Source organism: Amaricoccus sp. (genome assembly GCF_017995835.1).
Classification (GTDB): domain Bacteria; phylum Pseudomonadota; class Alphaproteobacteria; order Rhodobacterales; family Rhodobacteraceae; genus Amaricoccus.
The window spans coordinates 1-40,404 of record NZ_JAGOID010000016.1; the positions used below are offsets into that span (position 1 = coordinate 1).

23 protein-coding genes are annotated in these 40,404 nt (G+C 70.5%); 21 read left to right on the forward strand and 2 right to left on the reverse strand.

Annotation, left to right across the window (positions count from 1 at the left end):
- Positions 1 to 155 precede the first annotated feature (155 nt).
- The 8 genes from KBA23_RS04435 (at position 156) to KBA23_RS04470 (ending at position 10,418) form a co-directional block, all read left to right on the forward strand.
- Entirely contained in the window at positions 156 to 1,052 is an 897-nt protein-coding gene (locus tag KBA23_RS04435) for a carbohydrate ABC transporter permease (RefSeq protein WP_290737171.1), read from the forward strand.
- The gene (locus KBA23_RS04440) at positions 1,052 to 1,981 is read left to right on the forward strand and encodes a carbohydrate ABC transporter permease (RefSeq protein WP_290737172.1); all 930 of its coding nucleotides are present in this window, start codon (positions 1,052 to 1,054) and stop codon (positions 1,979 to 1,981) included. The genes KBA23_RS04435 and KBA23_RS04440 overlap by 1 nt, the downstream gene beginning before the upstream one ends.
- A gap of 158 nt (positions 1,982 to 2,139) precedes the next feature.
- Entirely contained in the window at positions 2,140 to 3,252 is a 1,113-nt protein-coding gene (ugpC, locus tag KBA23_RS04445) for a sn-glycerol-3-phosphate ABC transporter ATP-binding protein UgpC (protein ID WP_290737173.1), read from the forward strand.
- On the forward strand, positions 3,252 to 4,733 hold the full coding sequence (locus KBA23_RS04450; protein WP_290737174.1) for a GMC family oxidoreductase: 1,482 nt from the start codon (positions 3,252 to 3,254) through the stop codon (positions 4,731 to 4,733). Before ugpC ends, KBA23_RS04450 begins: the two co-directional genes overlap by 1 nt.
- Positions 4,730 to 6,313: an FAD-dependent oxidoreductase gene (locus tag KBA23_RS04455; protein ID WP_290737175.1), complete on the forward strand. Its 1,584-nt coding sequence runs from the start codon at positions 4,730 to 4,732 to the stop codon at positions 6,311 to 6,313. Before KBA23_RS04450 ends, KBA23_RS04455 begins: the two co-directional genes overlap by 4 nt.
- 5 nt (positions 6,314 to 6,318) lie before the next feature.
- Positions 6,319 to 7,332, forward strand: a complete 1,014-nt coding sequence (locus tag KBA23_RS04460) for a LacI family DNA-binding transcriptional regulator (protein WP_290737176.1) — start codon at positions 6,319 to 6,321, stop codon at positions 7,330 to 7,332.
- 28 nt (positions 7,333 to 7,360) lie between these two features.
- The gene (locus KBA23_RS04465) at positions 7,361 to 9,427 is read left to right on the forward strand and encodes an FAD-binding protein (RefSeq protein ID WP_290737177.1); all 2,067 of its coding nucleotides are present in this window, start codon (positions 7,361 to 7,363) and stop codon (positions 9,425 to 9,427) included.
- Between the two features lie 184 nt (positions 9,428 to 9,611).
- Complete coding sequence (locus KBA23_RS04470) at positions 9,612 to 10,418, forward strand: sulfite exporter TauE/SafE family protein (protein ID WP_290737178.1); 807 nt, start codon at positions 9,612 to 9,614, stop codon at positions 10,416 to 10,418.
- Positions 10,419 to 10,465: 47 nt separating this feature from the next.
- Here the strand turns inward: KBA23_RS04470 and KBA23_RS04475 are convergent, their stop codons facing one another.
- Complete coding sequence (locus KBA23_RS04475) at positions 10,466 to 11,035, reverse strand: Uma2 family endonuclease (protein WP_290737179.1); 570 nt, start codon at positions 11,033 to 11,035, stop codon at positions 10,466 to 10,468.
- Between the two features lie 98 nt (positions 11,036 to 11,133).
- A complete protein-coding gene (gene gyrA / locus KBA23_RS04480; protein ID WP_290737193.1) occupies positions 11,134 to 13,800 on the reverse strand; it encodes a DNA gyrase subunit A in 2,667 nt (888 codons plus the stop codon).
- 331 nt (positions 13,801 to 14,131) lie between these two features.
- Between gyrA and KBA23_RS04485 the strand changes: the two genes are divergently transcribed.
- The 13 genes from KBA23_RS04485 to KBA23_RS04545 all read left to right on the forward strand — a co-directional run.
- The gene (locus KBA23_RS04485) at positions 14,132 to 15,229 is read left to right on the forward strand and encodes a DUF5677 domain-containing protein (RefSeq protein WP_290737180.1); all 1,098 of its coding nucleotides are present in this window, start codon (positions 14,132 to 14,134) and stop codon (positions 15,227 to 15,229) included.
- 174 nt (positions 15,230 to 15,403) lie between these two features.
- Positions 15,404 to 16,270, forward strand: a complete 867-nt coding sequence (locus tag KBA23_RS04490; RefSeq protein ID WP_290737181.1) for a ParB N-terminal domain-containing protein — start codon at positions 15,404 to 15,406, stop codon at positions 16,268 to 16,270.
- 395 nt (positions 16,271 to 16,665) lie between these two features.
- Complete coding sequence (locus KBA23_RS04495; RefSeq protein WP_290737182.1) at positions 16,666 to 17,871, forward strand: FAD-dependent oxidoreductase; 1,206 nt, start codon at positions 16,666 to 16,668, stop codon at positions 17,869 to 17,871.
- A gap of 146 nt (positions 17,872 to 18,017) precedes the next feature.
- Positions 18,018 to 18,491, forward strand: a complete 474-nt coding sequence (locus KBA23_RS04500; protein WP_290737183.1) for a VOC family protein — start codon at positions 18,018 to 18,020, stop codon at positions 18,489 to 18,491.
- A 96-nt stretch (positions 18,492 to 18,587) separates the two neighbouring features.
- Positions 18,588 to 19,202 carry a dihydrofolate reductase family protein gene (locus KBA23_RS04505; protein WP_290737184.1) on the forward strand — a complete coding sequence of 205 codons (615 nt, stop codon included), beginning with the start codon at positions 18,588 to 18,590 and terminating at the stop codon, positions 19,200 to 19,202.
- 120 nt (positions 19,203 to 19,322) lie between these two features.
- Positions 19,323 to 19,919, forward strand: coding sequence for a hypothetical protein (locus KBA23_RS04510; RefSeq protein ID WP_290737185.1), 597 nt, complete (start codon positions 19,323 to 19,325; stop codon positions 19,917 to 19,919).
- A 152-nt stretch (positions 19,920 to 20,071) separates the two neighbouring features.
- A complete protein-coding gene (locus KBA23_RS04515; protein ID WP_290737186.1) occupies positions 20,072 to 21,904 on the forward strand; it encodes a protease pro-enzyme activation domain-containing protein in 1,833 nt (610 codons plus the stop codon).
- Between the two features lie 5 nt (positions 21,905 to 21,909).
- Positions 21,910 to 26,415, forward strand: a complete 4,506-nt coding sequence (locus tag KBA23_RS04520; RefSeq protein ID WP_290737187.1) for a non-ribosomal peptide synthetase — start codon at positions 21,910 to 21,912, stop codon at positions 26,413 to 26,415.
- On the forward strand, positions 26,412 to 29,711 hold the full coding sequence (locus KBA23_RS04525; protein ID WP_290737188.1) for an amino acid adenylation domain-containing protein: 3,300 nt from the start codon (positions 26,412 to 26,414) through the stop codon (positions 29,709 to 29,711). Before KBA23_RS04520 ends, KBA23_RS04525 begins: the two co-directional genes overlap by 4 nt.
- Entirely contained in the window at positions 29,708 to 35,683 is a 5,976-nt protein-coding gene (locus KBA23_RS04530; RefSeq protein WP_290737189.1) for a non-ribosomal peptide synthetase, read from the forward strand. The genes KBA23_RS04525 and KBA23_RS04530 overlap by 4 nt, the downstream gene beginning before the upstream one ends.
- Positions 35,680 to 38,913 (forward strand): amino acid adenylation domain-containing protein, encoded by a 3,234-nt coding sequence (locus KBA23_RS04535; RefSeq protein WP_290737190.1) that lies wholly within the window; start codon positions 35,680 to 35,682, stop codon positions 38,911 to 38,913. The genes KBA23_RS04530 and KBA23_RS04535 overlap by 4 nt, the downstream gene beginning before the upstream one ends.
- Positions 38,910 to 40,049, forward strand: coding sequence for a hypothetical protein (locus tag KBA23_RS04540; protein ID WP_290737191.1), 1,140 nt, complete (start codon positions 38,910 to 38,912; stop codon positions 40,047 to 40,049). Before KBA23_RS04535 ends, KBA23_RS04540 begins: the two co-directional genes overlap by 4 nt.
- Before the next feature lie 23 nt (positions 40,050 to 40,072).
- A partial coding sequence (locus KBA23_RS04545) for a hypothetical protein (protein WP_290737192.1) occupies positions 40,073 to 40,404 on the forward strand: 332 nt, incomplete at its 3' end.

Genomic DNA, 40,404 nt, shown 5'->3' on the forward strand with positions numbered 1-40,404 from the left:
CGCCATGTACGACGTGGTCACCGCCCAGTTCAACGGCGAGTACGACAGCGCCACCGCGGCGCAGGAGCTCGTCTCCGCCGTCGAGATGGCGCAGTAGCGGGCCAAGCGGGGCGGGCGGCGCCGCCGCGCGCCTCCTCACCCCCGGGGGGACTTACATGGCACAGGCCGATACGCGCCGCGACGGTGTGGACTGGCTGCGCGACGCATTGCCGAAGCTGGTGCTGAGCCCGAGCTTCGCGATCGTGCTGGTCTTCGTCTACGGCTTCATCCTCTTCACCTTCGTGCTGTCGTTCACGGATTCGAAGATCCTGCCCTCGTTCGGCTGGGTCGGCTGGCAGAATTTCGAGCGATTGTTCGGGCTCCGGTCCTGGGGGATCGCGGTGAAGAACCTGCTGATCTTCGGGTCGCTCTACATCGTGATCTGCTGCGTCATCGGGCTCGCGCTGGCGATCCTGCTCGACCAGAAGATCCGCGCCGAGGGCTTCATCCGCACGGTCTACCTCTATCCGATGGCGCTCAGCTTCATCGTCACCGGCACGGCGTGGAAGTGGTTCCTCGATCCCGGCATCGGGCTCCAGGCGGTTGTGCGGTCCTGGGGCTGGGAGGGGTTCGTCTTCGAGTGGATCAAGGATCCGAAGATGGCGATCTACACCATCGTCATCGCCGCGGTCTGGCAGACCTCCGGTTTCGTCATGGCGATGTTCCTTGCGGGGCTGCGCGGCATCGACAACGAGGTGATGAAGGCGGCGCAGATCGACGGCGCCTCGACCTTCGCGCTCTATCGGCGGATCGTCATCCCGCAGCTTCGGCCCGCGTTCATGTCGGCCTTCGTGGTGCTCGCCCACATGGCGATCAAGTCCTACGACCTCGTGATCGCGCTGACGGGGGGCGGGCCGGGGACGGCGACCGAGCTGCCCGCGACGTTCATGTATTCCTACACCTTCACGCGGAACCAGATGGGCATCGGCGCGGCCTCGGCGGTGATCATGCTCATGTCGATCGCGGCGATCATGGTTCCGTTCATCTGGTCCGAACTCCGGGAGAAGAAGTGATGGCCACGGACTTCAGCGCCGAGGTCGGGCCCGTCGCGGCACGGCCATCCGGCACCCCCGGCTCCACCCAGGTGATCCAGACGGGCGGCGCCGCCCGGATCGGCATCTACTTCGTCCTCGTGCTCTTCTGCCTCTACTACCTGCTGCCGCTCTACGTGATGGCGGTGAACTCGCTGAAGCCCCTCTCCGAGATCCAGGCGGGCGGCATGATGTCGCTGCCGAAGGAGTGGACCGCCGCGCCATGGGCGAGCGCCTGGTCGACGGCGCAGATCGGCGTGGCGGCGACCGGTCTCAGGCCGTTCTTCCTCAACTCGATCATGATGGTCGTCCCCGCTGTCGCGATCTCGACGGTGCTCGGGGCGCTCAATGGTTATGTGCTGACCAAGTGGCGCTTCCGGGGCGACGTCTGGGTGTTCGGGCTGCTGCTCTTCGCCTGCTTCATCCCGTTCCAGATCGTGCTGATCCCGATGGCGCGGCTTCTCGGGCTGATGGGGCTCGCGGGCACGGTGCCGGGGCTGATCTTCGTGCATCTCGTCTACGGCATCGGCTTCTCGACGCTCTATTTCAAGAACTACTACCAGCAGTTCCCGACCGAGCTGGTGCGGGCCGCGCAGATCGACGGGGCGGGGTTCTTCACGATCTTCCGGCGCATCATGCTGCCGTCTTCGGGGCCGATCGCGGTGGTCTGCATCATCTGGCAATTCACCAACATCTGGAACGACTTCCTGTTCGGCGCCTCGTTCTCCGACTTCGACAGCCAGCCGATGACGGTGGCGCTCAACAACCTCGTCCAGTCCTCGACGGGGGTGAAGGAATACAACGTGCATTTCGCCGGGGCGATCATGGCCGCCCTTCCCACCCTCCTCGTCTATGTCGTCGCCGGCCGGTACTTCGTGCGGGGGCTGATGGCCGGGTCGGTCAAGGGGTGAGCGGAAATGGGAGATACATCAATGGTTAACGGCGACTTCTTCGATGCGCAACGCATGCACGACCCATGCACGACGCATATGCACAGGAAAACGCTCAGGATTGAGTCGTTAACGCCGGCCGGCGCGGCGGCGCGCGGTTTCGGGCAGGGAGACGGATGATGGGCTTTCTCGACATCCAGCGCGCCACCAAGTCCTACGGCTCGGTCAAGGTGCTGCACGAGACCGACATCTCCATCGAGGAGGGCGAGTTCCTCGTGCTCGTCGGTCCCTCGGGCTGCGGCAAGTCGACGCTGCTCAACATGATCGCCGGGCTCGAGGAGGTGACGAGCGGCGACATCCGCATCAAGGGCCGCTCGATGAACGGCGTCCGCCCGGCGGAGCGCAACATCGCCATGGTGTTCCAGAGCTATGCGCTCTACCCGAACATGAACGTGGCGCAGAACATCTCGTTCGGCATGGAGATGCATGGCGTGCCCCGGCCCGAGCGCGAGAGGAAGGTGGCGCAGGTCGCCGAGCTATTGCAGATCGGGCGCCTGCTCGACCGCAAGCCCGGGCAGCTCTCCGGCGGCCAGCGGCAGCGCGTGGCGATGGGGAGGGCGCTGGTGCGCGACCCGGACGTGTTCCTGTTCGACGAGCCCTTGTCCAACCTCGACGCCAAGCTGCGCGTCGACATGCGCACCGAGATCAAGAAGCTGCACCAGAAGCTCAAGACCACGATCGTCTACGTCACCCACGACCAGATCGAGGCGCTGACGCTGTCGACCCGGATCGCGGTGATGTTCGGCGGGCACGTCCAGCAGCTCGGCACGCCGAAGGAGATCTACGACACGCCCGCCAACATGTTCGTGGCCGGGTTCATGGGCTCGCCGTCGATGAACCTCTTTGCTGCGCGCGTGGCGGCGCAGGACGGCCGGGCGATCGCCGTGACGCGGCGCGCGGACGGCTCCGAGGTTGCGCTGCCCTTCCCGGAGGGCGGCGCTCTCGCGGCGCAGGTGGGACGGGAGATCGTGCTCGGCCTGCGGCCGGAGGCGATCACCGACCGCGACGGGGCGGACCGCCACAGCCGCGCCGTGCATGTCGTCGAGTCGCCCGTGGACATCACCGAGCCGGCGGGATCGGACACGTTCGTGGTGACGCATCTCGGCGGCAAGGAGGTCACCGGCCGTTTCCGCGCCGACGTGGACGTGTCGCCGGGACAGGTCTTTCCCTTCGCGATCAACATGGAGAAGGCGGTGGCCTTCGATCCCAAGACCGAGATGCGGATCGCGTGATGAGCGCCGGCCCGGACATCGCCATCATCGGCTCCGGGATCGGCGGCGCCACCGCCGCGGCGGCGCTGGCGCCATCCGGGCGGCGGATCGTCATCCTCGAGCGCGGCGAGCGGCTGGGCGACAGCCAGGAGGCGCGGGATGCCGAGGCGATCTTCGGCCGCGGGCATTTCCGCCCGCACGAGCAATGGCTCACGCCGTCGGGCGAGGTTTTCAACCCCGGCAACTACTACTACGTCGGCGGCAACTCCAAGCTCTACGGCGCGGTGCTGATCCGCTACCGGGCCGAGGATTTCCGACCCCTCCGCCATCTCGGCGGCACGACGCCGGGCTGGCCGATCGCCTACGAGGAGCTCGAGCCCTGGTACCAGCGCGCCGAGGAGATGTACCGGGTGCGCGGCGCGATCGGCGAGGATCCGACCGAGCCGCCGCATTCCGGAGTCTATCCCTTCCCGCCGGTTCCTGACGAGCCCGCCATCGCCGATCTGCGGACGCGGCTGCTGAGGGCGGGCATGCGGCCGGCCTCGCTGCCGCTCGGGCTCGATCTCGACGCCTGGCTGAAGCGGGCCGCGACGCCCTGGGACGCCTATCCCGACACGACCGGCGCCAAGAGCGACGCGGAGAGCGTCGGGATCGCCGCGGCGCTGGCGCATCCCAACGTCACGCTGGAGACCGGCGCGCTGGTCACGCGGCTCGCGGCCGGGGCGGACGGACGGATCGCGGCGGTCGAGTATGCGCAAGGCGGACAGGCGCGGCGGCTGGAGCCGGGCCTGACGGTGCTCGCCGCCGGCGCGGTCAATTCGGCGGCGCTGCTCCTGCGCTCAGGGCTCGCCAACCGGTCCGACCAGGTCGGCCGGAACTTCATGAACCACAACGCCTCGGCGGTGCTGGCGGTGAGCCCGTTCCGGCGTAACGGCTCGGTCTATCAGAAGACGCTCTACATGAACGACTTCTACCTGACCGGCGGCAAGGACGGGACGCCGCTCGGCAACGTCCAGCTGCTCGGCAAGATCTCCGGCCCGATCCTCGCGGCGGCGGGCGGCGTGCCGCGCCCCGTGGCGGGCTGGCTCGCCGTCCATGCGATCGACCTCTACGCGATGAGCGAGGATCTGCCCGACCCTTCGAGCCGCGTGACGGTGGCGGGCGAGCGGATCGTGCTCGACTGGCGGCGGTCGAACTGGGAGGCCCACGAGGCGCTGGTGGCGAAGCTGAAGGCGGTCCTGAGGCGGGCCGGGTTCCCGGTGGTGCTGTCGAAGCCGTTCGACCGGCGCACGCCCTCGCATCAATGCGGCACGGCGCGGATGGGGCGGGATCCGGCGACGAGCGTGGTGGACGTGTTCTGTCGCGCCCACGACCACCCGAACCTGTTCGTCGTGGACGCGAGCTTCCTGCCCACATCGGCGGCGGTGAACCCGGCGCTGACCATCGCCGCGCAGGCGCTGCGCTCGGCGGACCACATCATCGGCAAGGATCTGGCGGGGTGACGGCAAAGGGTTACGACTATGTCATCGTCGGGGGCGGCTCGGCGGGGTGCGTGCTGGCGGCGCGGCTGAGCGAGGATCCGGCGGCGCGGGTGCTGTTGCTCGAGGCCGGGGGAACCGACCGGCATCCGTTCTACCACCTGCCGGCGGGCTTCGCGAAGATGACCAAGGGCATCGGCTCGTGGGGCTGGCAGACCGTGCCGCAGCGGCACATGGACGGCATGGTCATCCGCTACACCCAAGGGAAGGTGATCGGCGGCGGCTCGGCGATCAACGCCCAGATCTACACGCGCGGCAATGCGCTCGACTACGACGAGTGGCGGCAGATGGGCTGCGAGGGGTGGTCCTACGAGGAGGTGCTGCCCTATTTCCGCAAGGCCGAGGACAACGACACCTGGGAGAACCGCTGGCACGGCAAGGGCGGCCCCCTTGGCGTGTCGAAGCCCAGCGCGCCGCTGCCGATCTGCGAGGCGTACTTCGCGGCCGCCGCCGCGCTCGGCATCCCGCGCAACGACGACATGACCGGCGAGACGCAGGAGGGCGCGGGCTACTACCAGCTGACCCAGCGCAACGCCCGGCGGGCATCGACGGCGATGGCGTATCTGGCGCCGAACCGCGGGCGGGCGAACCTGACGGTGCGGACGGGCGCGCAGGTGCGGCGCATCGTCGTGGAAAGCGGCCGGGCGGTCGGGGTCGAGCTGATGGACGGCGGCCGGATCAACGCCGGCCGGGAAGTGATCCTTTCCGCCGGCGCGATCGGCTCGCCGCGGATGCTGATGCTGTCGGGGATCGGGCCGGCGGAGCATCTGGCGGAGGTCGGGGTGACGCCGGTTCTCGACCAACCGGGCGTGGGGTCGAACTTCCAGGATCATCTCGACCTTTTCGTCATCGCCGAGGTGACGGGGCCGCACACCTATGACCGCTATGCGAAGCCGTGGTGGTCGGCGGTGGCGGGCTTGCAGTACCTCGCCACGCGCAAGGGGCCGGTGGCGTCGAGCCTCTTCGAGACCGGGGGGTTCTGGTACGCCGACAAGGGCGCGCGCTCGCCCGACATCCAGCTGCATCTCGGGCTGGGGTCGGGGATCGAGGCGGGCGTGGCGGCGATGCCGAACGGGGGGGTGACGCTCAACTCCGCCTACCTGCGGCCGCGGTCGCGGGGGACGGTTCGCCTCGCCAGCGCCGATCCGGCGGCGGCGCCGCTGATCGATCCGAACTACTGGGAGGACAGCCACGACCGCGAGATGTCGATCCGCGGGCTGAAGCTCGCGCAGGAGATCATGGCGCAGGCCGCGCTGAAGCCCTTCGTGCTGGCGGAGCGGCTGCCGGGGCCCGAGGTGCGGACGGACGAGGACTATTTCCGCTTCGCCTGCCGGCATTCCAAGACCGACCATCACCCCGCCGGCACCTGCCGGATGGGCTCGGACCCGGCGGCGGTGGTCGATCCGCGGCTGCGGCTCAACGGCATCGCGGGGTTGCGGGTGGTCGACGCATCGGTGATGCCGACCGTGGTGTCGTCCAACACCAATGCGGCGACGATCATGATCGCGGAAAAGGCCGCCGACATGATCCGCGCGGACGCCTGATCGCGATGTCGCGGCGGCCGACAATCGTCGACGTGGCGCGGGAGGCGGGGGTGTCGAAGTCCACCGTCTCCAACGTGCTGCAGGGCAGCGTCGCCGTGCGGCCGCAGACCCGCGCGCTGGTCGACAAGGCCATGGAGGCGCTCGGCTATGTCTACAACCGCGCCGCCGCCAACCTCCGCGGCGCCGACGTCGGACTTGTCGGGCTCGTCATCAACGACCTGAGGAACCCGTTCTTCACCGAGTTCGCGGCCAGCGCGCAGATGACCTTCGCCGAGCGCGGCTACGCCACGGTGATCGCCAACACCGACGAGGATGCGGGCATGCAGGCGCAGGTGATCGCCTCGATGATCGAGCACGGGGTGTCGGGTTTCCTGATCTCGCCCGCCTATGTCGAAGAGACCGAGGGGCTCGAGGCGGTGCGGCGCGCCGGGCTGCCGGCGATGCAGGTGCTGCGGCGGATCGACCCGCGGACGGAGGCCTTTCCCTTCGCCTCGCTCGACTACGGGACGGGCGGGAGGCTCGCGACCGAGCACCTGCTCGGGCTCGGGCTCCGTCGCGTCGCCTTCGTCGGCGGGCTGGAGAACCGGCCGGTGACCGAGGAGCGCATGGCGGGCTATCGCGTGGCGATGGCGGCGGCGGGGCTGCCGACGGTGGCGCTTCACGGGCGGCCGACCCGCGCCTTCGGGCGCGAGACGGCGCTGGAGCTCCGCGCCGCGCGGCCCGACATCGAGGGCGCGGTGTGTTTCTCGGATCTCGTGGCGCTCGGGATGCTCGCCGGGCTCGCGCAGGCCGGGGTGCGGGTCGGCGCCGAGTTCCGCCTCGTCGGCTTCGACGACATCGAGGAATGCGCGCTGACCTGGCCGCAACTCTCCTCCGTGCGCTGCGACGTCGCCCGCTTCGGTCGCGAGGCGGCCGAGGCGATGCTCGCCTGGCTCGAGGAGGGTCTGCGGCCGCCGGCCGTGCGCCTCGCGCCGGTCGAGCTGATCGTTCGCGCCTCCAGCGCCGGGCTTCCGGCGTGATCCCGCGTCAGGACAGGAAGGGCCGCCCGTGACCGTCGACGTTCCCCAAGGCATCCTCGACGCGCTGACCGATGTCGACATGCCGCGACTCCCGCCGGTGCGGCCGGCGGCGGAGACCGTCGCGGTCCACGGGATCACGATCCCCGTCCACCGCTGCGGCTGTGTCGTGGTCGGGAGCGGCGCGGCGGGGCTGCGGGTCGCGGTCGAGCTGAAGCGGCGCGGCGGCGACGTCGCGGTGATCAGCCAGAGCGCCTGGGGCGGCACCTCGGCCTGCTCGGGCTCGGACAAGCAGACGCTGCACACCGCCAACACCGCCGATCGCGGCGACGACCTGAAGGCGATGGCGCGCGCCATCCGCGCCGGGGGCGCGATGGACGAGGACACCGCCTATGTCGAGGCGGTCGGCTCGTCGCGCGCCATGGCCTCGCTGCAATATCTCGGCCTGCCGCTGCCGCAGGACCGGCTCGGCGGCACGTTGCGCTACCAGACCGACCACGACGAGGTCGGCCGCGCCACCAGTTGCGGGCCGCGGACCTCACGGCTGATGGTCAGGGTGTTGGCCGAGGAGGCGATCCGCCTCGGCGTGCCGATCCACAACCACACGACCGCCGTCGGGATCCTGACCGAGGACGGTCGCGCCTGCGGCGTGCTCGCGATGCGTCCGAAGGAGAGTCGGCCGGAGAACCCGCTCGGGTTTGCTGCGTTCCTCGCGCCGGCGCTGGTGCTGGCCGCCGGGGGGCCGGGCGAGCTCTATCGCGACAGCGTCTATCCGAACGGCTGCTTCGGCTCGCTCGGCCTCGCGCTCGACGCCGGGATCGAGCTCGTCAACCTGACCGAGAGCCAGTTCGGCATCGGCACCCGCCGCGAGGCCTTTCCGTGGAACCTCTCCGGCACCTATGTGCAGGCGTTGCCGCACATCTACGCCGTGGGGGCGGACGGAGCGGAGCGGCATTTCCTCGCCGACTACTACCGCACGACGCGCGAGCTCGCCTCGAACGTGTTCCGCAAGGGCTACCAGTGGCCGTTTCACGCCACGCGGATGCTGGATTTCGGGTCCAGCCTCGTCGACCTCGCGATCTTTCGCGAGACGCAGGCCGGGCGGCGGGTGTTGATGGACTTCAACCGCAATCCGCTGCCGGCCGGCGACGGCGCGACCTTCGACCTTGCGGATCTCGACGACGACGTGCGGGCCTATCTCGGCGCCGCCGGGGCGGGGCAGGGGACGCCGATCGCGCGGCTTGCCCACATGAACCCGCTCGCGATCGAGCTCTACCGTCGATATAAGGTCGACATCGCCGCCGCGCCGCTGGAGTTCGCCGTGAACAACCAGCACATGAACGGCGGGATCGCCGTCGATGTCTGGGGCCGCACGAGCCTCGCCGGGTGCTACGCCGTCGGCGAGGCGGCCGGCACCCATGGCGTGACCCGGCCCGGCGGCGCGGCGCTCAACGCCGGACAGGTGTTCGGGACGCGGGTCGCCGAGCACGTGGCGGCGCGCGGGGCGGCCCGCGCGCCCGCGGCCGGGGCGGCGCAGGGGCCGGTCGCGGCGGCGGCGGCGCGGGCGCTGGGGGCGCTCCGCGCGGCAAGCCCGCTCGGGATCGCGGCGGTGCGGGCCGAGGTGCAGGCGCGGATGAGCGACCGCGCCGGGCCGTTCTGCGACGCGGCCGGCGTGGGCGAGGCGCTGGCAGAGGCGCGCGCGCTCAACGCCCTGATCCGCGCCGAGGGCCTCGCCCACGGCCGCCCGGCCGAGGCGGCGCGGGCGCTGCAATGGCGCCAGACCGCGCTCGCCTCGGAGGCGGTGCTGGCGGCGCTCGACCACTACGTCCGCGCCGGCGGCGGCAGCCGGGGGGCGCGGGCGATCTGCGCGCCGGACGGCGAGGGGGTGCCGCAAGGGGCCGGGGGGCCGCTCGACGCGTTCCGTTTCCGGACCGAGCGGGCCGCGGATCGGGAGGGGCAGATCGTGGTCCGGTGGGACGGGGAGGCGATGCGGGTGTCGGTCCGGCCGAACCGGCGCTTCGACGAGGAGGCCCGGTCGTTCTTCGAACGGGACTGGCCGGACTGGCTGACCGGCAGAATCCACGGCGGCGACGGGTAGGGCGGCATCCGGCTGGAATTGCGGGGAAAATCCTGGCTGTAATGCGGCTGGAATCGGGCTGGAATCGGGCTTGCCAGTCTTTTACGGGGGGTTAACGGGAGCGGGTCGCGCGGAGACCGGTTTCATCAAACCCGCCCCGCTTCGAACGCTTTCATTCTGAACGAGTTCGTGACACCTGTCCGACATGAGCATCGCCGATCGTCGGCCCGCCCGCCACAACCTCCCTGCCGCCTTTGCCGGGGGCGCCATCATAGGAACGCTCGGCGGCTTGATCGGCCTCGGTGGGGCCGAGTTCCGGCTTCCTCTCCTGATCGGACCCTTCCGCTTTGCGGCGCTGGAGGCCGTCATCCTGAACAAGGCCATGAGCCTCGTCGTGGTGGCGACGGCGCTGCCATTCCGGGCGGGGACCGTCCCGTTCGGGGAGATTGCGGCGCACTGGCCCATCCTGGCGAACCTGCTGGCCGGAAGCCTCGCCGGAGCGTGGGCGGGGGCGGGCTGGGCGACCCGCCTCAAATCCGAAACGCTCTACAAGGTCATCGCCGCGTTGCTCGTCGTGATAGCGAGCGTTCTGGTTTTCGGGCACGACGCCTCTGCCTCGCGTCCGTTGCTGGACGGCCCGGCGCAGATGGCGGCGGGGGTCATCGCCGGATTCGGAATCGGCGTCGTGGCTTCTCTCATGGGAGTCGCCGGGGGCGAACTGCTGATTCCGACGCTGGTGCTGCTGTTCGGCGCCGACGTGAAGCTTGCGGGATCATTGTCGCTCGCGATCAGCCTCCCCACGATGCTGGTAGGCTTCGCCCGGTACAGCCGTGACCAGAGCTTTGCGGTCCTCGGCAGGACCAGAGGGTTCCTGTTCGTCATGGCCGCCGGTTCCATCGCCGGAACCTTCGTCGGAGGCATGCTGCTCGGACTTATCCCGAGTGGCGTCCTGCTCCCCGGTCTGGCGCTGATCCTGCTTGTCTCGGCGGCAAAGATCTGGCGACACAAATAGACCTGCCGGCCGGATTGCCGGTTATCAGCGCGGCCCGTGGCGGGACGTTACTCCGGCCACAGCGCCGACAAGGGAAAGGTGATCGCATCGAAGGGCGGGACGCTCGCCTCGTCGGCGTCCTTCAAGGCGGCGACGAGGACCCAGGCGCCGTCGCGCAGTGCGAAGGCTTCCAGCGTGCGGGGTTTCGGGTCGACGAGCCAGAGATGGGCGAGGCCGTGGCGGGCGTAGGCGGCGCGCTTGTCGGTCAGGTCGAAGCTGCGCGTGCCAGGGCTCAGGATCTCGCAGGCCCAGTCGGGGACGAGGTCGGCCCAAGGCGCGTCGGGAGGGGTCGGCATCCGCTCGCGGCGCCAGCCGGCAAGGTCGGGGACGAGCACGTCGTCGCCGAGGTGCAGTTCGGGCTCGGCAAGGATCCACCAGCCGCCGGGGCCGCCGCGACCGCGCCAGAACGGGCCGCCGATCTCGATGCCGAGGGCCGAGGCGGCGACGGCGTGGGGCAGCGCCGGGCGGGGGTGGAGGTGGAGCGCGCCCGCGACGATCTCGGCCACCATGTGCGGCGGCGCGTCGAGGACGTCCCGATACGTGGCCGGGGCAGGAGGGCGCTTGGCGTGCTCGTTCATCGCGGACCCCGTGTCTCGCCTCGGGTGAGCATAGCTTCCTTCGGGCGGGAGGTCACGCGGCGGACGCGGCGGGCGAACCGATCGGCCGGAGGCGGCCCTCACCCCTCCTCTTCGCCGCTTTCCGCCACCACCAGCGCCACCGAGACCACGCGCTCGTCGGGAGCGGTGTTGAAGACGCGCACGCCGCCGGCGGAGCGGGAGCGGAAGGAGATGTCGGCGACGGGGACGCGGATCGACTGGCCGGCGTCGGTGGCGAGCATGATCTCGGCGTCCTGCTCGACCGGGAAGAGCGTCACGAGCGGGCCGCCGCGCATGGCCCTGTCGATCGCCGCGACGCCCTGGCCGCCGCGGCCGCGGACCGGGTAGTCGTGGGAGGACGAGAGCTTGCCCATGCCGCGCTCGGTGACGGTCAGCAGCAGATCCTCGGCCTCGGACATCTCGACGTAGCGGGACTGGCCGAGCTCGAAGGCGCCGGCGGCGGCCTCCTCCTCGTCGTCGGCGTCGGCGGCCTCGGGCTCGTCCTCGGGGGCGCCGGCGACGGCGCGGCGCATCTTCAGGTAGGCGGCGCGTTCGTCCGGGGTGGCCTCGAAGTGGCGGATGACGCCCATTGAGACGACCTCGTCGCCGCTCCCGAGGCGGATGCCGCGGACGCCGGTCGAGTCGCGGCCCTTGAAGACGCGCACGTCGGGGACGGGGAAGCGGATGGCGCGGCCGGCCTTGGTGGTCAGCATCACGTCGTCGTCCTCGGAGCAGATCCGGGCGGCGATCAGGCGGACCCCGTCGGGGAGCTTCATGGCGATCTTGCCGTTGCGCATGACGTTGGTGAAGTCGTCGAGCGCGTTGCGGCGCACGTCGCCGTCGGAGGTGGCGAACATGATCTGGAGCGAGGCCCATTCCTCCTCCGGCACGTCGACCGGCATGATCGCGGCGATGGAGACGCCCTGGGGGATCGGCAGGATGTTGACGATGGCCTTGCCGCGGGTGTTGCGGCCGCCGAGCGGCAGGCGCCAGGTCTTGAGCGTGTAGACCATGCCCGCGGTGGTGAAGAACAGGAGCGCCGTGTGGGTGTTGGCGACGAAGAGGGTGGTGACGAAATCCTCGTCCTTGGTCGCCATCCCTTGCGTGCCCTTGCCGCCGCGGCGCTGGGCCCGGTATTCGGAGAGGGGCGTGCGCTTGATGTAGCCGCCGGCGGTGACGGTGACGGCCATCTCCTCGCGCTCGATCAGGTCCTCGTCGTCGAGGTCGGCGTCCCAGTCGACGATCTCGGAGCGGCGGGGGACGGCGAAGAGTTCGCGCACCTCGCGCAATTCGTCCGAGATGATCGCCATGATGCGGGCGCGCGAGCGCAGGATGTCGAGGTAGTCGGTGATCCTGCCGGCGAGCTCGGCGAGCTCGTCGGTGACTTCCTTGACGCCGAGCGCGGTCAGGCGCTGGAGCCGCAGCTCGAGGATGGCGCGGGCCTGGATCTCGGAGAGGTTGTAGGTGCCGTCCTCGTTGATGGTGTGGGAGGGGTCGTCGATCAGGCGGATGTAGTCGGCGATGTCGGAGGCGGGCCAGCGGCGGGTCATCAGCCGCTCGCGCGCCTCGGCCGGGTCGGCGGAGGCGCGGATGGTGGCGACCACCTCGTCGACGTTGGAGACGGCGACGGCGAGGCCGCAGAGGATGTGGGCGCGTTCGCGCGCCTTGCGCAGCTCGTAGGCGGTGCGGCGGGCGACCACCTCCTCGCGGAAGGCGACGAAGTGGACGAGGAAGTCGCGGAGCGTCAGTTGCAGCGGGCGGCCGCCGTGCAGCGCCAGCATGTTGCAGCCGAACGAGGTTTGCAGCGGCGTGAAGCGGAAGAGCTGGTTCAGGACGACGTCGGGGGTGGCGTCGCGGCGCAGCTCGATGACGACGCGGACGCCGAAGCGGTCGGATTCGTCCTGCACATGGGCGATGCCCTCGATCTTGCGGTCGCGGGCAAGCTCGGCGATGCGCTCGATCATCGTCGCCTTGTTCACCTGGTAGGGGATCTCGGAGACGATGATGGCGGTGCGGCCGCCGCGGACCTCCTCGATGCGGGTGCGGGCGCGGACGATCACCGAGCCGCGGCCCTCGTGGTAGGCCTTGCGCGCGCCGGAGCGGCCGAGGATCAGCGCGCCGGTGGGGAAGTCGGGGGCGGGGACGAACTCCATCAGCTCGGCGACGGAGAGGTCGGGTTTCCCGATCAGCGCCAGCGTGGCGTCGATCACCTCGCCGAGGTTGTGGGGCGGGATGTTGGTCGCCATGCCGACGGCGATGCCGCCGGCGCCGTTGACCAGCATGTTGGGGAAGCGCGCCGGCAGGACGGTCGGCTCCATGTCCTTGCCGTCGTAGTTCGGCTGGAAGTCGACGGTGTCCTTGTCGATGTCGGCGAGGAGGTAGCCGGCGGCCTTGGCCATCCGCACCTCGGTGTAGCGCATCGCCGCCGGCTTGTCGCCGTCCATCGAGCCGAAGTTGCCCTGCCCGTCGAGGAGCATGAGCGACATCGAGAAGTCCTGCGCCATGCGGACGAGCGCGTCGTAGATCGACTGGTCGCCGTGGGGATGGTACTTGCCCATCACGTCGCCGACGGGGCGCGCGGACTTGCGATAGGGCTTGTCGAAGGTGTTGCCGGTCTCGCCCATCGCGAAGAGGATGCGCCGGTGCACGGGCTTCAGGCCGTCGCGCAGGTCCGGGATGGCGCGGGCGACGATCACGCTCATGGCGTAGTCGAGGTAGGAGGCCTTCATCTCGGCCTCGATCGCCACGCCGGGGCCGGTGGGCGCGGCGCGCGGCGTCTCGGGATCGTCGTCTTCGGGCGTGTCGGTCAAGGGGAGGGCCTTCGGTGGGGCGGGTCTTTCTCTATAGGCGGCGGGGGGGCGGGAGGCAAGGGGCTAACACGCGTGATAGCGGGGTTAAGTCGTTGCTTTTACGCTAGAATCTCCGGGCGTTAGGGCTTCGATAGGGTTTGTTGGCGGAATCTGGTGGACACGCGGAGGTTCCTCTACGACGGGCGTCGGCGTCAGGTAGCGGCCCGAAGGGCAACTTTCGATCATTCGACCGAGTTGTCGGACCAGCCCCTTCGTGCTTGCAGTTCTGATGACGCTCGACCAAGTTCAACGAAAATTACCTTTCGGAGGCGAAATACGCGTGAAGGAGCATGTATCCCTTTTCGGAAGATTTCTCGATACGGCATTAGAGGCAATCGACTACTCTAAAGTTCCAGAGGATAAGGTCGCCGATGTTGTGAGTGACCTGCTAGAGACGAGCCCCTCTGAGCTTCTAGCTCTCCTTAAGAAGGAGGCGCCGAAGATGCTGGAGGTCGAACGCAAAGCGAGAGTGGATTTCGGACATAATAACTATGCACGATGGAGAGAACCATTAGACTTGCTTGAGATGCTCTGGAAGATGAGCCAAGAGCTGGGGGAAAACCACGCACATGGGGGTCCAAGGGATGGCGATACCGTTGTTTTTGATACGTTAGCTCATCTGCAGCCGAAGGCTTTGCTTGTTGCGAGTGAGATCATGTGCCTTCTGAGGGGAGGATTTGCCGACGGCGCGCTTACCAGATGGCGCTCCTTGCATGAGATTGTCGTTGTCGCGATGTTTATTGCCAAGCATGGATACAAGGCGGCATTCCCGTACCGTCTCAGCGTCTGGTTCTCGAACTCAAGACGAGCGGCCAACTACAATAAGTATGCTGGTCGATCAGGTCTCCGGCCTATAGGGGCTGAAGAGCTTGCTGAAATCCAAGCCATGCGGAATACCGCCGAGCAAGAACTCGGTAGGGTTCTAAAAAATGACTGGGACTGGGCGGCGGATACGCTCGGCAACAAGCAGCCAAGCTTCACGGACATCGAGAACGACGTCGGAATGGATCATTGGAGGCCGCGCTTCAAGTGGGCTTGTCAGCACGTTCATGCTGGTTTCGTTCTTCCCAATAAGTTACTAGGCATGACTGAGGCCAAGAAGTTCGTATTTCAGGTCGGATCGAGCAATTCTGGTCTGGTCGATCCAATCCACATGACTGCGATTTCTTTGATGCAGATGACCATCACGTCCCTTTTCTTCCCGGATTCCGATTTCGACCGGGTCGTTTATGGAAAGGTTATGCAAGCACTTGTTGGTGAAATTGGTGACGCCGCAATGACGGTCAAGTCGGGAACACTTGGTGGAGTGGAGAAGGGGCATTCCTAACTTAGGCTGCGTCCGTCCAGTCCGCCACTGGCGCCGAGCGGACGTGCCGGCCCGCTCTCGGACAACGTCAATGAACCGCGAACGCGCCTTTCTCCCGTCGCGCAACATTCGCCATACCTCATGCATCCTCCCGCGCGCGCATGCGCGCATTCGCACATTCTGCGGAGGGATGGCATGGACGACAGGGTGGAGCTGGTCTCGCTCGACGACATTGACGACGCGGCGGTTCCGCGGGAGCGGACCGGGCTCGAGGCGGAGGCGTTCGAGGAGCTGAAGGCGTCGATCCTGCGCTCGGGGCTGCGGATGCCGGTGGAGTTGTTTGCGCTGGCCGAGGGGGAAGGGGCGCGGTTCGGGATCGTGTCGGGGTTCCGGCGGGTCACGGCGTTCCGGGCGCTCAGGGAGATGGGGCTGGAGCGGTTCGGGGCGGTGCCGGCCTTCGTGCGGCCGGCGCGGGCGCTGGCCGAGACGCTGGCGGCGATGGTGGAGGAGAACGCCGTGAGGGCCGATCTGTCGGCCTGGGAGCAGGGGCGCATCGCGCTGGTGGCGCGGGATCTCGGGGCCTATGCGACCATCGAGGCGGCGGTGGAGGGGCTCTATCCGGGCGCGAGCCAGATGAAGCGGTCGCGGCTGCGGGCGCTGGCGCGGCTGGTCGAGGGCTTCGACGGGGCGATGGCCGCGCCGGAGACGCTGTCGCTGCGGCAGGCGCTCCGGCTCGCGGGCGCGGTGCGGGACGGGTTCGGCGAGGTGATGGCGACGGCGCTGGAGCAGTCGAGCCTGAAGGACCCGCAGACGCAGTGGGCGCTGGTCCTGCCCTATCTCGACGAGGCCGAGCGGGCGGGGGCGAAGGGCGCGTCGGGGCCGGCGGCGGGCGGCGGGGCGCCGCGGCGGCCGATCCGGGTGGCGCGGCCGCGGGCGGGGCTGGTGATCCGTCGCGAGATGGTCCGCGACGGCTGGGCGCTGCACTTCACCGGCAAGGAGGCGCGGAGCGCGCTGATGGACCGGGTGTTCGAGGAGATCGAGGACATCTTCGCGCCGCGGTGATCGGGCGGCGGGACCGCGCGTCGGGCTCGATGTGGGCGTCGCTTGCGCCTCCCTGCGGGCGACGGCGGGGGGGGGGCAGGGTAGACGGGTCGCTCTGCGAGGTGATCCGGGCGACCCGCCCGAACGTGGCGGTCCGGGGGAGCGGGGACACCGGGGATCCGCCCGCTCGACGGGACCGTCCGTCGCCGGCTTCGGCGGCGCCGATCAAACTGCCGGTCGGGCGGGGTCGAGGCTGGAGTTTCCGCCGCTGGTGGCGATAACCTGCGTCGCCGACGACGGCGCAAGGCCGGCGCGGAGGCGAGCGAGGGCGACAAGGTGATGCGGACGGCCGGCAGCAACGACACCGACGGCGCAATCGGCGCATGCGGCGGCCGGGCGATGCCCGGGGCGCGGCCATGACGCCCGGGCGGGTGGTCATCGTCGGCGCCGGGCAGGGCGGCTTTCAGGCCGCGGCCAGCCTGCGCCAGGACGGCTTCGCCGGCCGGATCACGCTGATCGGCGACGAGCCGGGCCTGCCCTATCAGCGGCCGCCGCTGTCCAAGGCCTACATGAAGGACGGCGAGGCCGACCGGCTGCTCATGAAGCCCGCGGCCTTCTACGAGCGCAGCGAGATCGACTACCGCGCGGCGACGCGGGCGGTGGAGATCGACCGAGCGGCGGGCCGGGTGCTGACCGCGGACGGCGGCGCGCACGCTTACGACCATCTGATCCTCGCCACCGGGGCGCGCAACTTCCTGCCGCCGATCGCCGGGCTCGACGCGGCGGGCGTGCACGGGCTCCGGACGCTCGCCGACGCCGCCGACCTCCGGGCGCGGATCGCGGATGGCGGCAGCGCCGTCGTCATCGGCGGCGGCTTCATCGGCCTCGAGTTCGCGGCGGTGGCGCGGGCGGCCGGCGTCGACGTCACCGTGCTGGAGGCCGCCGGGCGGCTGATGGGCCGGGTGGTCTCGCCGGAGGTCTCGGCGCATTTCCTCGCGCTGCACGAGGCGATGGGCACGCGGGTGCTGCTCGACGCCCGGGCCGAGGCGGTGGAGCCGGGGGCGGTTCTGCTCGCCGACGGCCGGCGCATCGAGGCCGGGATGATCCTGCTCGCCGCCGGCGTGCGGCCGAACGCCGAGCTGGCGGCGGAGGCCGGGCTCGCGGTCGCCAACGGCGTCGTCGTCAGCGACCGGCTGCTGACCGACGACCCGGCGATCTCGGCGCTCGGCGACTGCGCCTGTTTCCCGCTGGCCGGCGGCCGCCGGGTGCGGCTCGAGTCGGTGCAGGCCGCCGTCGATCACGCCCGCCACATCGCCCGCCGCCTGGCCGACCTCGAGGACGCGCCTTATGGGGCGGTCGCCTGGTTCTGGAGCGATCAGGGCGAGCACAAATTGCAGATCGCCGGGCTTGCGCTCGACGCGGATCGCCACGTGGCAGCGCCGTCGCCGCCGGGCAGGCTCATCGTGCTCAGTCTCGCGGGCGACCGGCTGGTGGCGGTCGAGACGGTCAACGCGCCGGGCCCGCACATGGCGACGCGCAAGCTCCTGGCCGCGGGCCGGCCGGTCACGCTCGCCGAGATCGAGGCGGCGGATTTCGATCTGCTGCGGCTGGCCAAGGGGTAGGGGGCCGCCGCTGCGAAGAACGGCGGGACCATGGCGCCGATTGACAGGATACCAACCGGTCGGTATGTTCCATGAAGGAGGGCGTCATGTCCGCGATCGACGGCGCGCCAAGCCAGTTCGCTACCCGGCATGAAAGGAGAAGAACGATGACCAGCTCCATTCGCACCAGCCTGTGGTTCCGCGACGGACGCGGTGAGGAGGCGGCCGCGTTCTATTGCGCGCTGATCCCCGGCAGCCGGGTCGAGCGCAGCTTTACCGGCGATGCCGGCATGGGGACGTTCACGGTGATCGACTTCAGCCTCGGCGGCGTGCCCTACCAGATCCTCGACGCCGGCCCGCATTTCACCCTGACCGAGGCGGTGTCGATCTCGGTCGAGACGCCGGATCAGGCGGAAACCGACCGGATCTGGACCGCGCTCACCGCCGATGGCGGGGAGGAAGGCGTCTGCGGCTGGCTGAAAGACCGCTTCGGCCTGTTCTGGCAGGTGTTTCCGAAGCGGCTGACCGAGCTGACGCTGCACGCGGACAAGGCCATATCGGCCAGGGCGATGGCGGCGATGATGAAACAGAAGAAGATCGACATCGCGGCGATCGAGGCGGCGGTGAAGGAACTCGCCTGAACCGGGCTCCGTGCGGGGCGCCGGCGCGGCGCCTTCCACGCTTCCATCGCAGCAGCGAAAGCACGACGCCGGACGGCCGGCGCGGGGAGTCATGCCATGAGAACGATCAGGATCATCGAGCATATCTCGCTCGACGGGGTGATCCAGGGCCCCGGCGGGCCCGAGGAAGATCCGACGAACGGGTTCGATCATGGCGGCTGGGCCTTTCCGCACCACGACGAGGCGGGCGGCGCCGCCATCGACGCGGCGCAGGGCAGGGGTTTCGACCTGCTGCTCGGCCGCCGGACCTACGACATTTTCGCCCGCTACTGGCCACACGAGCAGGGCGACATGGCCGACAGCCTGAACGCCGCGCGGAAATACGTGGCGACGCACCGGCCGGAGAGCCTCGGATGGGGCCCGGTCGAAGGGCTCGGCGCGGATGTCGCGGCCAGCCTCCGCCGGATCAAGGCGGGCGACGGCCCCGACCTGATCGTCTGGGGCAGCTCGACCCTGACGCCGCCGTTGATCGCCGAGCGGCTGGCGGACGAGGTCGTGCTCCTGGTCTTTCCGGTCCTGATCGGGCGGGGCAGGCGCATCTTCTCCGATGTCGTGAACCCGCAGGAGATGACGCTGCTGCGCTCGCAGACCACGCCGGCCGGGGTCATCGTCAGCACCTACCGGCCGGACGGGCCGATGCGAACCGGATCCTTCGCCGACGCCGCAGCGTGATCCGTCGACCATGCGGTTCGCGCCCCCGCCGAACGGCGATCCGGACTGTCGCCCAAGTTGAGAATCTGTCGGTATTCGGATACACTCCGATGAGTCCCAGTAGGGTAGGAGGGTCGAGCCGTGGATTCGGAAGAGCAACCCGACCGGCCCATCCGCAAGCGGGCCCCTCGTCAGAGCAGCACTACAGCTAGAGATGGCGGCGTCACTGACGGGAACGGCGCGGCAGTAGTTCGCGCGCTGGATGAGGCGGGGCAGTCGATGTCACGAAGTCTCTACCAGATCAACCTGTCGCTCCAGGAGCGGCAGATCGAGTCGGCGCAACGGTATCAGGCGGCGCTCCAGTCCACGCTGGAAGCGGGCGAGGTGAACGACATCAATGCGGCATACGGCGCCTATGTGAACGCGCTCGCGTCGCTGGATGGCATGCGGATCTCGGAAACGCGGGCAGCATACGTCGATCTCCTGCTGAAATTCAGCGTGGCCGCCAACCAGCAGGCGGACTTCGCGACGAAGACCTGCGTTGCGGACAACGAGCAGGCGCTCGCCGAGGCGCGCTCCGAGGCTCAGCAACAGTACAATCAGTACCTCGATACGTTGAGGTCCGTTTTCTCCAGGGCCGAAGAGGCAGACCTGCGGCCAGACGCACTCTTCGCCGTGGCCCAGAACATCGCTGCCGCAGCGGCAGCAGGCACGGCCGTTTTCGGGCGCGGCGAATAGCCCGAAGACCGTAGGCGCCGGGACCTCACCGACGCAATCGCGCGAGGCGCTTGACGATGGATTGCGCGCATGTGCCGCTCGACGGCAGCAATCACGCCGCCTGTCCCTTCGCAACCGCGATCGGCGCCGTCCCGGGTTCCCGGACCTATCGCGTGACGGTCCTGCTTCGGCGGCGTCCGGAGGCGCCGCCGTTTCCCGACCCGGGGGAAATCGGGCGCACGGCGATCCCGGATCGGACGTATCTCTCCATCGAGGAGTTCGAAACCCTCCATGGCGCCAGCGGGGACGATGCCGCCTTGGTCGCCGACTTCGCCGAACGCTGCGGGCTGCGGGTGACCTCGATCGATCTCGGCCGCCGGACCGTTTCGCTGTTCGGGACGGCGGCGCAGTTCGCCGCCGCGTTCGGGGCCCGGCTCCAGATCTTCGCGCAAGGCGGAAGCCTCCATCGCGGCTATGTCGGCGCGTTGCAGATCCCCGAGGACCTGAACGGCAGGGTCGTCGCCATCACCGGCCTCGACGAGCGCCCCGCGGCCGGAAGGCGGCTCTGGCCCGCCGGCAGGAACGATGCCGCCAGGGACGCCGCGGTCGTGCTGGCGCGCGCGCGCGGCACGGTCCGGCTCGCGGGGATGCTGTCGGAGCAGGCGCGCAGGTACGGGGACGAGGTGGAGGCGCACGGCGCCGTCCGGGAGCTGAGGCGGATCCGCGAGGCCCTCGGGGAGGAACTCGCCGATGCGCCGCCTGCCGAGGCCGCTCGGGCATATGCCGACAGGATCGCCGAGCCGGCGCGGCTGGCCCGGGAGTCCGCCGAGGCCATTCGCCGCGAGCGCGTCGCCGATCTGAAGGTCGAGTTCGCCGGGGCCGCCCGGACCGCCGCGCTGGAGGCGCTGGAGAAGGTCGGCGTCAAGACGGCCCCGCAGATCGCCGAACTCTACGACTTCCCGGCGGGCGCCGATGGTTCGGGCCAGTGCATCGGCATCGTGGAGCTTGGCGGGGGATACTACCGGTCGGACCTGGAGGCGTATCTCGGGTTCCTCGACCTTGCCGGCGTCGCCGTCACCGATGTCGAGGTGAGCGGCGGCCGGAACACGCCGGGCGTGACCGAGGCTTTCGACGCCGAGGTGGCGCTCGACATCCAGCTCGTCGCCGGCGCGGCGCCGGGCGCCGCGATCGCCGTCTACTTCGCGCCCCTGCATGCCGGGGGGCTGATCGACGCGGTCGAGACGGCCCTGCACGACAGGGCAATGCGGCCGAGCGTCCTCTCGATCGGCTGGGGGCTGTCCGAGGACTTCTGGCTCGGGGCGCCGATGCACGTGCGGCGCCTCGAGGACCTGTTCGCCGAGGCCGCGGCGCTCGGCGTGACCATCCTCTGCGCGGTGGGCGACCATGGGCCGGCCGCGACCCTTCGCGGCGCCCGGCCCTGGGTGGACTATCCGGCGTCCAGTCCGCGGGCGATCGCCTGCGGCGGCACGTCCCTCAGCTCGGTCCGCGACACGATCCTCGGCGAGACGGTCTGGAACACCCTTCCGACGTTCGGAACGGCGACCGGCGGCGGGTACAGCAAGCTGTTTCCGCGGCCGGACTGGCAGAGGCCCGACGTCGTCCCGTCCCCTGCCGTGGCCGCCGAAGGCGAAGGGCGCGGCGTTCCGGACATGGCCGGCAACGCCGACCCCGGAACCGGCTACCTCGTGCAGGTCCACGGCAGGACCAGGGTGATCGCCGGCGCCGGCGCCGTCGCGCCGCTCTTCGCCGCCATGATCGCGCGCATCAACCAGAGCCTCGGGAAGAACGTCGGCTACATCAATCCGCTGATCTACGGCGCCGGGGACCGCGGCCCGGCGTTCTTCGACGTCGTCAGCGGATCGAACGGCGCGTCACGGGCTGCCCCCGGGTGGGATCCCTGCACAGGGCTCGGGCGGCCCGTCGGATCGGGCCTGCGCGACCTTCTCCACGGCGAGGGCAGGCAGTCGGGCGTCGCAGTCGGGTAAGGGACATGAATGAACTGAGCGAGTACGTCTTTCCCCTGTCGCATGCGCAGCAGAGGCTGTGGTTCCTCGACCGGATGGCGCCGGGCAACCCGTTCTACAACATCCCCCTCGCGATCCCGATCGCGGCGCGCCTCGACGTCCCGGTGCTCGAGCGGGCGCTGAACGCGATCATCCGGCGGCACGAGACGCTCCGCACCGTGTTCGACGAGGTCGACGGCGAGCCGGCGCAGATCGTCCGCGAGACGATGCGGCTGCGCATCGAGGTCGTCGACATCTCGCGGATCGCCCCGCACGAACGCGAGGCGAAGACCGTCGAGCTCGCCACCGCCGAGGCCGTCAGGCCGTTCAACCTGCGCGACGGGCCGCTCTTGCGCTGCGGCGTGATCCGGCGCGGCTTCGCCGACAACGTCCTGCTGCTGTCGATGCACCACATCGTCTCGGACGGCTGGTCGATGAGCGTCCTCGCGCGCGAACTGACGAGCCTCTACCAGTCGTACGCGATGGGGCGCGGCGACACGCTGCCGGAGCTGCCCATCCAGTACGCGGACTTCACGATCTGGCAGCGCGAGCGTCTGGAGGGCGAGACCCTGCGGGCCGATCTCGACTACTGGCGGCAGCAACTGGCCGGTCTGCCGGTCCTGGACCTCCCGACCGACCGTCCCCGTCCCGACACCGCCAGCTTCCGCGGCGCCGCGCATCTCGTCGCGCTCGATCCGGGGCTGTCGGCCGCCGTTCGGGAGGTCGGGCGGCGCGTCGGCGCCACGACCTACATGACGCTGCTCGCGGCCTTCGCGGCGACGATGGCGCGGAGATCCGGCCAGGACGACATCGTGATCGGCGCGCCGGTGGCCGGCCGGACCCAACCCGAGCTCGAGGGGCTGATCGGCTTCTTCGTCAACTCGGTGGTCTTCCGCATCGACGCCTCGGGCGATCCGACGTTCCTGACGCTGCTCGAGCGCGTGCGCGACACCTGCCTCGACGCCTACGCGCACCAGGAACTGCCGTTCGAGCGGCTGGTCGAAGAGCTCAATCCGGGCCGCGACGCCAGCCGCAATCCGCTTTTCCAGGTGACCTTCCAGCTCGTCAACACGCCGACGTTCGGCGCGGCGGGCGGCGGCGAGGCGCGCGTCGAGGTGCATCGCGGCAGCGCGATCTTCGACCTCGCCTTCACGCTGATCGATGCGCCCGACTGCTATCGCGGCATGATCGAGTATTCGACCGACCTCTTCGACGCGGCCACGATCGCGCGGATCGCCGAAGAATTCGAGACCCTTCTCCGGGCGGCGGCGGCGGGCCCCGAACTGGCGGTGTCGCGCCTGCCGGTGATCGGCGCGGCCGACGCGGCGATCCTTGCCGCGCACGAGGCGGGACCGCGAAGGCCGCTTCCGGGGAACCCGGCCTACGTGATCGACGAGATCGCGGCGCGGGCGAGCGAACGGCCCGACGCGACGGCGATCGAGATGGGGGAAGGCCGCCTCTCGTACGGCGAGCTTGCGCGGCGCTGGACGGCGCTTGCGGCGCAGCTCGGCGGTCTGGGGATCGGACCGGAGGCGCGGGTCGGCCTGCTGCTCGACCGCTCCCCGGACCTGATCGTGGCGCAGCTCGCGACGATGTCGGCCGGGGCCGCCTATGTCCCCCTCGATACTTCCTACCCGCGCGACCACCTCGCGATGATCGCCGGCGACGCCGGGCTGAGCGCCATTCTCACGGCGTCGCCGCTTCTCGATGTCGCCCGAGAGATCGCGCCCGTCGGCGCCAGCGTCATCGCCCTCGACCGGATCGAAGCCGGGACGGCCGCCGGCGACGCCACGGGCGTGACCGGGCCGCAGCACGGCGAGGGCGCGGCCTACCTGATCTATACGTCCGGCTCGACGGGGCGGCCGAAAGGCGTCGTCGTGACGAACGGCGCGCTGGCGAACCACATGCGGTGGATGATCGCGCGCTTCGGCTTCGACGCCTCGACGCGCGTGTTGCAGCGGACGGCCAGCAGCTTCGACGCGTCGGTCTGGGAGATCCTCGCGCCCCTGATGGCGGGCGGCACGCTGGTCCTGCTGCCGCCGGAGGCGCAGCGCGACCCGGAATGGATCGTCCAGTGCCTCGACCGGCATCGGGTCTCGGTCCTCCAGGTCGTGCCGTCGCTGCTGCGGATCCTGCTCGATGAACCGGCGTTCTATCTCTGCGCCGGCCTGCGCCAGGTCTTCAGCGGCGGGGAAGCCCTGCCCGAAGACCTGCGGGCGCGGCTCGCCTCGGGCCTCGGACTCGACGTGGCGAACCTCTACGGTCCGACCGAGACGACGATCGAGGTCGCCGCCGCCGCGACGGACGGCTCGCCGCAGCCGTTCGGCGTGCCCGTCGGACATCCCATCGACAACAGCGCGCTCCGCGTGCTCGACCGCCACCACGCGCGGCTGCCCGTCGGCGTCGTCGGCGAGGTCTATGTCAGCGGCGCGAGCCTCGCGCGCGGCTACCACGGCCGGCCGGCCGCGACCGCCGAGGTGTTTCTGCCCGATCCGTTCTCGGAGACGCCCGGCGCGCGCATGTACCGCACACGCGACCTCGCGTTCCGGCGCGGCGACGGCGCCCTCGTCTACCGGGGCCGCACCGACGACCAGATCAAGCTTCGCGGATACCGGGTCGAGTTCGGCGAGATCGAGGCGAGGATCCGCGAGGTGGACGGCGTGTCCGACTGCGCCGTCTTCACGCCTGCCGGGAGCGGCACGCTTCTTGCCGCAGTCGTCCCGGGGGCAGGCGCCGGGGGCGATGGTGACGAGAGCCTGTTCGCCACGCATCTGGATCAGTGGGAGGATCTCTACGAAAGCCTCTATGACCAGCTTTCGGAGGCCGCGGAGCCGGACTTCGACACCATCGGCTGGACCAGCAGCTACACCGGCGAGGATATCGACCCGGCGGAGATGGCGACGTGGCGCGACACCACGGTCGAGCGCATCCTCGCCCTGAAGCCCGACAGGGTTCTGGAGATCGGCTGCGGGACCGGGCTCCTGCTGACGAAGATCGCGCCGCGATGCGCGCTCTATGTCGGCTCCGACATTTCCGGACCGGTCATCCGGCAGCTCGGCAGGCGCCTCGACACCCTGGGTCTCTCCGACCGGACCGTGCTGCACAAGCGTCGCGCCGACGAGCTCGACGACTTCGAGCCCGCGTCGTTCGACACGGTGATCCTCAACTCGGTCGTCCAGTACTTTCCGAGCGCGGCGTATCTCGCTCGCGTCATCGGCTCCGCGACGCGGCTGGTGCGCCCGGGCGGCGCCATCTTCGTCGGCGACGTGCGCAGCCATGCGCTGCTGACGGCCTTCCACGCCTCGCTCGCGCAGTCGCGGCTGGGCGATGGCGCCACCGGCGAGGAGCTGCTCCACCAGGCGCACCGGGAGGCCGGCCAGGAGAAGGAGCTGGCGCTCGACGGCGGCTTCTTCCACGCGGTCGCGATGGCCGAGCCGCGGATCGCCGGGGTGGCCTGCGCGTGCAAGCGTGGCGGCTTCGACAACGAGCTCGGACGGTTCCGCTATGACGTGACGCTGCGGATCGGCGCGCCACAGGCGCCGGCGAAGTCCGCGAGGCTCGACTGGCGCGGCGACAGCCTCGACCTGCGCAGCCTCGGAGCGCGCCTGCGGCAGACCGACGCCGATTGCGTGGTCGTCGGCGGCATTCCCAACGCCCGCGTGGCGGCGCCGTTCAGGCTCGCGGCGCTGGTGCGTAACGGCGCGGCGCAGAGATCGCTCGGCGAGCTCGGGCAGGTCGCGGCCGAGGCGTTGAATGGCGCCGTCGATCCAGAGGAACTCCACGGCCTTGCCGAGACCACGCCGATGGACGTCCGCGTGCGTTTCGCGGACGCGCGGCCCGATCACCTCGAGGCCGTGTTCTGGCGGCGCGGCGACCCTCCGCCGGCGGACGAGCGGCCCGAGGCGCTGCCAACGGCGCCAGAGGGGTATCGCGGCCTTGCCAACGATCCGCTCGCCGCCGCGCGCTTCCAGGAGCTGACGCAGCGGCTCAGGGTCCATCTGAGCGACTGTCTGCCGGAGCACATGATCCCCTCGTTGTTCGTGCAGAGGCGGTCGCTGCCGCTGAAGGCCAACGGCAAGCTCGACCGGCGCGCCCTCGCCAGCTCCGAGCACGACCGGAGCGCCACGCACGGAGCCTGCATCGCCCCGAGGAACAGCATCGAGGAGGCGCTGTCGACCATCTGGGCCGAGGTGCTGGAGGTCGGCCGCATCGGGATCGACGACGACTTCTTCACCGCGCTCGGCGGGCACTCGCTGCTCGCCGTGCAGGTGGTCAACAAGGTGCGCGACACGCTGCGGATCGAGGCGCCGCTGCGCACGATCTTCGAGGCGCCGAGCGTGCGCGACTTCGCCGCCGCGCTCGAGGCGTCGAACGGAGAGAGCCTGACGAAGGCCGCAGCCCTGTTCGTGCGCGTGCGCGAACTGTCCGAGGCCGAGGTGGACGCGGCTCTCCAGCCCGACCCGGGGGTCCGGGCCAGCGGAGCGCGCCGGTGAGCGCGCCCGCGGCCGCCGCGCGCCGGGACGCGCTGCTGCGCAAGCTGCTCGACGGCCAGCCGGATGCGGCGGCCCCGGCCTCGCCGATCCCGAGGCGCGCGGAGGGCGGGAGCGCGCCGCTCTCCTTCTCGCAGGAGAGGTTCTGGTTTCTCGACCGGCTTTCGCCCGGGAACCCGTTCTACGTCGAAAGCGTCGCCGTGCCGGTCCCCAGCGGAACGATCGACCTCGCGGCGCTCGAGACGGCGATCAGGACTGTCGTCGGGCGGCACGAAGTGCTGCGCACGCGGTTCGAGGAGCGCGAGAGCGGCGCCGTCCAGATCGTGCTGCCGGACGTCGACGTGCCCCTGCGGGTGCACGACGTGGGGGCGGTTCCGCCCGAGCGGCGCGACGGCGAGGTGACGCGCCTGTTGCATGACAACGCCACGTCGCCCTTCGACCTGAGCCGTCCACCCCTGTTCCGCTTCATGCTGATCTGCGGACTGGAGGCGGGAGAGATCCTCGCGATGGCGGTGCACCACATCGTGTCCGACGGCTGGTCGATGCGAATCCTTCAGCGCGAGATCAACGAGGTGATCGGCGCGATCGCGACCGGGAGCGCGCCCCGGTTGCCGCCCCTGCCGATCCAGTACGGCGACTTCGCCGCCTGGCAGCGGAACGGCCCCGAGGGGGGCCTCGATGGGGAGCTGGACTACTGGCGCGGACAGCTCGCCGGCCTGCCGGCGCTCGAACTGCCGCTCGATCGTCCGAGGCCGCGGGTCCTCGGCTTTCGCGGCGCCCACGAGGATGTCGGCGTGCCCCTCAACATCTCGTCCGGCGCGAGGGTCCTGGCCGGGCGCGAGGGGGCGACGCTGTTCATGGTGGCGCTCGCGGCCTTCGCCGTCGTCCTCGGGCGGCACAGCGGGCAGGACGAGGTCGTCGTGGGAACGCCCGTGGCCGGTCGCTCCCGGTCCGAGCTCGAGCCTCTCATCGGCCTTTTCCTCAACACCGTCGTGTTGCGGATCGACCTCGCCGGCGATCCGACGTTCCGGGAGCTGATCGCCCGTGTCCGCAAGGTCACCGTCGCCGCTTTCGACCGGCAGGACACGCCGTTCGAGCGGGTCGTGGAGGCGCTCCAGCCCGACCGCGACCTCGGGCGCAATCCGCTCTTCCAGGTCCTGTTCCAGCTCTACACCCCGCACGACGCCAGGGCCGGCGCCGCGACGGAGCAGACGAAGGCCATCACGATCGACAAGGGGGCGGCGATCCTCGATCTCTCCGTCCACCTCGCGGAGGGCTCGGGGGGGATCCAGGGCCGGCTGGAATACTCCACCGAACTCTTCGAGACAGCGACGATCCGGCGGATCTTCGAGCACTTCGTCCGGTTCCTCGCGGCGGCGCTGGCGACGCCGGGCCGGCGCCTCTCGGACATCGAAATCCTGTCCGGGGTCGAGCGCGCGGACGCCCTCGCGGCGGCGCTCGGACCGAACGTGGCGCACGACGTTGCGCCGACCGTCCCCGCCGCCTTCGCGCGAGCGGTCGCGGCGCACCCGGATCGTCTCGCCCTCATCGACGACGGCGCCGCCGTCACCTTTTCCGACCTCGACCGGCGCGTGCAGCAGATCGCCGCCGCGCTCGCGGGGCTGGGGGTGGGCCGGGGCGACCGCGTCGCGATCTGCCTCGAGCGTTCCGCCGATGCCGTCGCCGCGATGCTGGCGACGATGTGGCTGGGCGCCGCCTATGTGGCGATAGACCCGGACTATCCGCAGGAGCGGATCGCCTTCGTCATCGGGGATTCCGACCCCAGGGCGGTGGTCACGGTCGAGAGGCATCGCGTCAGGACGGGCGCGGCGCCGAGCCTCGTCCTCGATGGCGGACCGCTGCCGGATGGCGCCGCGACGCCGGCGGCGGCTCCGGCCGACGTCGCGTATCTGGTCTACACGTCTGGCTCCACCGGCCGGCCGAAGGGCGTGATGGCCACGCACGAGGCGACGATGAACCGGTTCGCCTGGATGTGGCGGCGCTTTCCCTTCGCCGATGGCGAGGTCGCCTGCCTCAAGACCGCCATCGCCTTCGTCGACTCGGTCTGGGAAACGTTCGGGCCGCTGCTTGCGGGAGTTCCCTCGGTCATCCTCGGGGACGAGGCCGCCCGCGACCCGGCGGCGCTGTGCGCGACCCTGGCCGAGCGGCGGGTGACGCGACTCCTTCTCGTCCCCTCGCTGCTGCGCGCCATCCTCGACGCCCGGATCGACCTCGAGACCGCGACCCCGCGCCTGAGCCTGCTCTTTACCAGCGGCGAGCAGCTGACCGCCGACCTGCTCGAACGGGTGACGAGGCTGGCCCCGTCCCTGAACGTCATCAACCTCTACGGCTCGTCCGAGGTCGCGGGCGATGTCACCTGCGCCGGTCCGCTGGCGCCCCGCGCCGACGGCGTGGTTCCCATCGGAGCTCCCCTCGACAATTGCCAGGCCTATGTCCTCGATGCGCGGATGCAGCCGGCGCCGCGCGGCGCGCTCGGCCAGCTCCACGTCGGCGGGCTCAACCTCGCCCGTGGCTATTTCCGGCAGCCGGCGCTCACCGCCGAGCGGTTCGTGCCCGACCCGTTCGGCAAACCCGGTGCGAGGATGTTCGCGACGGGCGATCTCGCGCGGGTCGATCCTACCGGCGCGCTGGTCTTCGAGGGCCGGCGCGACCACCAGGTCAAGCTCAGGGGGCACCGGATCGAACTCGGCGAGGTCGAGGCCGCGCTTCAGGATCATGCCGAGGTCGGACAGGCCGTCGTGGTCATGTCGCCGGACGGGACGGGGGGACGGCTCGACGCCTGGCTGACCTCCGCCGGCCGGCTGGCGCCGGACGAGGCCGCCCTGCGCCGCTTCCTCGCCGAGCGATTGCCCGCCTACATGGTCCCAGCCTCCTTTACGGTGATCGAGGCGTTTCCGCTGCTTCCGAACGGCAAGCTGGACCGGGGAGCGCTGCGCGACTGCGTTTCCGCGGGCGCCGCCCGTTCCGACAGCCTGCGCGCGCCCGAGACCGACACCGAGATCGCGCTGGCCGCGCTCTGGTCGGACCTGCTCGGAAGGCCGGCGATCGGGAGGGACGAAAACTTCTTCGACATCGGCGGACATTCCCTGCTCGCGACCCGGCTGGTCACGATCATCCGTGATCGCTTCGACCTCGACCTGCCGCTGACGACCGTCTTCCTGCGCCCCACGCTTCGGGAACTCGCGGGCGAGATCGAGCGACTCCTTCTGGCGGAGATCGACGCGCTGGCGGACGCCGGGCCTTCCGTCGATCCTGCCCGCGAGCGAGGTCTGCCATGAATACCGAGGGCCATCCCGTCGCGTTCCGGGCCGAGGACGTCTCCGCCGGCGACAGGCTGCCGGCGGACAGGCGCGAGCTCCTCAGGGCCCGCCTCGCCGGGCAGCGCGCGGCGTCCGCCGCGACCCGGCCGGGAGCTGTCCCGCGCCGTCCGGCCGATGCGCCCGCGACGCTGTCCTTTGCCCAGCAAAGGCTGTGGGTTCTCGACAGGATGGCGCCCGGCAATCCGTTCTACACCGAGAGCACGGCGCTGCGCCTGCGTGCGGCAATCGATCCCGACCTGCTCGAACGGGCGATCAACGCGATCGTCGAGCGGCACGAGGTTCTGCGCACGACGCTGCCGGAGGTGGACGGCCGTCCGGTCGCGCGCTTGGGGCAGGGGGTGCGCATCCCCCTCGATCTGTCCGACCTGTCGGACCTCACGCCGGAACGACAGGGCGAGGAGGTCGTGCGGCTGGCGACCGAGGCGGCGCGCCGCCCGTTCTCGCTCGCGGACGGGCCGCTCCTGCGGACGTCGCTCGTCCGGCTGGGGCCGACGGAGTGGGTGTTCCTCCTGTCGCTGCACCACATCGTCTGCGACGGGTGGTCGTCGGCGGTGTTCTCGCACGAGCTGTCGACGATCTACGCCGATCTTGCGGCGGGGCGGTCGCCGTCCCTGCCCGATCTCCCGATCCAGTATGCGGACTATGCCCACTGGCAGCGCGAGTGGCTCGCCGGCGAGCGGATGGAGCGGCAGCTCGACTACTGGCGGGAGCGCCTGGCCGATCTCGCGCCGCTCGAACTGCCGGCGGACCATCGGCGGCCCGCCGTGTTCAGCTATGCGGGCTCCAGGCGGTCGTTCCTGCTGCCGCGCAGGCTTGCCGACGCTCTCGACAGGCTGGGCCATGAAGAGGGAGCGACGCTGTTCATGACCCTGATGGCGGGCTTCGACTGCCTGCTGCACCGGCTGACGGGTCAGGATGACGTCGCCATCGGGACGCCGGTCGCGGGCCGGACGCGCAAGGAGCTCGAGCCGCTGATCGGCTTCTTCGTGAATTCGCTCGTCATCCGCGTGGATCTCTCGGGGCGGCCCAGCTACCGCGAGGTCCTGCGGCGGGTCCGGGCGCGGGCGCTCGAAGCCTACGACCATCAGGACCTGCCGTTCGAGAAGCTGGTCGAGGACCTCCAGCCCGAGCGGGATCTCGCGCGGAACCCGCTCTTCCAGGTGATCTTTCAGCTCCACGCTGACCAGAGCGCCGGCGCGGACGCCGGCGCGGATGCGGGGCTCGGCGTCATCGAGGTCGAGCGTGCGACCGTCAAGTTCGACCTGCGGCTCGAGTTCAGGCAGACCCCGGAGGGTCTGGCCGGAGCCTTCGAGTACAGCACCGACCTGTTCCGGCCCGAGCGGATCGACCGCATGGTCGACTACCTCGTTGCCATCTACGAGGAGATGGCGCGCGCCCCGGACGCGCCGGTCTCGGCGCTGCCGCTGGTTCGGGGCGAGGAGCGGCGCCGGATCGCGGACTGGGGCCGCGAAGGCGCCCCCGAGCCCTCCGACCGGGGAACGATCGTCGAGCGGTTCCTCGCCGTGGCGGCCGGTCGCGAGGCCACTGTGGCGGTGTCGGACGGGGAGCGGGACCTGACCTATGGCGGGCTCCGCGACGCCGCGGCCGAGCTCGCCCGGCGCTTGCAGGCTCGCGGCTGCGCGTCCGAGACCATCGTCGTCGTGCCGTCCGTCCGCGCGGCGGCGACGGTGGCGGCGGAGCTCGCCGTGCTCATGGCCGGCGGCGCCTATCTGCCGCTCGATCTCGACGAGCCGGACGAGCGCCTCCGCCACATGATCGCGACGGCCGGCGCGACGCTCGTGGTGGACACGACCGGCGCCGGGGCGCGTCTGGAGGGATTGGGGCTCGTGCCCGTGCCCCTCGACGCCGCCGCGGAGGAAGCGGACGCCGCGCTCGCGACATTCCCCGGCGGCGGCGATCGGCTCGCCTACGTCATGTATACCTCGGGCTCGACCGGATTGCCCAAGGGCGTGGCGGTCCGGCAGAACGCCGTCCTCCGCCTGGTCGAGAATGCCGACTACTGCGCGATGGGACCGGACGAGGCGGTGCTGTTGCTGGCGCCGATGACCTTCGACGCCTCGACGCTCGAGGTCTGGGCGCCGCTGCTGAACGGCGGCAGGCTTGTCGTCCACCCTCCTGGCCGTATCGACATCGATGCGCTCGCCGACGCCATCCGGCGGCATCGGGTCACCATGCTCTGGCTCACCGCCGGCCTGTTCCACCAGATCGTCGACAACCGGATCGAGGCGCTGGCCGGGCTGCGCCAGCTGCTCGCGGGCGGCGACGTGCTGTCGCCGCGCCATGTCCGGGCCTTCCTGGAGCGCTACCCGGATTGCCGGCTGGTCAACGGCTACGGCCCGACCGAGAACACCACGTTCACCTGCTGCCACCGGATCGCCGCGCTCGCCGACGGCCCCGGGTCCATCCCGGTCGGCCGGCCCATCGGCGGGGGCCATGTCTACGTCGTCGATCGCGACGGCCACCTGGCGCCGGAGGGCGTGCCCGGCGAGCTCTGGGTTGCGGGCGAGGGTCTGGCGCGTGGCTATCTCGGCGACCCCGCGATGACCGCCGAGTGGTTCGTCCCCGACCCGTTCAACGGCCGGGGCGCCCGGGCGTACCGGACCGGCGACCTCGTCCGCTTCCTTCCGGACGGGGCCCTCGAGTTCCTCGGACGCAAGGACAGGCAGCTCAAGATCCGCGGCCACCGGGTGGAGCCGCGGGAGATCGAGATGACGCTGGCGTCGCATCCCGACATCGCGGACGCGGCGGTAATCGCCCGCGACGACCTCGGGACCGGGCTGAGGCTCGTCGCCTATGTCACCCCCGAGACCGGGGAGCGCGGCCCGGGGGCTGCGTCGGCGCTCGGGTCGGTGCAGGCTGAGGCGGTCGGAGACTGGCGCACGATCTACGACGACCTCTACGCAGGAGCGGCGTCGTCCGCGGCCGAGCGGGGTTTCGACACCGCCGGATGGCGGTCGAGCTACACCGGCCAGCCCATCCCCGCCGCCGAGATGCGGACCTGGCTCGACGCGACGCTGGCGCGCATCCGGTCCCTCGCGCCGACCCGCGTGCTCGAGATCGGCTGCGGGACCGGGATGCTCGCCTACCCCCTCGCGGCCGAGGCGGCGTTCTATCGCGGGGTGGACTTCTCCGCGCCGGTTGTCGAGGCGCTGCGCCGCGGCCTTCGGCAATGTGACCTCGCCGACAGGACGGAGATTGCCGTCTGCGCCGCTCACGAGATCGGCGCGCCCGGCGCGGGCGCGTTCGACGCCGTGCTCCTCAATTCCGTCGTGCAGTACTTTCCGGGAGCGGCCTACCTCCGCGACGTCCTTGACAGGGTGATTCCGGCCGCCGGGCCGGTTGGACGCATCTTCATCGGCGACGTCCGCAGCCTGCCTCATGTCGCCGAGTTCCAGACCGCGGTTCAACTGGCCCGCAACGCCGGCGACTTCGACCGCGCCGACTTCGTGCGGCGCGTCCGGGACGGCGTCCTGTGCGAGCGCGAGCTGCTCGTCGATCCGGCGCTGTTCCGGAGCCTCGCCGCGGTCGATCCGCGCGTGGCCGCCTGCGACATCCAGTGGAAGCGCGGCGACGCGGAGAACGAGCTGGCGCAGTTCCGGTACGACGTGATCCTCCATCTCGGCGCGTGCGAAACCATGGCGGCCGACCGGCAGGCGTTGAACTGGCGACGCGACGGTCTGAGCCTCGAAAGCCTGGCGCGGATCCTGCGCGAGACCGATCGCGCCGAGCTTTCCGTCACCAGCGCTCCGAATCCGCGGCTCGCCGGCTTCGGTCAGATATGGGAGTTGGCGCAGCAGGAGGGCGACAGCATCCCCGCGGCGACGGTGAGCGAGATCCTCGACGCGACCCGGAACGCCCGGCTGGACGCGTACTGGGAAGTGGCGGAATCCGCCGGGTTCGAAGCCGCGGTCTCGCCGTCGGAGACGGACCCGCTCACCTGCACGCTGCACTATCGCAGGCAGGGTCGCCCGGTTCCGCCGCCGGCCACGGCGGGTCGGCGCGCCTGTCCGGATTGGGCGCAGTTCACCAACAACCCGGTCAACGCCGCGCTGGCCGCGAAGCTGATTCCGTCGCTGCGCGAACACGTCGCGGCGCATCTGCCCCAGTTCATGCATCCGGCGGACTACGTCCTGCTCGACGCCCTGCCCCTGACGCGCAACGGCAAGGTCGATCGAAGGGCGCTGCCGTCCCCGCTCCGGGAGAGGAGCGCGGCCGCGTCCGCCGAGCTGGCGCTGCCCACGAACGAGGTCGAACGCCGGCTGGCCCAGGTCTGGGCCGGCGTCCTCGGTCTGGACGCGGTCGGCATCGACGACAACTTCTTCGAGCTCGGCGGCGACTCGATCCTCGGCATCCAGGTCGTCTCTCGCGCCCGTGCGGAGGGCATCGGCGTCACCGTCCAGCAGCTTTTCGAGAGCCAGACCGTCGCGGCGCTTGCGGCCGTCGCCACGCTCGCCGCGACCGACGAGGGCGACCAACGGGCGGTCGAAGGGCCGTGCGACCTCGGCCCGGCGCAGCTCTGGATGTTCGAGAGCGACTCTCCGCGGCACGACCATTTCAACCAGGCCCTGCTGCTACAGGTTCCGGCGGAGATCGACGCCCAGTCGCTCGATGCGGCGTTCCGGGCGCTCCTCGCCCATCACGACGCGCTGCGGTTGCGCTTCCGGAACGACGGCGGCGCATGGACCGCCGATACCGGCGCCCGCACGGGGGGGCGGCTGGACTGGATCGACCTGAGCGAATACCGGGGCCTTGCCCGGCGGCGGATGCTGGAAGCCGCCTGCGCCGATTGCCAGAGGGCGTTCGACCTGCGCGACGGCCCGCTGTTCGCGGCGACGCTGTTCGACATGGGCCCGGGTCAGCCGGCGCGCCTGCTTCTGGTTGCGCATCACCTGGTGGTCGACGGCGTCTCGTGGCGCATCCTGCTCGAGCATCTCTGGCTCGGGTATCAGCAGGCGGTGGAGGGGCGGAGGCCGGTTCTCCCGCCCAAGACGACCTCCTTCGCGGCGCATGCCGCGTCGCTCCGGGGCCTTGCGCAATCGGACGAACTGCTGGACGAGTTGCCCTACTGGCTGTCCGCCGCGCCGAAGGCGGCGACCCTTCTTCCCGTCGACCGCCACGGGACCAACCGCGAGGGCGACGCCGCCGAGATCATGGTGGAATTGCCGGAAGACGTCTCGCGCCAGGTGCTGACCGACCTGCCGAGGGCGTTCCGGACGCAGATAAACGACGTCCTGCTCACCGCCTTTGCCCGCGCGATGATACGCTGGAGCGGATTGCCGGAGGTGGTCTTCGACCTCGAGGGCCACGGCAGGGATCCCGCTCCCGGAACCGACCTGTCGCGCACCGTCGGCTGGTTCACGTCGATCTTTCCGGTGACGCTGCGCGCCCGCCCGGACGACGACGTCGCGACCTCGCTGAGATCGGTGCAGGCGCAGCTCCACGAGATTCCGCGCGGAGGCGCCGGCTTCGGCGTCCTGCGCTACCTGTCGATGGATCCGCAGGTTCGCCGCAAGCTGGCCGACCTGCCGCCCCGCGACATCGGCTTCAACTACATGGGGCAGTATGGCGGCGGCGACGAGGGCGCGATTCTCGCCGCGCCCGAGAGCGTCGGGCCGATGCGCGAGCCGCGCGCGCCCCGCCGCCACCTGATCGAGGTCGAGGGTGCCGTGGCGTTCGGTCGCCTTCGCTTCACCTGGATCTACAGCCGCAACCAGTACGACGCCGACTCGATCCGCGAGGTCGCCGATCTCATGCTCGAGGAGCTGCGCGGCGTTGTCGCTGCCGCCGTCTCGCCCGGGAGCGACAGGCTCACGGCCGAGGACTTTCCCGCAGCCCGCCTGGACGAGGCGGATTTCACCCGGCTCATGGCGCGGCTCGGCGCCCGGCCGGCCGCGAGGGGCGCGCCATGAGCACGATAGAGGACATCTACGAGTTGTCCCCGATGCAGGCGGGGATGCTGTTTCATACGATCTGCGAGACCGACGCGCGCCCCTATTTCGAACAGGTCGTGATCCCGTTCGAGGGGGCGGTCGACATGGATGCGCTCTCCCGGGCGTGGAACAGCGTCGCCGCGGCCAATCCCGCGCTCCGCACCTCGGTCCACTGGGAAGCCCTCGACAAGCCGGTCCAGGTCGTCCGCCGCGGCGTCACGGTCCCGATCGAGGAGTGGGACCTGCGTCATGTGGCGGCTGGCCGGCGCGAGGCCGCGTTCCAGGAGCGGCTGGCCGAGGACCGCGCGCGCGGGTTCGATCTCGAAGCCGCCCCGCTGATGCGGATCGCGCTGGCGCGAATGACGGAGGGTTCGCGCCGGATGGTGCTGAGCTTTCACCATGTCATCCTCGACGGCTGGAGCCTCCAGGCCGTGTTCGGCCAGTTCAGCGACGCCTATGCCAGCCTTGTCGCAGGGCGGACGCCAGCGCCGCGGCCTGCGCGGCCGTATCGTGCCTTCATCGAATGGCTCCAGGCCCGGGATCCCGCCCATGCCAGGCGCCACTGGGCCGAGGCGTTGCGGGACGCGCCCGGGCCGTCCGGCATCGCCGGCGCCGTGGCGCCGGTCGCCGCGCCGGGCGCCGCGCCCGAGGACTTCGACGAGATCGGCTGCCGGCTCTCCGCCGCGGAGACGGAGCGCCTGCGCGCCGCGGGGCAGGCCCGCAAGCTGACGCTGAACACCTTGCTCCAGGGGGCATGGGCGCTCGTTCTCTCCCGTTTCGCCGGCAGCGAGGACGTCGTCTACGGCGTCACCGTCTCGGGCCGGCCGGCCGAGATCGCCGGGGTCGAGGGGATGATCGGCCTCTTCATCAACACCGTCCCGCTGCGGGTCCGCGTCCCGGACCGCGCGGGGGTGGTCGAGTGGCTCTCGGCGCTTCAGGCCGATCAGCTGCGGGCACGAGACTTCGACCATTGCAGCCTCGTCCAGATCCGCGACTGGGCGGGCCTGCCGGCCGAGCGGCCGCTCTTCGACACCATTCTCGCCTTCGAGAACTACCCCATCCGGCGCACCGACGACGGCGCACGCGCCGAGGTGACGTTCATCGAACGCACCAACTACCCGCTTTCGGTGGCTGTCGTGCCGGGCGACGGGCTGCGGATCAGGCTTCTGCACGACACGCGCGCCATGACGCGCGAGCGCGTCGAGGAAATCGGCGCGGCGCTCCGGGCGACGCTCGTCGAGCTCGCCGCCGCCCTCGGCGCAAGCGTGCCGGTGACGCTCGGCGACGTCTTCTCCGCGACCGCCCCCGAGATCGCCCTCGTCGACATGGCCTCTTCGTATCCGCGCGCCTCGATCCCGGAGCTTTTCGACGAGATCGCGACACGGTATCCCGAGGCCGCCGCCCTCGAGCAACCCGGAAGGCCGGTCAGCTACTCCGGGTTGAGCTCGCTGGCGCACTCCCTCGCCGCGGAGATGGCCGGCCTCGGGGTGCGGCCCGGAGACAGGGTCGCCATCCTCGCCGGCTCGACCGTCAACGTGGCTGCCGCGATGCTGGCCACGCTGCGGCTCGGCGCGGCCTACGTGCCGCTCGACGCCGCCTATCCGCACGACAGGCTCGCGGCCATCCTGCAGGAAACGCGCGCCCGCCTGATCGTGACCGATACCGAGCATCGGGACCGGGCCGGGCGCCTCGGCGTGCCGCTGCTGAGCCTTGGGAGCGGCGCGGTCGCCACGGCGGGGCAGGGGGAGCCGCCAGAGGTGCGTGTCGACCCGGAAGCCATCGCGTACGTGATGTTCACCTCGGGATCGACCGGTCGGCCGAAGGGCATCGAGATCCCGCACCGGGCGATCGTGCGCCTCGTCCGCAACACGAACTACGTCGATATCGGCCCCGGCGACCGGTTGGCGCGCCATTCCAACTGTGCGTTCGACGCGACGACGTTCGAGATCTGGGGCGCCCTTCTCAACGGCGCGGCGGCGGTCGAAATCGACCGCGACACCATGCTGACCCCGGACCGGTTGGCCGAGACGATCGCCGCGCGCGGCGTGACCACGATGTTCCTGACCACGGCGCTGCTGAACCGGATCGTCGCCGAACGTCCGGACAGCCTCGCCGGGCTCGACACGCTGATGTTCGGGGGCGAGGCCGCCGATGTCGAGGCGGTCCGCGCCCTGCTCGATGCAAGGCATCCGGCGCGGATCCTCCACGTCTACGGTCCGACCGAGAGCACGACCTTCGCAACATGGCATCGAGTCGATCGCGTCGAGGAGGGCCAGCGGACGCTCCCGATCGGCCGGGAGATCGCGCACACGACCGCATACGTGCTCGACCGCGCGCTTCGCCCTGTCCCTGCGGGCGCGCCGGGCGAGCTGTTCCTCGGCGGCGACGGTCTCGCGCGCGGCTACTTCGGGCAGCCGGCGCTCACCGCCGAGGCGTTCTTGCCCGATCCGTTCTCGGCGACGCCGGGCCGACGGCTGTATCGCACCGGCGACCGCGTGCGGCGCGACGCGGCGGGCCGCCTGGTCTTCCTGGAGCGGATCGACGCCCAGGTTAAGGTTCGCGGCTACCGGATCGAACCCGGCGAGATCGAGGCTCTGCTGCTCGCCGACCCGGAGGTCGACGAGGCCGTGACGCTCTTGCGCGGAAACGGGGACGGCCGCTCGATACTCGCCTATGTCGGCGCGAGGAACGCCCGGCCTGATGCGCTCGCCGACCGGCTCATGCAGGAACTCGCCGCGCGCCTGCCGAGCTACATGCTGCCGGCCGGCATATGCGTCCTCGACACGCTGCCGATCACGCCGAACGGCAAGATCGACCGACGCGCCTTGCCCGCGCCGGGCGACATCCGGCCTTCGCGGGATTTGCCGGACGTCGTTCCCGACGCGACCGAGGCGCAGCTTCTGAAGATCTGGTCCGCGGTCCTCGAGCGCGACGACATCGGCGTGCACGACAACTTCTTCGACATCGGCGGCCATTCGCTCCGCGCGACGCAGCTCGCCTCGCGCATCCGGCGCGAGCTCGGCATCGACGTGGCGCTGCGGACGATCTTCGAGAACCCCACCGTCGCCGCGCTCGCCCGGGCGACCGGGACAGCCGCGGCCGAACCGCCGGCGGCGCCCGACGCGCCGCAGCCCACGCCCTCGCGCGAGGACGGCATCAAGCCGGTGTCCCGCACGACGCGGCAGCGCAGAATGGCGGCCGCGCCATGACGTTCTCGCTCGCCGGTTTGACCTTCAACCATGATCCCGCCTCGTCGAGCGTCAGCGCGCTCAACATCCGGCTGAACGCAATCCACGAGGTGTCGACGCCGGAGTGGCTGCCGGACCGCGCCGTGCAGTTTCCGGCCGCCTATTCGATCAGCGACACGACAGGCGCCCGGGTCGAGGTCAGGGCAGACCTCACCGGCGATCCGAACGCCCGAGTCGAGATGCGCGCGATCCCCGCCTCGCCCTTCATACCGAACGTCCTCGGGCCGACGGCGACGGTCCGGGTCAACTTTCCGCCGAACGGGATACGGCGAAACGTCGGGTTCCCCCTGCTCGGCCCGCTGTTCCGGACAGCAGGCGTCGGCGCCCATGACGCCGCCTGGCGCTGGCAGGTGCGCGCGGTCGGCCCCGGCCCGTGGCACGACTTCGACGTCAGCGCGCACCGCATCTACGTCGTTCTTCGAGAGCCGACGCTGCCCTGGACGCAGCAGCCCTTCACCCGCCAGAACACGCAGCTGCCCTGGGCGGAGGTGCTCGAATGGGCCTGCCGCTGGGCCGCTCTCTCGCAGTCGGTCGACAGGGCTGCGGCGGCGATCACGTTCCAGGTCTTCCAGCTCGGCGCGATCGGGTGCATCGCCTATGACTGCACGGGTGGCAGCTTCACGAACTACGCCTATCCCGAATTCGACTGCACGTCCTTCCTCGCCAGACTGGCCGGGGGCTACGGTCGAGGCCCGCGAGTGAACTGCTCCGATTGCGCAACGATGGTGTCGACCTTCGCCAATTGCGTGGGGGCCGACCTCTGGCAGTCGCAGATGTTCAACATCGTGGCGCCCTTCCAGTGCAACCTGACGCGGCTGATCGGCGCCTACTTCTTCGGAGCCGTCTGCGGAGCCGGGCTCTTCAACTACCACGAGGTCGCGTGGGAGGGCGCCTGTTCCGACATCGAGGACGTCTACGACGCCTGTCTCGAGGTGATTGCACCGCCGCCGCCATTGCCGTCGCTGGCGCCCTTCCTGCCTGCCGACGTGGCCTTCGGATGGGCTCCGGGCTGCTACCGCGACCTCCTGGTCGCCCCGGCGTCGCGCCCCCTCTGCCAGGCGCAGCCGCAGACCAGACAGCGCCGAATGGTTTACTGACGTCCATGACAGGGGAAAGCGACATGCAACCCGACCCGCGCCTCGAGGCCCTGCGCGCGCGGTTCCAGTTCGACCAGCTGCTCGGCAGATCGCGGCGGCGGGACTACTTCTTCGTCCTGGGATACCGGATGCATGGCGGCGAGATCAGCGACGCCCGTCTGGTTGACTCGCGCGCCGGGCCGTTCCGCGGGCGGGGCCGGTTTCGCAACGCCGTCTGGCAGCCGCAACCGCGCGGCTTGGCGGCGGGGCTCGATCCGATCATCATCGACAGCCTCGAGCTGCCCAGCTTTGCCAGCGCCGAGACCGAGCTGCGCAGGCTGTTGGGCGAGTTCCACGTCCCGATCCGGCTCGAGCC

Bases quoted from the DNA above. Each gene is read 5' to 3' on its own strand.
- KBA23_RS04435 (WP_290737171.1), top strand. From the start codon at position 156: ATGGCACAGGCCGATACGCGCCGCGACGGTGTGGACTGGCTGCGCGAC.
- KBA23_RS04440 (WP_290737172.1), top strand. From the start codon at position 1,052: ATGGCCACGGACTTCAGCGCCGAGGTCGGGCCCGTCGCGGCACGGCCA.
- ugpC (WP_290737173.1), top strand. From the start codon at position 2,140: ATGGGCTTTCTCGACATCCAGCGCGCCACCAAGTCCTACGGCTCGGTC.
- KBA23_RS04450 (WP_290737174.1), top strand. From the start codon at position 3,252: ATGAGCGCCGGCCCGGACATCGCCATCATCGGCTCCGGGATCGGCGGC.
- KBA23_RS04460 (WP_290737176.1), top strand. From the start codon at position 6,319: ATGTCGCGGCGGCCGACAATCGTCGACGTGGCGCGGGAGGCGGGGGTG.
- KBA23_RS04470 (WP_290737178.1), top strand. From the start codon at position 9,612: ATGAGCATCGCCGATCGTCGGCCCGCCCGCCACAACCTCCCTGCCGCC.
- KBA23_RS04475 (WP_290737179.1), bottom strand. From the start codon at position 11,035: ATGAACGAGCACGCCAAGCGCCCTCCTGCCCCGGCCACGTATCGGGAC.
- KBA23_RS04485 (WP_290737180.1), top strand. From the start codon at position 14,132: ATGACGCTCGACCAAGTTCAACGAAAATTACCTTTCGGAGGCGAAATA.
- KBA23_RS04490 (WP_290737181.1), top strand. From the start codon at position 15,404: ATGGACGACAGGGTGGAGCTGGTCTCGCTCGACGACATTGACGACGCG.
- KBA23_RS04495 (WP_290737182.1), top strand. From the start codon at position 16,666: ATGACGCCCGGGCGGGTGGTCATCGTCGGCGCCGGGCAGGGCGGCTTT.
- KBA23_RS04500 (WP_290737183.1), top strand. From the start codon at position 18,018: ATGACCAGCTCCATTCGCACCAGCCTGTGGTTCCGCGACGGACGCGGT.
- KBA23_RS04505 (WP_290737184.1), top strand. From the start codon at position 18,588: ATGAGAACGATCAGGATCATCGAGCATATCTCGCTCGACGGGGTGATC.
- KBA23_RS04520 (WP_290737187.1), top strand. From the start codon at position 21,910: ATGAATGAACTGAGCGAGTACGTCTTTCCCCTGTCGCATGCGCAGCAG.
- KBA23_RS04530 (WP_290737189.1), top strand. From the start codon at position 29,708: ATGAATACCGAGGGCCATCCCGTCGCGTTCCGGGCCGAGGACGTCTCC.
- KBA23_RS04535 (WP_290737190.1), top strand. From the start codon at position 35,680: ATGAGCACGATAGAGGACATCTACGAGTTGTCCCCGATGCAGGCGGGG.
- KBA23_RS04540 (WP_290737191.1), top strand. From the start codon at position 38,910: ATGACGTTCTCGCTCGCCGGTTTGACCTTCAACCATGATCCCGCCTCG.